This window comes from Aliiroseovarius sp. PrR006 (assembly GCF_010500215.1).
Lineage (GTDB): Bacteria > Pseudomonadota > Alphaproteobacteria > Rhodobacterales > Rhodobacteraceae > Aliiroseovarius.
Genome location: NZ_JAAGOY010000004.1, coordinates 1 through 55090 on the forward strand (window position 1 = coordinate 1; position 55090 = coordinate 55090).

Annotated in this window: 58 protein-coding genes (1 of these 58 cut by a window edge); 35 read left to right on the forward strand and 23 right to left on the reverse strand. The window is 58.4% G+C overall.

From position 1 onward, the window contains the following. Positions 1–191 precede the first annotated feature (191 nt). The 4 genes from G0Q00_RS00025 to G0Q00_RS00040 form a co-directional block, all read right to left on the reverse strand. The gene (locus tag G0Q00_RS00025; protein ID WP_163035376.1) at positions 192–1670 is read right to left on the reverse strand and encodes a PLP-dependent aminotransferase family protein; all 1479 of its coding nucleotides are present in this window, start codon (positions 1668–1670) and stop codon (positions 192–194) included. Positions 1671–1837: 167 nt separating this feature from the next. Then, a complete protein-coding gene (locus G0Q00_RS00030) occupies positions 1838–2140 on the reverse strand; it encodes a hypothetical protein (RefSeq protein ID WP_163035377.1) in 303 nt (100 codons plus the stop codon). A gap of 92 nt (positions 2141–2232) precedes the next feature. Further along, complete coding sequence (locus G0Q00_RS00035) at positions 2233–2823, reverse strand: GNAT family N-acetyltransferase (RefSeq protein WP_163035378.1); 591 nt, start codon at positions 2821–2823, stop codon at positions 2233–2235. Between the two features lie 87 nt (positions 2824–2910). Continuing rightward, entirely contained in the window at positions 2911–4308 is a 1398-nt protein-coding gene (locus G0Q00_RS00040; RefSeq protein ID WP_163035379.1) for an aspartate aminotransferase family protein, read from the reverse strand. A gap of 238 nt (positions 4309–4546) precedes the next feature. Between G0Q00_RS00040 and G0Q00_RS00045 the strand changes: the two genes are divergently transcribed. After that, the gene (locus tag G0Q00_RS00045; RefSeq protein WP_163035380.1) at positions 4547–5197 is read left to right on the forward strand and encodes a GntR family transcriptional regulator; all 651 of its coding nucleotides are present in this window, start codon (positions 4547–4549) and stop codon (positions 5195–5197) included. Here the strand turns inward: G0Q00_RS00045 and G0Q00_RS00050 are convergent. Next, a complete protein-coding gene (locus G0Q00_RS00050; protein WP_163035381.1) occupies positions 5194–5907 on the reverse strand; it encodes a type 1 glutamine amidotransferase in 714 nt (237 codons plus the stop codon). The genes G0Q00_RS00045 and G0Q00_RS00050 overlap by 4 nt on opposite strands. A gap of 86 nt (positions 5908–5993) precedes the next feature. On the opposite strand from G0Q00_RS00050, the gene G0Q00_RS00055 reads away from it, so the two are divergent. Genes G0Q00_RS00055 through G0Q00_RS00070 form a run of 4 tightly spaced genes read left to right on the forward strand, consistent with a single transcriptional unit; the run spans position 5994 to position 9132 of the window. Continuing rightward, positions 5994–7253, forward strand: coding sequence for a cytochrome P450 (locus tag G0Q00_RS00055; protein ID WP_163035382.1), 1260 nt, complete (start codon positions 5994–5996; stop codon positions 7251–7253). Positions 7254–7294: 41 nt separating this feature from the next. Then, positions 7295–8584, forward strand: coding sequence for a glutamine synthetase family protein (locus tag G0Q00_RS00060; RefSeq protein WP_163035383.1), 1290 nt, complete (start codon positions 7295–7297; stop codon positions 8582–8584). 26 nt (positions 8585–8610) lie between these two features. Next, a complete protein-coding gene (locus G0Q00_RS00065; RefSeq protein ID WP_163035384.1) occupies positions 8611–8922 on the forward strand; it encodes a 2Fe-2S iron-sulfur cluster-binding protein in 312 nt (103 codons plus the stop codon). A 27-nt stretch (positions 8923–8949) separates the two neighbouring features. Then, positions 8950–9132, forward strand: a complete 183-nt coding sequence (locus G0Q00_RS00070; RefSeq protein WP_203564871.1) for a VOC family protein — start codon at positions 8950–8952, stop codon at positions 9130–9132. Between the two features lie 62 nt (positions 9133–9194). Here G0Q00_RS00070 and G0Q00_RS00075 read toward each other — a convergent pair whose 3' ends face one another. Together G0Q00_RS00075 and G0Q00_RS00080 are read right to left on the reverse strand one after the other, a co-directional pair. Next, complete coding sequence (locus G0Q00_RS00075; RefSeq protein WP_163035385.1) at positions 9195–10547, reverse strand: aspartate aminotransferase family protein; 1353 nt, start codon at positions 10545–10547, stop codon at positions 9195–9197. Beyond that, positions 10544–11350 (reverse strand): IclR family transcriptional regulator, encoded by an 807-nt coding sequence (locus G0Q00_RS00080; protein ID WP_163035386.1) that lies wholly within the window; start codon positions 11348–11350, stop codon positions 10544–10546. Before G0Q00_RS00080 ends, G0Q00_RS00075 begins: the two co-directional genes overlap by 4 nt. 175 nt (positions 11351–11525) lie before the next feature. Here G0Q00_RS00080 and G0Q00_RS00085 point away from each other — a divergent pair, with 175 nt between their 5' ends. The 8 genes from G0Q00_RS00085 to G0Q00_RS00120 all read left to right on the forward strand — a co-directional run bounded on the left by G0Q00_RS00085 (position 11526) and on the right by G0Q00_RS00120 (position 18822). Continuing rightward, positions 11526–12467, forward strand: a complete 942-nt coding sequence (locus tag G0Q00_RS00085; RefSeq protein WP_163035387.1) for a tripartite tricarboxylate transporter substrate-binding protein — start codon at positions 11526–11528, stop codon at positions 12465–12467. Between the two features lie 78 nt (positions 12468–12545). After that, complete coding sequence (locus G0Q00_RS00090; RefSeq protein ID WP_163035388.1) at positions 12546–13235, forward strand: tripartite tricarboxylate transporter TctB family protein; 690 nt, start codon at positions 12546–12548, stop codon at positions 13233–13235. Positions 13236–13242: 7 nt separating this feature from the next. Next, positions 13243–14883 carry a tripartite tricarboxylate transporter permease gene (locus G0Q00_RS00095; protein ID WP_163035389.1) on the forward strand — a complete coding sequence of 547 codons (1641 nt, stop codon included), beginning with the start codon at positions 13243–13245 and terminating at the stop codon, positions 14881–14883. Then, positions 14790–16232, forward strand: a complete 1443-nt coding sequence (locus tag G0Q00_RS00100; RefSeq protein WP_163038188.1) for an aldehyde dehydrogenase — start codon at positions 14790–14792, stop codon at positions 16230–16232. Before G0Q00_RS00095 ends, G0Q00_RS00100 begins: the two co-directional genes overlap by 94 nt. Then, entirely contained in the window at positions 16229–17461 is a 1233-nt protein-coding gene (locus tag G0Q00_RS00105; protein ID WP_163035390.1) for a Tm-1-like ATP-binding domain-containing protein, read from the forward strand. Before G0Q00_RS00100 ends, G0Q00_RS00105 begins: the two co-directional genes overlap by 4 nt. A 74-nt stretch (positions 17462–17535) precedes the next feature. Continuing rightward, a complete protein-coding gene (locus G0Q00_RS00110) occupies positions 17536–17982 on the forward strand; it encodes a 5-carboxymethyl-2-hydroxymuconate Delta-isomerase (RefSeq protein WP_163035391.1) in 447 nt (148 codons plus the stop codon). Continuing rightward, a complete protein-coding gene (gene hpaR / locus G0Q00_RS00115) occupies positions 17933–18358 on the forward strand; it encodes a homoprotocatechuate degradation operon regulator HpaR (RefSeq protein ID WP_163035392.1) in 426 nt (141 codons plus the stop codon). The genes G0Q00_RS00110 and hpaR overlap by 50 nt, the downstream gene beginning before the upstream one ends. 77 nt (positions 18359–18435) lie before the next feature. After that, positions 18436–18822, forward strand: a complete 387-nt coding sequence (locus G0Q00_RS00120) for an acyl-CoA thioesterase (protein ID WP_203564872.1) — start codon at positions 18436–18438, stop codon at positions 18820–18822. On the opposite strand, the gene G0Q00_RS00125 is transcribed toward G0Q00_RS00120, so the two are convergent. From G0Q00_RS00125 to ettA, 3 genes are all read right to left on the reverse strand, one after another. Further along, a complete protein-coding gene (locus G0Q00_RS00125) occupies positions 18819–19310 on the reverse strand; it encodes a histidine phosphatase family protein (RefSeq protein WP_163035394.1) in 492 nt (163 codons plus the stop codon). The genes G0Q00_RS00120 and G0Q00_RS00125 overlap by 4 nt on opposite strands. A gap of 251 nt (positions 19311–19561) precedes the next feature. Continuing rightward, a complete protein-coding gene (locus G0Q00_RS00130) occupies positions 19562–20419 on the reverse strand; it encodes a hypothetical protein (protein ID WP_163035395.1) in 858 nt (285 codons plus the stop codon). Positions 20420–20530: 111 nt separating this feature from the next. Beyond that, positions 20531–22186 (reverse strand): energy-dependent translational throttle protein EttA, encoded by a 1656-nt coding sequence (ettA, locus tag G0Q00_RS00135; protein WP_163035396.1) that lies wholly within the window; start codon positions 22184–22186, stop codon positions 20531–20533. Between the two features lie 75 nt (positions 22187–22261). On the opposite strand from ettA, the gene mgrA reads away from it, so the two are divergent. From mgrA to dacB, 3 genes are all read left to right on the forward strand, one after another. After that, on the forward strand, positions 22262–23293 hold the full coding sequence (gene mgrA, locus G0Q00_RS00140) for an L-glyceraldehyde 3-phosphate reductase (RefSeq protein WP_163035397.1): 1032 nt from the start codon (positions 22262–22264) through the stop codon (positions 23291–23293). Between the two features lie 15 nt (positions 23294–23308). Continuing rightward, a complete protein-coding gene (locus G0Q00_RS00145) occupies positions 23309–23905 on the forward strand; it encodes a nicotinate-nucleotide adenylyltransferase (RefSeq protein WP_163035398.1) in 597 nt (198 codons plus the stop codon). A 74-nt stretch (positions 23906–23979) separates the two neighbouring features. Next, positions 23980–25464: a D-alanyl-D-alanine carboxypeptidase/D-alanyl-D-alanine-endopeptidase gene (gene dacB, locus G0Q00_RS00150; protein WP_163035399.1), complete on the forward strand. Its 1485-nt coding sequence runs from the start codon at positions 23980–23982 to the stop codon at positions 25462–25464. Positions 25465–25507: 43 nt separating this feature from the next. Here the strand turns inward: dacB and G0Q00_RS00155 are convergent, their stop codons facing one another. Together G0Q00_RS00155 and G0Q00_RS00160 are read right to left on the reverse strand one after the other, a co-directional pair. After that, the gene (locus tag G0Q00_RS00155) at positions 25508–26224 is read right to left on the reverse strand and encodes a glutathione S-transferase N-terminal domain-containing protein (protein ID WP_163035400.1); all 717 of its coding nucleotides are present in this window, start codon (positions 26222–26224) and stop codon (positions 25508–25510) included. Between the two features lie 57 nt (positions 26225–26281). Then, positions 26282–26653, reverse strand: coding sequence for a tellurite resistance TerB family protein (locus tag G0Q00_RS00160; protein WP_203564915.1), 372 nt, complete (start codon positions 26651–26653; stop codon positions 26282–26284). A 152-nt stretch (positions 26654–26805) separates the two neighbouring features. Between G0Q00_RS00160 and G0Q00_RS00165 the strand changes: the two genes are divergently transcribed. The 5 genes from G0Q00_RS00165 to G0Q00_RS00185 all read left to right on the forward strand — a co-directional run bounded on the left by G0Q00_RS00165 (position 26806) and on the right by G0Q00_RS00185 (position 34749). Then, positions 26806–28452: a lysine--tRNA ligase gene (locus G0Q00_RS00165; RefSeq protein ID WP_163035402.1), complete on the forward strand. Its 1647-nt coding sequence runs from the start codon at positions 26806–26808 to the stop codon at positions 28450–28452. 201 nt (positions 28453–28653) lie between these two features. Beyond that, a complete protein-coding gene (locus tag G0Q00_RS00170; RefSeq protein WP_163035403.1) occupies positions 28654–30945 on the forward strand; it encodes a glycosyl hydrolase family 28-related protein in 2292 nt (763 codons plus the stop codon). A 152-nt stretch (positions 30946–31097) separates the two neighbouring features. Continuing rightward, a complete protein-coding gene (ppk2, locus tag G0Q00_RS00175; RefSeq protein WP_163035404.1) occupies positions 31098–32051 on the forward strand; it encodes a polyphosphate kinase 2 in 954 nt (317 codons plus the stop codon). A gap of 142 nt (positions 32052–32193) precedes the next feature. Beyond that, positions 32194–33339 carry a lytic murein transglycosylase gene (locus G0Q00_RS00180; RefSeq protein ID WP_163035405.1) on the forward strand — a complete coding sequence of 382 codons (1146 nt, stop codon included), beginning with the start codon at positions 32194–32196 and terminating at the stop codon, positions 33337–33339. A 63-nt stretch (positions 33340–33402) separates the two neighbouring features. After that, positions 33403–34749, forward strand: a complete 1347-nt coding sequence (locus tag G0Q00_RS00185; protein ID WP_239058282.1) for an MATE family efflux transporter — start codon at positions 33403–33405, stop codon at positions 34747–34749. A 114-nt stretch (positions 34750–34863) separates the two neighbouring features. Here the strand turns inward: G0Q00_RS00185 and G0Q00_RS00190 are convergent, their stop codons facing one another. Next, a complete protein-coding gene (locus G0Q00_RS00190) occupies positions 34864–35265 on the reverse strand; it encodes a hypothetical protein (protein WP_163035407.1) in 402 nt (133 codons plus the stop codon). Positions 35266–35297: 32 nt separating this feature from the next. Next, positions 35298–36500 carry a pyridoxal phosphate-dependent aminotransferase gene (locus G0Q00_RS00195; protein WP_163035408.1) on the reverse strand — a complete coding sequence of 401 codons (1203 nt, stop codon included), beginning with the start codon at positions 36498–36500 and terminating at the stop codon, positions 35298–35300. A 106-nt stretch (positions 36501–36606) separates the two neighbouring features. Here G0Q00_RS00195 and G0Q00_RS00200 point away from each other — a divergent pair, with 106 nt between their 5' ends. The 3 genes from G0Q00_RS00200 (at position 36607) to G0Q00_RS00210 (ending at position 37939) form a co-directional block, all read left to right on the forward strand. After that, on the forward strand, positions 36607–37002 hold the full coding sequence (locus tag G0Q00_RS00200) for a helix-turn-helix domain-containing protein (RefSeq protein WP_163035409.1): 396 nt from the start codon (positions 36607–36609) through the stop codon (positions 37000–37002). A gap of 3 nt (positions 37003–37005) precedes the next feature. Next, entirely contained in the window at positions 37006–37314 is a 309-nt protein-coding gene (locus G0Q00_RS00205; RefSeq protein ID WP_163035410.1) for a succinate dehydrogenase assembly factor 2, read from the forward strand. A gap of 127 nt (positions 37315–37441) precedes the next feature. Further along, on the forward strand, positions 37442–37939 hold the full coding sequence (locus G0Q00_RS00210) for a MarR family winged helix-turn-helix transcriptional regulator (protein ID WP_203564873.1): 498 nt from the start codon (positions 37442–37444) through the stop codon (positions 37937–37939). Here G0Q00_RS00210 and G0Q00_RS00215 read toward each other — a convergent pair. Both G0Q00_RS00215 and G0Q00_RS00220 read right to left on the reverse strand, forming a co-directional pair. Next, a complete protein-coding gene (locus tag G0Q00_RS00215) occupies positions 37933–38673 on the reverse strand; it encodes a DUF1194 domain-containing protein (protein WP_239058283.1) in 741 nt (246 codons plus the stop codon). The genes G0Q00_RS00210 and G0Q00_RS00215 overlap by 7 nt on opposite strands. A 5-nt stretch (positions 38674–38678) precedes the next feature. Further along, complete coding sequence (locus tag G0Q00_RS00220; RefSeq protein WP_163035411.1) at positions 38679–39107, reverse strand: VOC family protein; 429 nt, start codon at positions 39105–39107, stop codon at positions 38679–38681. Between the two features lie 153 nt (positions 39108–39260). On the opposite strand from G0Q00_RS00220, the gene thyX reads away from it, so the two are divergent. Both thyX and G0Q00_RS00230 read left to right on the forward strand, forming a co-directional pair. Further along, positions 39261–40169, forward strand: a complete 909-nt coding sequence (gene thyX, locus G0Q00_RS00225; protein ID WP_163035412.1) for an FAD-dependent thymidylate synthase — start codon at positions 39261–39263, stop codon at positions 40167–40169. Beyond that, positions 40162–40896, forward strand: coding sequence for a hypothetical protein (locus tag G0Q00_RS00230; RefSeq protein ID WP_163035413.1), 735 nt, complete (start codon positions 40162–40164; stop codon positions 40894–40896). Before thyX ends, G0Q00_RS00230 begins: the two co-directional genes overlap by 8 nt. Positions 40897–41092: 196 nt before the next feature. Here G0Q00_RS00230 and G0Q00_RS00235 read toward each other — a convergent pair whose 3' ends face one another. Further along, positions 41093–41311, reverse strand: a complete 219-nt coding sequence (locus tag G0Q00_RS00235) for a cold-shock protein (RefSeq protein ID WP_142853336.1) — start codon at positions 41309–41311, stop codon at positions 41093–41095. A 265-nt stretch (positions 41312–41576) separates the two neighbouring features. On the opposite strand from G0Q00_RS00235, the gene G0Q00_RS00240 reads away from it, so the two are divergent. Together G0Q00_RS00240 and G0Q00_RS00245 are read left to right on the forward strand one after the other, a co-directional pair. Further along, positions 41577–41912, forward strand: coding sequence for an arsenate reductase family protein (locus G0Q00_RS00240; RefSeq protein ID WP_163035414.1), 336 nt, complete (start codon positions 41577–41579; stop codon positions 41910–41912). A gap of 35 nt (positions 41913–41947) precedes the next feature. After that, on the forward strand, positions 41948–42304 hold the full coding sequence (locus G0Q00_RS00245) for a hypothetical protein (RefSeq protein WP_163035415.1): 357 nt from the start codon (positions 41948–41950) through the stop codon (positions 42302–42304). A 131-nt stretch (positions 42305–42435) separates the two neighbouring features. On the opposite strand, the gene G0Q00_RS00250 is transcribed toward G0Q00_RS00245, so the two are convergent. From G0Q00_RS00250 to thrS, 5 genes are all read right to left on the reverse strand, one after another. Next, positions 42436–42984, reverse strand: a complete 549-nt coding sequence (locus G0Q00_RS00250; RefSeq protein WP_163035416.1) for a DoxX family protein — start codon at positions 42982–42984, stop codon at positions 42436–42438. A 20-nt stretch (positions 42985–43004) separates the two neighbouring features. After that, a complete protein-coding gene (locus tag G0Q00_RS00255) occupies positions 43005–43793 on the reverse strand; it encodes a DNA-binding domain-containing protein (RefSeq protein WP_163035417.1) in 789 nt (262 codons plus the stop codon). Continuing rightward, a complete protein-coding gene (locus G0Q00_RS00260) occupies positions 43790–44668 on the reverse strand; it encodes a DUF692 family multinuclear iron-containing protein (RefSeq protein WP_163035418.1) in 879 nt (292 codons plus the stop codon). The genes G0Q00_RS00255 and G0Q00_RS00260 overlap by 4 nt, the downstream gene beginning before the upstream one ends. A gap of 97 nt (positions 44669–44765) precedes the next feature. Beyond that, positions 44766–45059: a DUF2282 domain-containing protein gene (locus G0Q00_RS00265; protein ID WP_163035419.1), complete on the reverse strand. Its 294-nt coding sequence runs from the start codon at positions 45057–45059 to the stop codon at positions 44766–44768. A gap of 413 nt (positions 45060–45472) precedes the next feature. Next, a complete protein-coding gene (gene thrS / locus G0Q00_RS00270; protein ID WP_163035420.1) occupies positions 45473–47419 on the reverse strand; it encodes a threonine--tRNA ligase in 1947 nt (648 codons plus the stop codon). A 160-nt stretch (positions 47420–47579) separates the two neighbouring features. On the opposite strand from thrS, the gene G0Q00_RS00275 reads away from it, so the two are divergent. The 4 genes from G0Q00_RS00275 (at position 47580) to G0Q00_RS00290 (ending at position 50768) form a co-directional block, all read left to right on the forward strand. Next, on the forward strand, positions 47580–48248 hold the full coding sequence (locus G0Q00_RS00275; RefSeq protein ID WP_163035421.1) for a DNA-3-methyladenine glycosylase I: 669 nt from the start codon (positions 47580–47582) through the stop codon (positions 48246–48248). A gap of 13 nt (positions 48249–48261) precedes the next feature. Continuing rightward, on the forward strand, positions 48262–49011 hold the full coding sequence (locus G0Q00_RS00280) for an alpha/beta fold hydrolase (protein ID WP_163035422.1): 750 nt from the start codon (positions 48262–48264) through the stop codon (positions 49009–49011). Further along, positions 49008–49976 carry a carboxylesterase gene (locus tag G0Q00_RS00285; protein ID WP_163035423.1) on the forward strand — a complete coding sequence of 323 codons (969 nt, stop codon included), beginning with the start codon at positions 49008–49010 and terminating at the stop codon, positions 49974–49976. Before G0Q00_RS00280 ends, G0Q00_RS00285 begins: the two co-directional genes overlap by 4 nt. 66 nt (positions 49977–50042) lie before the next feature. Next, positions 50043–50768, forward strand: coding sequence for an alpha/beta fold hydrolase (locus G0Q00_RS00290; protein ID WP_163035424.1), 726 nt, complete (start codon positions 50043–50045; stop codon positions 50766–50768). An 80-nt stretch (positions 50769–50848) separates the two neighbouring features. Here G0Q00_RS00290 and phaZ read toward each other — a convergent pair whose 3' ends face one another. Further along, complete coding sequence (gene phaZ / locus G0Q00_RS00295) at positions 50849–52165, reverse strand: polyhydroxyalkanoate depolymerase (protein WP_163035425.1); 1317 nt, start codon at positions 52163–52165, stop codon at positions 50849–50851. A 111-nt stretch (positions 52166–52276) separates the two neighbouring features. On the opposite strand from phaZ, the gene G0Q00_RS00300 reads away from it, so the two are divergent. The 3 genes from G0Q00_RS00300 to phaR form a co-directional block, all read left to right on the forward strand. Further along, entirely contained in the window at positions 52277–54082 is a 1806-nt protein-coding gene (locus G0Q00_RS00300; protein WP_163035426.1) for an alpha/beta hydrolase, read from the forward strand. A gap of 152 nt (positions 54083–54234) precedes the next feature. Further along, positions 54235–54678, forward strand: coding sequence for a phasin family protein (locus G0Q00_RS00305; RefSeq protein ID WP_163035427.1), 444 nt, complete (start codon positions 54235–54237; stop codon positions 54676–54678). Between the two features lie 176 nt (positions 54679–54854). Further along, positions 54855–55090, forward strand: partial view of a polyhydroxyalkanoate synthesis repressor PhaR gene (gene phaR, locus G0Q00_RS00310; protein ID WP_163035428.1) — the start only. The gene runs 325 nt beyond the window's last position; 236 of the gene's 561 nt are visible here — the first part of the coding sequence; it begins with the start codon at positions 54855–54857; its stop codon lies off the right edge, out of view.

Genomic DNA, 55090 nt, shown 5'->3' on the forward strand with positions numbered 1-55090 from the left:
TAATACCAAACGCATGCTCAATCCCATGCATCTGAAGCACTTTTACGAACGCTTCTTCCGTGGTCATCTTCATTGTGACGCTCTCCCTTGAAATGGTGGTAGGGCGACGTCTTCACTTCGTCCGCCCAAGCAGTTTTCCTGACTCATTTTTAGGCAGAGGGATCCTTTGCCTATAGGGCCAGTTGTTTTGGCTATCTGGTGCCAGATTTAACTGTCGAAGCGATCTCGTCGGCAATCAGAGATATCCCATCGGGGATGCGCGACGCGGGAATCGAGCTGTAGGCGATCCGATAGAAGTTGGTGGGCTGGTTGGGGCCGCGGAAGAACGGCGTGCCGGGTTCGATCAAGACGCCCTTGGCGTTAAGCGATGCCGCCAGTTGCCCCATGTCCACCCCTTCTGGCGCACGCATCCAGAAGGCTGATCCGCCAAAAACACCGCGCCCGGCAATGCTCAGACCCGCATCGTCGATGGCTTGGTTCATCACTTCGCGCCGTTCCTGATAAGCGCTGCCCATGCGGCGGATCAGGGCGTCATAATGGCCCAAAGACAGGAAATAGGCGACGGTGCGTTGGATCAGTCCCGGCGGATGACGCAACACGGCCGAGCGCAATGCGCGGGCTTCCCGGATGAAGGGTTCCGACCCGACCATGTAGCCAAGGCGCAGCCCCGGAAATAGCGATTTCGAGAAGCTGCCGACATAGATCACCCGCCCTTCGCGGTCCAAGGATTTCAGCGCGGGCGAGGGAGGCTTCAGGAACGACATTTCGAAATCATAGTCGTCTTCAACGATCACGGCGTCCAGTTCCTTGGCGCGTGCCAAAAGCGCTTTGCGTCGCTCAATCGGCATGGTGGCGGTGGTCGGGCTGTGGTGACTGGGCGTCGAGAAAATGACGTCAGTGCCATCGGGCAGAGCCTCGGGGGGCAGCCCATCACGATCAACCGGGATGTTGACCAGATGACAGCGGCTTTGGGTCAGAACGTCACGCAGCGAGTAATAGCAGGGATCCTCGATCGCGGCGGTGCGCCGTTGGGTCAGCAGGATCTGTGCGGCCATCCACAGGGCGTTCTGCGCGCCCAGCGTGATCAGGATTTCTTCCGGTCGGGCTAGAATGCCGCGGCGGGGAAGGATGTGGCGGGCGATGAATTCGATCAGTTGCGGGTCGTCCTGATCATAGTAGTCGCCCATCATCACTTCATGGTCCTTGTGACCAAGCGCGCGTAGGGCGCACAGGCGCCACGCGTTGTGGTCAAAGAGCTTTGGGTCAGCCTGCCCGTAAATGAAGGGATATTTCTGTTGCCGCCAGTTCTGCGGCTTCTTGGGCGTGCTGCCACCGGTAAAGTGGTTGCCGATGGCGCGATGCCAGTCGACCTTGTCCTCGCCCCGGGCGCGGGGTTGAAAGCTGGGCGGTTCTGGCGCGTTTTCCGAGACATAGAAGCCGGAGCGCCCCTTGGACGACAGATAGTCGTTCGCCTGCAGCTCGGTATAGGCCAGCGTCACGGTGATCCGACTGACCCCCAGATGGGTCGATAATTTTCGCGTCGAGGGGAGCTTTTCGCCACGGGGCAGGCGCCCAGACAGGATCGCCTCGGCGATCATTTGCTGGATCTGCGCTTGAAGGGTGCCCTGGGCATCGGGGTCCAGAAAGAATGTTTCAACAGGTGCTGCCATAAAGGGCACCTTATATTGGACTTAGTCGCGGTGCAATCTGGATATACTCAACTTCTCAAAGCGGTTTTCATAAACCTTGGTAAAGGTTTTGCGAAAACCATCCTTCCAATGCAGTGATGTTGCGATGTTTCTCATAATCCCGATGTGTCGAGTCTATGAGAAACGCCTTAGCGATTTGACGAGATCCACGCCGACATCAGCCCGGCATCGCGAAAGCACTCATCCGGGACCGACCGGCGTTTGGTGCGCGCGATCCGTTCGGCATAGGCCACCTGTTTCGAGGTCGCCCGAGTGTCACGTGGCTGCACAGCGCGTGCTTTCAGGCGGGCTTGATGCTCGCCAATCCAGCCAGACAGGGCGGCGCGATCCTGTGCCACGTCTGCAGGAATTGCCGCGCCCAGCTTTGACGCAATCGCGCGGGCATAGTCCGTCTGTTTTGGCGTCGGGGGCAGGCTTCTGGGCTGGGCCATGGCGTGTTCCTTTGCTCACATCGAATGAGAACAAATATAGAACAAAATACTTAACTGTCCAGCCCCCGAGGGTCACGTAATGGTGAAACCCCTTATTTTCTAGGCTTTTCAAGCCGCCATGTCAGGTTTGCCCGGACGGCGGGCCATTCCGATGCGATGATCGAGTATACGGCGGTATCGCGCAGAACCCCGTTGCCCTGATCCATATGGCTACGCAACACGCCGTCCAGCTTGGCGCCCAGCCGTTCAATCGCGGTACGGCTTTGGTGGTTCATGAAATGAGTGCGGAACTCGACCGCGATGCAGTTCAGAGTGTCGAACGCATGGGACAAGAGCAGCCGCTTGGCGTCGGTGTTCAGAGGGCTGCGCTGGACAGAACTGCGATACCAGGTCGATCCGATCTCGACCCGTTTGTTGGTGGCGTCGATATTCATGAAGGTCGTCATGCCCACGGGTGTGCCATCGGGTGTCATCACGCAGAAGGGCAACATAGATCCGGCCTTTTGCAGGGCTAGACGCCTGTTGATTTCGGCCTGCATATCTGCGGGCTTGGGGATCGATGTGTACCACAAGCGGTGCAGCGCGCCGTCCGCGCTGGCCTCTTTCAGGGCGGGTGCGTGCTCCATATGTAGCGGAGCAAGGATCACATGATCACCGGTCAGCGTAACGGGCGAAGGCCACATGGCAAATTCCTTTCCTGCCTCACGAAAAAGGCGGCCCCGGTGACAGGGCCGCCTTTCAATGAACTATGATGCCAGAGCGCAGCCGTGTCAGCCGAAAACCTTGGTCAGGGCGTTGTCGACGGCTTCGCAAATCCGGTCGATGTCCTGCTCGGTCGCGATCAGGGCCGGGCTGAAGCACAGCGTGTTGTTGCGGCCCGGAAGCGAACGGTTGGTCGCGCCGATGATCACACCTTGCGCGCCACAATCGGCGACCACGGCGCCGACGTCAGCTTCCGAGACGGGTTCTTTGGTTTCGCGGTCCTTTACCAGCTCGGCACCAAGGAACAGACCCTTGCCGCGCACGTCACCGATGACAGCGTGCTTTTCAGCCAGCGCAGACAGGTTTGCCAGCATGCGTTCACCCATCTTGGTGGTGTTCTCCAACAGGCCTTCGTCTTCGATGATGCGCAGGTTTTCCAGCGCGGCCACCGGGCCAGCGGTACAGCCGCCAAATGTCGAGATGTCGCGGAAATAGCCCATCGGGTCCGAGGCGTCTTCTTTGAACATGTCAAACACGCGCTCGGTGGTCACGCAGCAGGCAATCGCCGCATAGCCCGAGGCCACACCCTTCGCCATGGTGACGAAATCAGGCTTGATGCCGTAGTGCTGATAGCCAAACCAGGTTCCGGTACGGCCCAGACCGCAGACGACCTCGTCGATATGCAGCAGGATATCGTATTTCTCGCAGATTTCTTGCACGCGCGGCCAGTAGCCTTCGGGCGCTTCGATCACGCCACCACCGGCGGTGATGGGCTCAAGGCACAGGGCGCCAACGGTCTCGGGACCTTCACGCAGGATGACTTCTTCAATCGCGTCAGCAGCAGCGCGGCCGAACTCGACGCCCGACAGATGCTCAAGACCCAACTCGTGCTTGCGGTATTCCATGCAGTGCGGCACGCGGATGAAGTCCGGTGCGAAGGGACCATATTGCGCGTTGCGTTCGTCCTGACCACCTGCCGACATGGTGGCAAGGGTCGAGCCGTGATAGTCGCGGTCCCGATACAGGATCTTGGTTTTCTTGCCGCCATACTTCTTGTGCGCGATCTGGCGGATCATCTTGAAGGCTTTTTCGTTCGCTTCCGACCCCGAGTTGGTGATGTAGACGCGGCTCATGCCGGGCATCTTTTCGATCAGCTTCTCTGAGAACAGTGCGCCGGGGATCGAGCCCGCAGCGGCGGCAAAATAGTTCATCTTCACCAGCTGGTCACGCACAACATCAGCGATGGATTCGCGGCCATAGCCAACATTCACGGTCCAGACGCCACCCGACACGGCGTCGATATACTCTTTACCGTTCTGGTCCCAGACGCGCATGCCTTTGCCTTCGACGATGATGCGCGGATCACCAGTTTCAAAGGGTTTGTGCTGGGTCAGGTGGTGCCACACATGGGCCTTGTCGGCCTCGACCACGTGGCTGATATCGTTTTCTTTGATTTGACCGTCCATGACGTCCTCCGGTGCTGAAGGTTCCCCGTGCGAAGCGGGCCGTGGGAACAGAGATTCTTTGATCAAATATCTTCTCGGAAATTGGAAACGAAAATAGGGCCAGCCCGCTATTAAAATATATCCAGAATTGGCGCGGAAACACGGGCCACCTGATGCCAACCGGTTAACCGCGTTTGAAATATAACACGGAATGCCAGGGAAAGCTGGAATTCCCCGCAGGATTTGCTTAACTGCCCGCATGGCTGGTCAAACTGAAATCGTGTTGAATGCAATCCTGACGTCGATTGACCGGGGCGAGTTGTCGCCCGGAGAGGCAATCGACGAAAACGCCCTGATTGCGCAGTACGAGGTGTCGCGCACACCGCTGCGCGAAGCGTTGCTGCGGCTTGAAGCGATGGGGTTGGTGGTACGCCCACCGCGAAAAGGGGCAGTTCTGTTCAAGCCCAGCTTTGAAGAGTTTCTGGCCATTCTCGAGGTGAACGCCCAACTGGAAGGGCAGGCGGCGGGGCTGGCTGCACGTCGGATCGGGCCCGAGGATGGTGCGGAGCTGATGGAAATCGTCGAGGCCTGCGAGGCCCATGCCCGCGACAAAGGGGATTGCGATCCAAACGGGTACTACGCCCTAAACCTCGCCTTCCATAAAAAGGTGGCCGAGGCTGCGGGAAACCCGTTCCTTCTGGACATGATCAAGATGAATGGGCGCAAGCTTATTGCCTACTATCGCGCCCGCTATCGCAATCCGGGCGCGATCGCCGAAAGCGCGCGCGAGCACCGCCAGATCGCCGAGTTGATCTTGGTCCATGACGTGGACAAGGCACGTGCTCTGATGACCGAACATGTCCTGTTCGACCGTGTGACCGTGACCGATCTGCTGGCTGCGCTTGGTTAGGGTTTGGCTGTTGCCGCGTGTTCGAAGAACCTGACGATCCATTCCGCGAACTTCTGACCATCCGCAGATCGCGCCAGTGAGGCGCGTGCCCGTGCGATTACCTCGGCGGGTTTCTCCTCTTCCAGTTCCTCAATGAGGGCGGCGATGAAGTCTGGTGTCATTTCCGGATGGTTCTGCGTGGTGAAGACGTGATCGCCGATGTGGAAGCCGCCAATCGGGCAGCCTTCGGACGTCATAATGTTGGTCGCCCCATCGGGCATTTTGGTGACCTGTTCAATATGCGCGCCATAGAGCCGGAACTGCTGCGCATCGGCCCAAGGGGCGGGGGTGCTGATCTCCATCTCGGTCGAGCCGAAAACCCAGCCGCCCGGGTTTGTTTCAACCTTGCCGCCAAGCGCTTTGGCAATGGCCTGATGTCCGAAGCAAGCACCGAAGAGCGGTCTTTGTTGGATGTGTAGGGTGCGGATCAGCTCTGAGAGCTGATCGACCCACGCGTCGGTATCATGGACCGACGCCGGGCTGCCGGTGATCACGAAACCATCAAAGACCTCAAGCTCTTGCGGGAAATCACCATCCTTCACGGAAAAGGCCACATAGTCCCAGTTCGGGCGCTGATGAGACAGTAGAGCCGTCCACTTCTCGCCGTCCTTCGGGTGTTGGTCGGCAAAGCTGCTTTCATCCGTGTTCGTCATCAGAATTGCGATGCGCATGATTTCGCCCTTTACATATTTAACATGTTCTCTAATATATTTATAGACGCGCTATATACAACAGCTAAAACGCCAGGGAGATGCGCATGACCGTCTGGACGCCAAAAGATGATGGATTTGCAGATCTGTCGAGCCACGATACGTTTGTAAACGGTGCCCCGCACAACACGTTCGCACGTCTGCGCCGCGAAGACCCGCTGAGCTGGACCGATTGGGACGGGGGCGAAGGCTTTTGGAACGTCGTGCGCCACGCTGACATCACCGAACTGAACCGGAACTACGAGCTGATGTCCTCGGCCCGCGGCATCCGGATGGAGGATCAGACTTATGAGGAATATCTGGCCCGCCGCACCTTTCAGGAAACCGATCCGCCCGAACATATGAAGACCCGCGTGATGGTGGGGAAGGCGTTCTCGCGCCCTGTCGTTGCAGGCTTCGAAGATCAAATTCGCGAGCTGTGCCATCCCATTCTGGACGCGGCGCTTGAGGCCGGAACATTTGACGCCACCAAGATGATTGCCCGTCAGCTGCCAATGATGATGCTGGGCCGGATCATCGGCACGCCGGACGAGGACCTACCGTGGCTTGTGGAAAAAGGCGACGCGCTGATTGCCAACACGGACCCGGATTTCACCGATCACGTTTTGGACAAGATGGAGACCGATGAATACCGGATGATGCCGTTCAACTCGCCTGCCGGGGCCGAGCTGTTCGACTATGCCAAGCGTCTGATCGAGGAAAAGAACCGCAAGGGCGACACCGATGGCGTGTTGCATATGATCCTGCAACCAAATCGCGACGGGGACGTCATGCCGGAACAAGAGTTCCGCAACTTCTTCTGTCTGCTCGTCGCGGCCGGGAATGACACGACACGCTACTCGATTGCGGCTGGCATTCAGGCGATGGCGCATCAACAGGAGTTGCTGGGACAGATGCAGGAAGGCGGTGACATCTGGGCCACGGCCCCGGACGAGATCATCCGCTGGGCCACGCCCGCGCTTTACTTCCGCCGCACCGCCACGCGCGATCATGAAATGCACGGGAAACTCATCAAGGAAGGCGACAAGGTGCTGTACTGGTGGTCATCCGCCAACCGCGATGAAGAGGTGTTTGACGACCCCAATCGTGTGGACCTGCACCGCAGCCCCAACCGCCATATGTCCTTCGGGCAGGGCGGCCCGCATGTCTGTTTGGGCATGCATCTGGCACGGCTTGAGGTGCGGGTTCTGTTCGAAGAACTGGCGAAACGGGTGAAAATGGTGGAACCTGCCGGGGACCACAAGTTCCTGCGCTCGAATTTCGTGGGTGGGATCAAGGAATTGCCTGTCACCATGCAGGCCAAATAACCCCAAATGGGGCGACCCGGATCACCGGGCAGGGAGGATACATGAAAGATCGTTTGCGGGCCTTGTGGCTTGATCATCTGAGCATTCTGCGCGGCAAATACCTGCCCGGCTCGAAAATTGGCACCGGGGATACGCGGTTCTGTCGGTCCACTTACGGCGTGCATTACGACAAGGACCTTTTGGACGCGCCAGGGGCGATGATGAAGGAAGGTCTGCCGGATATGGAGCTGCGCTGGCGGGCCGAAGACATTCGCGCCGGGTGGGAGGCCTCGACGCAGATCGTCATCGGTGACCTCTATGACCAAGACGGCGTGCCACTGGAGTTGTGCGGACGGCAGGCGCTGAAACGTGCGATTGCCGCTTGGGAAGAGCGCGGCCTGAAGCCCATGGTCGGGATCGAGTTGGAGTGCTTTGCCCTGATGGCTAACGAAGTTGGTCGTCTTGTGCCGTACGATGCGCCGGGTGGCGTGGTCTATGGCACCGGGCCGTTTACCGATCCGCTTCGCTTCACCGACGACATCTGGGAGCGCGCCGAGAAGCTGGGCTTTAACCTTGAGATGATGACGGGCGAATATGACAGTCCGCAGTTCGAGTTCACCCTGACCTTTGATGAGGCGCTGAAGCACGTGGATGACATCGTGCTGTTTCGCCAGATGGCGCGCGAGGTCGCATTGGAGCACGGGCTGGTCCTGACCTTCATGCCGAAGCCGATCGCTGAAGCCGGCGGATCCGGCATGCACATCAACTATAGCTTCCGGGATCGCTCGGGCGGCAATGCGCTGGACAATGGTCCCGTGGGCGGGCCGGATCACATGAACGATCTGGCGCGCGGCTGTATCTCGGGCCTGATGCATCACCACAAGGGGCTTGCCGGTCTGGTCGCGCCGACGACGAATTCCTACCAGCGTTTGCAGCCGGGATCGCTGTCAGGCTACTGGCGCAACTGGGGCGGGGATCACCGCAATGTCACCACCCGGATTTCCGGCGAGGGCGGCGCGAAATCGCGGCTTGAGCACCGGATGGCAGACGCAATGGCCAACCCCTATACGGCGGTGGCGGCTGTGTTGCAGGCATCCCTGTTGGGGCTGGAAAACAACTATCCGCTTGGGCCCATCGAGGGCGGCGACGGGTTTGATCGCACCGAGGCCAAGGAAGGCACGGCTGTGAACCTGAAGGCGGCGATGAACGATCTGGAGGCCGACACTGTGCTGGGCGATCGCGTCGGTCGCTTGTTGGTCGACAACCATATTTTCATGAAGCGCAAAGAGGTTATTAAGACCCGCGACTTGGAAGGCGACGGGCTGCGCGATTTCTATGTGAACTTCGTCTAAACGGAAAGATAACAAGGAGATACGAGATGAAAGTAACCTGGGTCTTGTCTGGGGGCGAGGAAGTTGTGGCTGACGTCCAGACGGGCGTGAACCTGATGGAAGCCGCCCAAGCGAACAATGTCGTGGGCATTCATGGCGAATGCGGGGGCTCTCTGTCCTGCGCCACCTGCCACGTGCATGTGGATGGCGACTGGTTGTCCAAAACCGGCGAAAAGGGCGATTTCGAAGAGGCGATGCTGGACATGGCGGATGGCGAAGTCACCGATGCCTCGCGCCTGTCCTGCCAGATCGAAGCCTCGGACGCTCTGGACGGCATTCGGCTGGTCGTCCCGGTCTGAAGCTTGTGTGATCCGCCTGTGCTACACTTGTCGCAAAGGGAGGATCACATTACGCATCTCGGAGCGTTCTCGGTCAGCCTTGGCGTCAAGGATCTGGCCGCATCAAGGGTGTTTTGCGAGGTGCTGGGCTTCACCGCCTATGCCGGTACTGAAGAACGCAATTATCTGATCATGAGGAACGGCGACACTCTGGCGGCTTCCCCATTTTGATCGACCAACACAGATAAAGGCCGCCCGGTCGGGGCGGCCTTTCTGTTGGTTTTGGCAGAGGCTTAGACGGCGGCGAAGCCCGCTTTCAGTGCGCGCAGGATGGTCTGCACGTCGTCCGAGGTCAGCACCAGCGGCGGTGACATGATGACGTTCGGACCCGAGACGCGTACCATCGCACCGTTCTGATAGGCGACCTCTTGCAATGTGCCGATGGTCTTCTTGTCAATCGGTGCCTTGGTGGCCGGATCAGAGACCAGCTCCAGCGCGCACATCAATCCGTGCCCCCCGCGCACATCGCCGATGATGTCATAGGCCGCGCCAAGTTCTTGCAGGCCCGCAAACAGCTCGGCGCCACGTGCGGCGGCGTTTTCGTTTACCTTCAGGCGCACGGTTTCCTCCATACAGGCCACGGCAGCGGCCGCGCCGACCGGGTGGCCCGAATAGGTGTAGCCGTGGCCGATTGCGGCGGCACCGGTCGTATCTTTTTCAAAGGTTTCAACCACATGGTCGGCAATCATCACCGCGCCGAAAGGGAAATAACCATTGGTGATCGCCTTGGCGGTACACATGAAATCAGGCTGCACGCCCCAGTACCGGCTGCCCGACCAGCCCCCGGTACGACCAAAGGCGGTGATGACCTCGTCCGCGATCAGAAGGATCCCGTGTTTCGAGCAGATCTCGCGCGCGCCCGGCATGAAACTTTCATGGGGGGGGATGACGCCGCCTGCACCCAGAATGGGCTCCATGATCATCGCGGCGATGGTGTTTGCGCCTTGGAATGCGATCTCGTCTTCCATCGCCTGCAGGCACAGTTGGGCTAGACGCTCGGGGTCCGTTTCGTTGAACGGGTTGCGATAGGTGTAGGGTGCCGGGATGTGATAGCAGCCGGGCAGAAGCGGTTCATACTGGGTGCGGAAATTGGCGTTCCCGTTCACCGACGCGCCGCCCATATGGGTGCCGTGATAGCCCTTCTTCAGGCTCAGGAACTTGGTGCGGCCCGTGTCGCCCTTCACCTTGTGATACTGGCGCGCCAGACGCAGCGCAGTTTCAACACTGTCCGATCCGCCCGACGTGTAAAACGCCCGCGTCAGCCCGTCCGGCGCGAAGAAATCACGCAGGAGTTCCGACAGCTCGATCACCTTGTCATTGGTAGTGCCGCGGAAGGTGGAGTAGTAGGGCAGAATGTCCAACTGGGCCGAGATCGCGTCCTTGATGGGCTGGTTCGAAAATCCAAGATTCACGTTCCACAGCCCGCCCACGGCGTCGACGACCTCGTGCCCGTCGACGTCTTTGATCTTTACGCCAGAGGCGCCGGTGATGATGGTCGGCGGGTTTTGAAGGCTGTCGGCGGGATGCGCCATTGGATGCCAGAGCGAACGGGCGTTCTTTTCTTTCAGAAAGTTGGAATCTTTCATGTCAGCTCGCTTTCTACAGGAGAGTCTGTGGGATTGATTTTGGGAAAACTGTCGGGTGGAAAGCCCCCCAGCACGCGCGTGGTGCGGCGGGCTGCGAGGGCGAGTTCGGTTTGGATGGTTGATCTTAGCTCGTCGGTCATACGCGAGACGGGGGCCGCGACGGCTATTGCGCCGATGCAGTTTGACCCGGCGTCGAAAATTGGCACAGCATGGGAATAGACATCTTGCTCGTAGCCGCCAACGGACCGCGCCATGCCATGCTCGCGGATTTTCGGAAGAAGGGCGCGGATTGCTTCGGGATCGGTCACGGTTTCCGGCGTGCGTACCACCAGCGGTTTGTTCAGCACGGCGTCAACAAAGGGGGCGGGGGAAAAGGCCAAGACGGCCAGACCGGAGCCGGTGGAGTGCAGCTCGAGCACCTCGGCATCTTCCATCATCACCATCGTGCCATGCTTGTGCGCATAGCTATAGGCAAGGTTGGAAAGAACCTCGCCATTCAAGAGCGACATATGCGAGGTCTCGCCGGTTAACTCGCTAAGTTTCGTCAGTTCAGCCAGAGCCAATTCGCGCATGGGAACGGCTTTTTCGCGCAGGGCAGCGAGCCGCAGAAAGGCCGGACCAAGACGATATTCACGCCCCGCGCCCACCTGTTCAACGAATCCATGATCTGCCAGTTCGCCCATCAGGCGATAGACGGTGGCCTTGTTCATACCCGACAGGCGCGCCAGGTCGCTCAGGCCAATCTGGGACTGTGCGCGGCTGAAATAATTAAGCAATGACAGTGCTTTGGATGCTGTTCCCATTGGGTCTTCCGGTTGGTTTCCGCGCTTGCTTTCTGGCGAGCTGCGCAGTTTTTCATTCACATGTTCATTGTTTTGTTGACAGGAATCACTCCCGTCTGTCAATCTATTTTAAAACCGATGGTTCGAATATTGAACCGATGCAAGAATTCTGATCTGACGAAACAGGGAGACCGTCATGAACACCAAATCCATTCTGGCTGGCGCGCTGGCCGTAACCGCATCCATGGTCGCGGCACCCGCGATGGCCGAATATCCGGAAAAGCCGGTCAGCTTCATCGTCCCATGGCCTCCGGGTGATCTGGAAGACGTGCTGACCCGCATGATCGCGGAAGACTTCCAGGCCGAGTACGGCGTATCAGCTGCTGTTGTGAACAAACCAGGCGGGGGTGGCGGCCCATTCCCTGGAGCGATCGACGTGGCAACGGCTCCAGCTGATGGTTACACCATCGGCAGCTTCGTACCCGCAGTGCCGGTGATCGGCCACGAGATCGGCATTGACGAGCTGGCCCCGGCCAAATTCGACCCGATCGGCATCTTCCTGACCTATCCCTTCGTGGTCGCGACCTCGGGCGACGCGCCTTATAGTTCGATGGCCGAGCTTGCTGACTATGCCAAGGAAAACGACGTGGCGCTGGGCCATTTCGGTGACGTGCTGACGCCGACGCAGGTGACCAAAGCCTACGCAAAGAATGCTGGTTTTGAGTGGGGGTCGGACGCGGCGTTTGACGCACTGGACTGCAACACGCTGGCCTCGGGCGACGCAGACGTGATCAACACCACGTTGCAGCTGATCCTGCCCTGCCTTGATGACGTAAAAGTCCTGATGGCCGTCACCGACGAGCGTATCAGCCTTGTGCCGGACACGCCCACCATTGGCGAACTGGACGCTCAGCTGAACATCGCCCTGTGGAACGGCCTGTTCGTAACCAAGGATACCCCGGCAGATGTGCGCGAGAAGATCGCCGCCGTTGCTGCTAAAACTGTGATGAGCGAACGTGCTCAAGCGGTTGCCAAGGAAACCGGTGCGCTGGTGTACTGGATGGATGCTGAAGCCTCGGCCGCACGGATCGCTGGCGATCAGGAAACCGGTGCCGTGATCAGCGGGATCCTTGAGTAATCCCATCTTATACGATCTTTGGCGGGGCTGGCTTTGGCTGGCCCCGTGTGACGCATACGCCCCCGGAAAGCGCCCGATATGAGCGATGAGATCACAGAACATCCAGACCGGCCACAGCGCGGTCAAGTGTTGTTCGCGGCCCTGTTTTTGATCTGTGCCACGCTTTTGCTGGCCGCCATTGAAGATCAAACCAAGTGGCTGAAAGGCAAAGACTTCTTCGCACAACCTAGGTTCTGGCCGGGGATTGGTGTTGGCGGCATGGTGTTGTTCACTGCACTGCATTTTTGGCATCTGCCGCGTAAACAACGCCGCCTGCCGCGCTGGATGCGTGAAGCGGATTGGTTCCAATGGGCCGAAAGCTTGTCTTGGGCGGTATTGGCGATAGGTCTGTCACTATGGCTTGGCCCAATAGGCGCGGCCCCCATCGTGTTTCTGGTCGCTGTCATCCGTGTGACGTGGCTGTACCAACACTGGACGGACCGGCGCGAAGCCAAAATCTGGGCGTCTGTTTTCGAGTGGGCGGGATGGTTCTTAGCCTACGTCATATTGGTGCCGTTGATCGGCTATTTACCGGTTACAATCGCGTTCTCGCTGATCCTGACATGGCGGGTGGGTTACCGCTCGCGCTTGATGATGTGGAGCGCGGGTGTCTTTGCGGTTTTAGTCGTGCTGATCTTTAAAAGCTTCTTGCAAGTAAAGATCCCCGGCGCGGCCATCTATGAATACCTTCCGGGCGCGCTGCGCTCGTTCTTCATCCTGAATTTCTGAGGGCAGCATGGACCTGATCTACGACTTTCTTGCGCAAGTGCAGGCCAGTTCCTCGGTTCTGGCCCGCTGGGACGTGGTGCTGGCGCTTTTGGTGGGTTCGGTCGGCGGTGTGCTGATCGGCGCGATTCCCGGGGTTGGCCCCGCGGTGGCCATCGCGATCTTGCTGCCGGCCACGTTCAGCATGGACCCCATTGTCGGGCTGACCGTGCTTTTGGGCATCTATGGCAGTTCGATGTATGGCGGATCCATTCCCGCGATCCTGATCAACACGCCGGGCACGGCGGTGAATGCGTTGACCACTTACGATGGTTACCCGATGACCACCCGTGGCGAGGCACGCCGCGCGCTGTCTCTGGCCTATAGCTCGTCCTTCTTTGGCGGCATCTTCTCGGTCGTGTGCCTGATCTTCTTCGCGCCCATTCTGGCGAAAATCGCCCCCATGTTCGGCTCGCGTGAGATCTTCTTGGCGGCGCTTCTGGGCATCATCCTCGTTGTCACCGCACACCGGAAACATACGCTGATTGCGGCGGCGATGGCGTGTTTTGGCATCTGGCTGAATACCATCGGCCTGCACTCGGCCAGCTTCTCCAAGCGCTATACCTTTGACCAAAGCTGGTTGTCGGGTGGGGTGAACCTGATCGTCGTTGTGCTGGGGCTTTTTGCACTGTCGCAGGCGTTTACGCTGTTGCACGGAGATGATGAGAAAGTCCGCCTGACCAAGCTGAAAGGCAGCTTCTTCCAAGGCTTCCGTGAGCTGGCCCGCCATCCGCGCATCGCAGGTATTTCGGCCACCTTCGGTGTGGTTATGGGCATGATCCCCGGCGTGGGCGAGTTCACCGCGCAGTTTATGTCCTACACCTATGCGCAGAAGTCGTCGAAGCGTCCCGAGGACTTTGGGCACGGATCGTCAGAAGGTCTGATCGCCGCCGAGACCGCCAATAACGCGGTCCCCGGTGCCGCGATGGTCCCGCTTCTGGCGCTGGGCATCCCCGGTGAAGCGCTGACGGCGATGATGCTGTCGGTCTTCTATGTCCATAACGTGATCCCCGGCCCACAGCTGTTCCAGAATGACATGGACTTTGTCGTGGCGCTCTACCTCGCGCTTCTGATCCTGAATGTACTTGTGGTGGCCTTCTTGTTGGTCGCAACCAATCAGTTGATCAAGGTGGTGAAGATCCCCAATCGCTTCTTGGGTGTGTGCATTTTGGTTCTCAGCTTCGTGGGCGTCTACTCGCTCCGCAACTCGCTGACCGACTGCATCATCGCCGCCGCTTTTGGCATCTTCGGCTTCATCATGAAACGTATGCAGCTGCCAGTTGTGCCCATCGTTCTGGGCATGGTTCTGGGCGGCATCATGGAAGTGAAACTGCGCAGCGCCATGGCGCGCGTGAAAACCCCGCTTGATTTCATTGATCGCCCAATTGCGGCGATCCTATTCGGAATGATTGTCCTTGTCCTTCTCCTGCATTTCCGCCGGGTCTGGCTGGACTACAAAGAAAGAAAGACCGACGAATGGCAGATCAGTCACGCATCAACGAGCTTTCCAGCCATCCTATCGCGCCGCAGAAACTATATATTGACGGAGCGTGGCAAGAAGCTGAGGGCGAAGCGCAAGACGTTCTCTCGCCGATTGACGGACAAAGACTGACCACGATTGCGCGGGCGTCCGCTGCGGATGTGGACCGCGCGGTTGCGGCGGCACGGCGGGCCTTTGACGACGGGCGCTGGTCACGAGCAGCTCCTGCGTATCGCAAGAAGGTGCTGCACAAGCTGGCCGATTTGATCGAGGCCAACGCGCTGGAACTGGCCGTTCTGGGCGTGCGCGACAACGGGACCGAGATCGGCATGGCCCTGAAGGCCGAGCCGGGATCGGCGGCAGGCACCTTCCATTATTATGCCGAGGCATTGGACAAGGTCTATGGCGAGATTGCCCCGACTGCGGGTGATGTGCTGGGTCTTGTGCACAAAGAACCCGTGGGCGTCGTGGGCGCGATTGTGCCGTGGAACTTCCCGCTGATGATTGGGGCGTGGAAACTTGCACCCGCGCTGGCGGCGGGGAACTCGGTGGTGTTGAAGCCGGCCGAAACCGCGTCGCTGTCGCTGCTGAAGCTTGCGGAATTGGCTGCCGAGGCCGGACTGCCCGACGGCGTGTTGAACGTCGTCACCGGGGCAGGGTCCGTCACGGGCGAGGCTCTGGCCATGTCGATGGATGTGGACGTTCTGGTCTTTACTGGCTCCGGCGGGGTCGGGCGGCGGCTGTTGGAATATTCGGCGCGCTCGAACCTGAAACGCTGTTATCTGGAGCTTGGCGGCAAGTCCCCCAATGTTGTCTTCGCAGACGCGCCGGATCTTGAGCATGCAGCTAAGGTTTCGGCAGCTGGTATCTTCCGCAATGCCGGGCAGGTCTGCGTGGCAGGTTCGCGTCTGTTGGTCGAAGAGAGCATCCATGATGAATTTGTCGAAGCGCTCTCGCGCCATGCCGCCGCGATGAAGGTTGGCAACCCTCTGGACCTGACCACCAATATCGGTGCGGTGAACAACCTGACCCAGTTGGAGGGCAACCTGAACTTCGTGACGAAAGCCGTGGCCGAGGGTGCCGAGATCGCGCTGGGCGGTTCGCGCATCATGGAGGACACCGGCGGCTATTTCATGGAGCCGACCGTGTTGAAAGGCGTGAAGCCGCAAGACAACGTGGCCCAGAACGAAGTGTTTGGGCCGGTGCTGGCGGTCACACCGTTCAAATCCGACGCAGAAGCCGTCGCCATCGCCAACTCGACGAAGTTCGGTTTGGCAGCAGGGGTTTGGACGTCGAACCTCAGCCGTGCGCATAACATGGTGCGCGACATTCAGGCGGGCGTTGTCCACGTGAATACTTACGGTGGATCGGACGGGACCGTGCCGCTTGGCGGGGTCAAGCAATCGGGCAACGGCCATGACAAGTCGATGCACGCCTTCGACAAGTATTTCGACCTCAAGACAGCATGGATGCAGCTATGAGCGACACAACAATTCTGGTCGTCGGGACCTATGACACCAAAGATGACGAGCTGAACTATATCGCCGATGTGATCCGGGCGCAGGGCGGAGGTGTCGCCACGATGGACATCTCGGTTCTGGGCGATCCAACTGGACCATGCGATTACTCCAAGCATAACGTGGCCGAGGCTGGTGGGTCGTCGATCCAAGCCGCCATCGACAGCGGGGGCGAGAACACGGCCATGCAAATCATGGCGCAAGGCTCGGCCGCTTTGGCGTTGAAACTTTACCGTGAGGGCGTGTTTGATGGGCTGATCGTGCTGGGTGGCACCATGGGCACGGATGCAGCGCTGGACCTGTGTCAGGCATTGCCAATTGGCGTGCCGAAATACGTGGTCTCGACCGTCAGCTTCTCACCCTTGATCCCGCCGGAACGCCTGCCTGCGGATGTGCAGATGATCCTTTGGGCAGGCGGGCTGTATGGTCTCAACTCGATCTGCAAAGCGTCGCTGTCACAGGCTGCAGGTGCCGTGCTAGGCGCGGCTCGCGCAGTCGAGAAACCGGACTTCCAAAAGCCGCTCATTGGCATGACCAGCTTCGGCAAAACCGTGTTGCGCTATATGGTCAGCCTGAAACCGGCGCTGGAAGAACGCGGGTTCGAGGTCGCCGTGTTCCACGCCACCGGTATGGGCGGGCGCGCCTTTGAAAGCCTTGCGGGCGAGGGCGCCTTTGCCGCCGTTCTGGACTTTGCCCCGCAGGAACTTGGTAACCACATCATGGGATCGACCATTTCCGCCGGGCCGGATCGAATGACCAATGCGGGGGCGTCTGCCACGCCGCAGATGGTATCGATTGGCTGCTATGACCTTGTCGATTTTATCGGCTGGCAGGACATCCCGCCGAAGCTGGCGGGGCAGGAAGTGCACGCGCATAACCGACTTCTATCTTCGGTGATGATGACTCCTGATCAGCGGCGCGAGATGGCGCAGGCTATGTGCACCCAGCTTGCAGGTGCGAAAGGCCCGGTAAACCTGATCCTGCCTCTTGAAGGTGGCAATGAATGGGACCGTCCCGGTGGTCCGCTACATGACGCCGAGGGGCTGGCCGCGTTCGTCGAGGAAATCCGCGCCCACTGTCCAGACAACGTGACGCTGATCGAGTTGGAGAGCCATATCAACGACGCCGCGTTCTCGGACCGTGTGCTGGCAGAGTTTGATGCGTGGGTGGCTTCGGGCGTGGTCACCCCCTGAGACAACTTGTTGCACCCGCAATGATTTGCAATCTAGGTGCGACGGGTATTTATTGTCGGTGTTAAGGAGTGAATATGCCACACCTGTCATTCGAATTCAGCAATGGGCTGGGCGAGCAGGCAGATTTGCCTGCTCTAGCCGAAACCATGCGCGAAGCACTGGTCGCCACGGGGAAATGTCCCATTGGCGGCATCCGCGTGCGTGGGTTCGAGGCTGACATCGACGCCATTGGCGACGGGGCAGGCGGTTATCACTTCCTGGATATGATCCTCAGACTAGGGCAGGGACGGGACGAAGCCACGCGCGAGGCCATCGCCGACACCCTATACAGCGCGGTTGAGGACGCGCTGCGCCCGCAGATGGGCGACACGCCCTTCATTCTTAGTCTCGAGGTTCAGGAAATCGAAACCCGCTTCAGCCGCAAAGGTTGGAGCACGATCCACGCGGCCATCCGCGAAAGGACTGACAATGATGAAGAAACTCGATCGCGCCCTGCCTCTGGCACTTCTCCACGCCCGTGAGGCGACCCTCAAACCCTTCCGTCAGGAACTCGACGATATCGGCCTGACGGTCCAGCAATGGCGCGTGATCCGCGTGCTGGCCGAAGGCAAACCCTGCTGCGCCACTGAACTGGCCGAGCGCTGCGTCCTGATGCCCCCTAGCCTGTCGCGCATCCTGAAAACCCTGACCGAACGCGGGCTGATCGAACGGGTCGAAGACAGCGACGCGCGCCGCCGCCGTGTGAAGATCTCGACGGACGGAGAGGCGAAATACGCCACCATGTCGCAAAAGGCGGCGGGCATCTATGAGGATCTGGAAGACAAGTTCGGGACCGAGAAAATGGAAACGCTTCTGGATCTGCTGAACGAGCTCTACGACGTCGCCCGCGCGGCCTGACCGTGTGTCACGCAACGGCGTTCTTGCATGGGGCCTTGGCGCGGCTTACCCATAGGGTAGCAATGAACGAGGCCCCCATGTCCAATACTGACGCCCCCGAAGGCAACATCATCCTGCGTACGCTCGCCATGCCCAAGGACACCAACGTGGCCGGAGACATCTTCGGCGGCTGGGTGCTGTCCCAAATGGACATCGCGGGTGGCGTGCTGGCCGCGGAATACGCGGGCGGGCGCGTGGCGACCGTGGCTGTGGACGCGATGAAGTTCATCTCGCCGGTCAAAGTGGGCGACGTTTTGTGCCTGTATGGCGAGGTCACACGGGTCGGCAGGACCTCGATGTCCGTCACGCTCGAAGCGTGGTCGGAACGTGACCGAGGCCGCTCGAAGCACAAGGTGACCGAGGGCGTGTTTGTCTTCGTCTCACTTGACGACGACGGCACCCCGGTTCCGGTGAAGAAAGACTAGATTTCGGGTCCGTGCTGCCTGCGGTCCACCTGCAGCATGCCAAAGCGATTGGCCGTGACGATGAACAGGTCGCCGTAGGTCAGCGGCGGCTCTCCGCCAGCGCCGAGGGCCTCCCAGATCTCGCGCAGATTGCCCTTGTTGCCGACCCAAACGACTGTTTTTCCGGCGGATGCGGTGAGCAACCGCTCGGCCATACCGTTGGCGGGCAGCCGGTTGATCGGCAAATTGCGATCCGTTGCCAGAGGCTGGGCCGTGTCCAGATTGCGCTGCATGCTGGGGGAATAGATCGCGTCGACATGGGTCCCGTCGAGTGCCCCCACCAAAGCCTGCGCCCGCGCGCGCCCGATGGCATTCAGATTTTCCCCGGTCCGATCCCCATGCCGCACGATGATCAACGTTGTGTTTGGCGCCAACCCCAGCACACCCGGTCGCGCACATGCCGTCAAAACCCCAGCGCCCGTCAGCGCCAGAAATACCCTTCTTTTCATAATGTTTCCCCTCTTCTTAATAGGGGAAGCTTAGCAAGGGGTGGGGGATGTGGCTAGTTTTGCGGGATGATGAGATCACGCGAACCGGAAGAACCTCAATCTCCACGAGCTAGAAGCATGGGCCGAACGCTACGGCGGTCACCAGAAACACGGAGTAACTGTGGATTTAGATGCGTTCGTGGCGACAGGTGAGGGGAGACCGATAGCGATGTATCTTCGTAGATCAATGTGATTTCCGAATGCCATCCTGCTTAGTCAATGAGTTCAGCCATGTCTTTAAACGAATCCGCGATTTTTTTGAGCAACCCTTCGGTTTTAGGGCTAGCTAAGTTTTTACCAGTAATTCTAATTTCGTAAACGTCGTGTTGAAGTTCCAATACCTCAATTGCATCGGGCTTAATCCGTTGGATTATGACTTCTTTCACTTCTTCCGTTAACCGGTGAGAAAAACCCTGAAGGAGCAGGTTTAATTCATCTGATGAAGGAGAAAATGTTTCAACGAAAACGGGAGTTCGCTTGGGGGCTAAGAATTGACGCTCGCGAGTTACAGTATTTCCGAGTTTGTTCATTGCACGATCAAGATAATTGAGGCGCTCTAGAATTGCATCGGCTGCAGGGATGCTAGAACTCTCCACATCCGGCACATGGAAAGGTCCAAGCTGACCAATGAAGCTGCTTTCTTTTGGTTGCTCTGCAGTTTTCCTAATGGACCCAACTAAGTCTTGTTTAAATTTTTCCATTATAGGGTGGCGCAAATCCCGAGGGTACTGAATGTAGCGGTTTGGCCCAGTGTCGAATGGATAGGCAGTGACATCATCTTTGATAATAACTGTTGGTTTTTGTGTTGCCATTCGAATACCCAGTTCAAAAAACACGTTGGGATTTCGGCCGCTAACATCGCAGATAATCAGATCGTCATTATAGATATTTTGAAGGATTTCTTTGTGAATAAGATTGGACTCAAAAGTATCTGAGACTAATCGGGCTTCGTAGCCAGCTTCCGTAGCAGCGGCTTCGACAATCTTCCTAACATCGCTCCAGTGAGCAGAGCCAAGGTTGTCACATTCAGAAATCGGCATGACGATCCCACAAATTTTTTCGCTAGCCATGCTGCGCTCCATTCAGATTGAAATCAATTTAATAAACCTATGCGTGAGCGAAGCCCTGGTGTCAATTCCAATGGGGTGCAAATTAAAAGGGCCCCCGAAGGGGCCGCTCTCTTATCTCGTAAACTTCTTATGCTTCAAGCGTTTGGGCTCCAGTGCGTCCGGTCCCAGCCTGCGTTTCTTGTCCTCTTCGTAGTCCTCGAAGTTGCCTTCGAACCACTCCACATGGGCGTCGCCTTCGAAGGCGAGGATGTGGGTGCAGATACGGTCAAGGAAGAAGCGGTCGTGCGAGATGACGACGGCGCAGCCCGCAAAATCAACCAGCGCGTCTTCGAGGGCGCGGAGGGTTTCCACGTCCAAATCGTTGGTCGGTTCGTCGAGGAGGAGTACGTTGCCGCCCTCTTTCAACAGACGCGCCATGTGGACGCGGTTGCGCTCACCACCGGACAGCAGGTTCAGCTTTTTCTGCTGATCGCCGCCCTTGAAGTTGAAGCTGGAACAATAGGCGCGCGAGTTCACCTGCGCATCGCCCAGTTCGATGATCTCAGCCCCGCCGGAAATCGCTTCCCAGACCGTGTCATTGTCGTTCAGGTCATCGCGCGACTGATCCACATAGGACAGTTTCACGGTGTCACCCAGTTCCACGGTGCCTTCGTCGGGCTGTTCCTGACCGGTCAGCATCTTGAACAGCGTCGATTTACCGGCGCCGTTCGGGCCGATCACGCCGACGATACCGCCGGGGGGCAGCGAGAAGTCGAGGTTCTCGATCAGCTGCTTGTCACCCATGTGTTTCTTCAGGCCGGTAACCTCGATCACCTTGCCGCCCAGGCGGGGGCCGTTGGGGATGACGATCTGCGCGCGGCCGACTTTGTCGCGCTCGGACTGGCCTGCCAGCTCGTTATAGGCGGCGATACGGGCCTTGGATTTCGCCTGACGGGCTTTCTGGCCCTGACGCATCCATTCCAGCTCGCGCTCAAGCGTTTTCTGCTTGGATTTGTCTTCGCGGGCTTCTTGCTCCAGCCGCTTGGCTTTCTGCTCAAGCCATGCCGAGTAGTTGCCTTCGTAGGGGATGCCGCGGCCACGGTCGAGTTCAAGGATCCAGCCAGTGATGTCATCCAGGAAGTAACGGTCATGGGTGACGATCAGAATGGTGCCTTTGTAGTCGATCAGGTGCTGCTGCAGCCACGCGATGGTTTCGGCGTCCAGGTGGTTGGTCGGTTCGTCGAGCAGTAGCATGTCGGGGGCTTCAAGCAGCAGCTTGCACAGCGCCACGCGGCGTTTCTCACCACCCGACAGGGTCGTGACGTCGGCGTCATCGGGGGGGCAGCGCAATGCCTCCATCGAGACGTCGATCTGTGCATCCAGATCCCATAGGTTCTGCGCGTCGATTTCGTCCTGCAGCTTGGCCATTTCGTCGGCGGTTTCGTCCGAGTAGTTCATGGCGAGTTCATTGTAACGCTCAAGGATCGCCTTTTTCTCGGCGACGCCTTGCATGACATTGCCGCGCACATCCAAGGATGCGTCCAGTTCGGGCTCCTGCGGCAGATAGCCGACTTTGGCACCTTCGGCGGCCCAAGCTTCGCCCTGAAACTCTTTGTCGATGCCCGCCATGATGCGCATCAGCGTCGACTTACCAGTGCCGTTCACGCCAACGACGCCGATCTTTACGCCGGGCAGGAAGCTGAGGCGGATATTTTCGAAGCATTTCTTGCCACCGGGATAGGTCTTTGAAACACCATCCATGTGATAGACATATTGATAAGCGGCCATGTTGCGCGTCCTCGTGTTTGACTTCCGGTTGTCTTAGCCAGACAAAGGGGGCAGGGCAATCCCGAAGGAGACGTTATGACCTATCATCCCGCCGAAGATCGCTATGAAAAGATGGAGTATCGGCGCTGTGGGGCATCCGGGCTGAAGCTGCCAGCAATCAGCTTGGGTCTGTGGCACAATTTTGGACATGACTTCCCGCATTCCAACAAGCAGGCAATTTGCCGGACGGCGTTTGACCACGGGATCACCCATTTCGATCTGGCCAACAACTATGGCCCGCCCGCTGGCAGCGCGGAAGAGGCGTTCGGAGAGATCCTGCGCAATGATTTTGCCGGGCTTCGTGATGAACTGATCATAAGCTCGAAGGCGGGATATGACATGTGGTCCGGTCCGTATGGTGAATGGGGTAGCCGGAAGTATCTGATTGCCTCGTGTGATCAAAGTCTGAAACGCATGGGCGTGGACTATGTGGATATCTTCTATAGCCACCGGTTTGACCCGGACACTCCGCTTGAAGAAACTATGGGCGCGCTGGATCACATCGTGCGCTCGGGGCGGGCGCTTTATGTGGGCATTTCAAGCTATAACAGCCAACGCACGCGCGAGGCTGTTGCGATCCTGAAAGAACTAGGCACGCCCTGCCTGATCCATCAGCCTAGTTACAACATGCTGAACCGCTGGGTCGAACGGGATGGGCTGAAGGATACGTTGACCGAGCTTGGCGTCGGCTCGATCGCCTTCACGCCGCTTGCACAGGGTTTGCTGACCGGCAAATACTTGAAGGGTATCCCAACGGACAGCCGCGCCAGCCAAGGAAAATCTCTGGCGCCTGATTTGGTGTCCGATGCGCTCATTGAGAACCTGCGCGCGCTTGCTGCGATTGCCGAACGACGCGGACAGACCTTAGCTCAGATGGCGCTAGCTTGGGTGTTGCGTGAAGGTGGAATCACATCGGCCCTGATTGGTGCCTCCCGCCCTGAGCAAGTCGTGGATTGTGCGGGTGCTGTTGCACGACTGGACTTCACGGACGAAGAACTTGCCGAGATTGACGCCTATACCAATGAAGAGACTGCGAACCTTTGGGCTGCGTCGTCTGAAATCGACTGAGTTGCTTCAGCTGTGATGCGTCATAATTTTCCATATGCACGGGTCGGTCAGGTGATTGGTCTTTTGGGTGGGTCGTTTGATCCGGCCCATGAAGGGCATGTTCACATCACGCGCGAAGCGTTGAAGCGGTTCGGGCTGGATCAGGTGTGGTGGCTGGTGACGCCGGGTAACCCGTTGAAAGCGCACGGACCGGCACCTTTGGCGCAGCGTATGGAGCAAGCGAATTCCGTCATGCAACACCCGCAGGTGAAGGTCACGCAGATCGAGGCGCAGACCGGCACGCGCTATACCGCCGAAACGCTGGAAGCGCTGATTGCGCTCTATCCCGGTGTGCATTTCGTGTGGCTGATGGGGGCCGACAATCTGGCCAATTTCCACCGGTGGGAGCGTTGGGACTGGATCATGTCGAACGTGCCCGTCGGCATTTTGGCCCGGCCGGGCGATCGGGGCGCGGCCCGCGTGTCCAAGGCGGCGCGCCGGTTCCGGTCGGCTCAGATCACGGGACGAGAGGCCGCGAAATTGCGTGTGTCTGAAGCCCCTGCATGGTCATTGGTGAATGTTCCGATGCTGGATGTTTCGTCTTCCCAGATCCGGGCACGCGGGGACTGGTGAAACTGTCAGAAAGATTGTGCTGATCGGCAGGTTTCCGGCTTGATTGCGCGAAAGCCAGCGGGTTAACTCGCCCCATGACGATCCCATTCTCACGACGCGCATTTCTGGCGGGATTGGGGGCCGGGGTAGGGATGCCTGCGGTCGCCAACGCACCCGCCACGTCGCTTTTTCCTGCACCCAAACCGGGCGACTACGCCAAGAGAGGTTTGCCGTCGGTTGACGCCTTGGTGGCCGACTCGGGGCTGGGCGGAAAGCTCGGTTTCATGGTGGCAGACGCCCGCTCGGGCGAGGTGCTAGAAGTTCACAATCCGGTATTGCCCTTGCCGCCCGCCAGTGTCGCAAAGGCAATCACGGGGGCCTATGCCCTGTCGACGCTGGGCGAAGCGCATCGCTTTCAAACGCGCTTGCTGGCGACCGGGCCTGTTGAGAACGGCATTATTCAGGGCGACCTGATCCTTGTGGGCGGCGCGAACCCGACGCTGGACACGGATGCGCTGTCGCAGATGGCGAAAGACCTGCGCGCGCTGGGCGTGACCGGGATCTCAGGCAAGTTTCATGTGAACGGGGCATATCTGCCCTATCAGCGGGTGATCGATCCGGGGCAGCCGGACCATCTGGGGTATAACCCGTCGATTTCTGGACTGAACTTGAATTTCAACCGCGTACATTTCGAATGGAAACGCGAGGGGCAAAGCTGGGCGGTCGCGATGGATGCGCGGTCCGAAACGTTGCGCCCAGCGGTGAAAGTGGCCCGGATGGAGGTCGTGGATCGGAAGTCTCCGATCTTCACCTACAAGGACGCGGCGGGTGTAGATAGTTGGACGGTTGCGCGGGCAGCGCTGGGCAAAGGTGGATCGCGGTGGTTGCCAGTGCGACGACCCGACATCTACACGGGTGAAGTCTTTCAGGTGCTGGCGCGCGGGCAGGGGGTAAAACTGCCGCGCCCCCTGGCGCAAGACGGTGTGGCGGACGGCGATGTTCTGGTGTCGCACGCGTCGGCACCGATTGCTGAGATCGTGCAAGGCATGCTGAAATACTCGACCAACCTGACGGCCGAAGTAGTCGGAATGGCCGCCAGTGTCGAGGCGGGCGGCGCGCCTGCGGATCTGGCGGGATCGGCGGGTTTGATGTCGGATTGGGCGCAGGACGCGCTGGGCACGCGGCGGCTAAGATTTGCGGATCATAGCGGGCTGAGCGATCAGTCCATCGTGACGGCGCGCGACATGGTGCGCGCGCTGGTGACGTTGTCCCCGGATGGCGATCTTGCACCGCTTCTGAAAAACATCCCGCCCAAGTCCGAGCTGCTGCCCGATGGTGGACGCCACGTGATCCGCGCCAAGACCGGGACGTTGAACTTCGTGTCGTCGCTGGCGGGCTATGTCACGGCGCCGAATGGGCGCGAGCTGGCGTTTGCCATTTTCACCGCGGATATGGAGCGGCGGGGTGCCATTCAGAAAGCGTTCCGGGAGCGTCCAAAGGGTGCAAAAGGCTGGAGCCGTCGGTCGCGGCGTTTTCAGCACGATCTGATTGCCCGCTGGTCGGTATTGTTCGGGACATAAAAAAGGGGCCGCGTGGCCCCTTCTGTGCTTCCAAGCTGCGCTTTTATTCGGGCTTCGGCGGCATGTTCACCGCGATTTTCGAGGCCGGGCGATCCGTACACATGGTGTACCAGCGCAGCACGTTCGAGAAGCTTTCAAGTTCTAGCGCGTCGCCCGCGTTATAGCCGGTAAATAGCACACGGACCCATGGCCAGATGGCGATGTCTGCGATCGAGTAGTCGTCACCGGCCACGACCTCGCGCCCCTCGAGACGCTTGTCCAGCACACCCAACAGGCGTTTGGCCTCGGCGCGGTAGCGTTCCAGTGGGCGCTTGTCCTCGATGTCTTTTCCACCGGCAGCATAGAAGAAACCAAACTGGCCCAACATGGGGCCAAAGCCGCCCATCTGCCACATCAGCCACTGGAGCACCTCTGCACGTTTCACCGGGTCTGCGGGCAGGAACTTACCAGACTTTTCAGCAAGGTAGATCAGGATGGCGCCAGTTTCCCACAAGGGAAGCGCTTTGCCTTCCGGGCCATTGGGATCAATGATTGCGGGGATTTTGTTGTTGGGGTTCAGCGACAGATACTCGGGCGTGAACTGGTCTCCATCCATGATCGAGACGCGATGTGCTTCGTACGGCAGACCGGTTTCTTCCAGCATGGCCGATGCCTTCACGCCGTTGGGGGTGGGAAGAGAATAAAGCTGGATAACGCTGGGATCTTTAGCCGGCCAACGTTTGGTGATTTCAAACTGGTTAATCTTCAAGCTGTCGAGCATGACGGCCCTTCCCATATGATACTGTGGTCATGGTATGCGGCGCGGACGCCGCGATGGTCACAGAGTCATATGGCGTGCCCGTGCGCCCCGTTCAATGGCAGCAGCGTGCAAACGGTCGATATTCAACTCGTAACGTATTTCTTCCAGGATGCGCAGTTCCGGTCCTTGCAGAACGCCATCTGCTGCGGCCACGTCGCAGGCCAGCGCATAAGCGGTTTCCCACAGGTTTTCCGGCAGGTTGTCGCGCACAAGGCCGAACAGCGCGTCCAGACCGTCTTCGACTGCAAAAAGGTCAAACACGGTTTGCGACACGGTTTTGAACCGGTCCGGATCATAGGTCGCGAAAACGGGAAGGTGGTTGACGATGCGCTCGATGGTCAAAAGCTCGGCGGACGTAATCTCTTCATCCGAAGCGGAAACCGCCATCATCACGGCGATCAGGCTGTCCTGAGGGGTCAGGGAATGGGGAATGTCTTGCACTTGGAATTGCTCCTCTGTTGCGGTGCAGAATATTGACCCCGAACTCCCTTCGCAATAGGGAGATGTTCACGCGCAATAAGCGCGAGATGAAAGGAAAGCACATGTCCGAAATGCGTGACGCCGCGATGAGTTCGAAAGCCTGGCCCTTTGAAGAGGCGCGCCGGGTGCTCAAACGTTACCAGAAGGGCGCGCCTGAGAAGGGATATGTGCTGTTTGAAACGGGCTATGGCCCGTCGGGCTTGCCCCATATCGGCACCTTTGGCGAAGTCGCGCGCACCACGATGATCCAGCGCGCGTTCGAAGTGATTTCGGACATTCCGACCAAGCTGATTTGTTTCTCGGACGATCTGGACGGAATGCGCAAGGTGCCGGGCAACGTGCCGAACGCGGAAAGCCTACATGAGCATCTGCAAAAGCCGCTGACCAGCGTGCCGGATCCGTTTGGCACCCATGAAAGCTTTGGTCATCACAACAACGCTATGCTGCGCCGCTTCCTTGATACGTTCGGGTTCAAATACGACTTCTACTCGGCCCAAGAGTTTTATCAGTCGGGCCAGTTTGATGAGGTGCTGAAACGCGCCGTCGAGAAATACGACGAGGTCATGGAAGTGATGCTGAAATCACTACGTGAAGAGCGTCGCCAGACTTATTCGATCTTTCTGCCGATCCACCCGGAAACCGGCCGTGTTCTCTATGTGCCGATGAAAGAGGTGAACGCCGAGAACCACACGATCACCTTTGACGATGAAGATGGCCGCGAATGGACGCTGCCCGTCACCGGCGGCAATGTGAAGCTTCAGTGGAAGCCGGACTTTGGCGCGCGCTGGGCCGCTCTGGAAGTCGATTTCGAGATGTACGGCAAGGACCACAGCACCAACACGCCGATCTATGACAAGATTTGCCGCATTCTGGGCTGGCGTGCGCCAGAGCATTTTACCTATGAGCTGTTTTTGGATGCCAATGGTCAGAAGATCTCGAAAACCTCAGGCAACGGGATTTCGATCGACGAATGGCTGACCTATGCCTCGACCGAAAGCTTGGCGTATTTCATGTTCCTGAAGCCCAAGACCGCCAAGCGGATGCATTTCGATGTGATCCCCAAGGCGATGGATGAATATCACCAGCAACTGAATGCCTATCACAAGCAGGATCTGAAGCAGCAGCTGAACAACCCTGTGTGGCACATCCACGGCGGCGACGTGCCGGTGTCGAACATGGTCGTTCCGTTCTCGATGCTGCTGAACCTGGCGTCTGTGGCGTCGGCCCATGACAAGGCGCAGCTTTGGGGCTTTATCCAGCGTTATGCGCCCGATGCAACGCCGGAAACGCACCCGGATCTGGATGCGGCCGCTGGGTATGCTGTGAAGTACTACGAAGATTTCGTAGAGCCTGCGAAGGTCTTCCGCCTGCCCACCGATCAGGAACGTGGCGCGTTGGAAGAGCTGGCGCGTGCGCTGCGCGATGGCGACGTCGCGCTGGACGCAATTGCCCGCAAGAATGAGATGATGGGCAACGAAGATCCGCTGCCCGCGGTCGATTTCCACTCGGACGAGTTCTTGCAATCGGTCGTCTTCGCGCTGGGCAAACTGCACGGGTTCGAGAACCTGCGCGACTGGTTCAAGGCGCTGTATGAGGTGCTGTTGGGCGCCAGCCAAGGTCCGCGTTTCGGGGGCTTCGCGGCGCTCTACGGGGCCGAGGAAACTGCCGCTCTGATCGACAAGGCACTGGCAGGAGAGCTGGTGAAGTAAAGCCCGCAAGGCATTGAAATAAAAAACGGCGTCCGAGAGATCGGACGCCGTTTTTCGTTCTGCTCCTCCGTGCAACGTACGCCGGTCTTAACGCCCGTTAACTCCGTCCACTTACCCCTTTTGGCGTTTCTCGTCCCGTCCTGCGCGCCCCAACGCGTCTGCGCGGGGCTTTGCGTGGATATCGACCGGAAAGGGAACCTGATGAACAAGGCGATTACCGAAGGGGTGGTGTTCATGCCGCCCGAATTTACGGACGGGCTGGATGTTTGGTCAAGCGAGGACGGCACACCCGGCAGCCTGACCTATGACGGAGCAGGCAATGCGGCCATCGTTCCGGCGGATCAGGATTTCGACAGCTGTCTGGAGCTCTTCAAGGACCAGAACACACAGAAGCTGCGCTATATGGGCCAGACGCCGTTCGAGCAAGGTTGCTATTTGCGGGTGCGCGCGCGGGTCAAGGCGATCTCTGGCCCGTTGCCGTCGGTGCGTATCGCGACACGTCCCAGCCTGTCGGGCGGCGGTCACGCGACTGGATATGTCGAAACCGGGCCCGAGGTCGCGCTGACATCCTATGGCGAAGTGGTCGAGATTTCGGCCATCATCGGATCAGGCAGCCGGTCGAGCGTCGATATGGTGTGGGGCGAAGACGTCGCCTATGCCCATGTGGGGTTGGACCTGACCGGGTCGAATGGCGCTGCGGTGCGCATTGACGACATCACTATCGAGGACGTTACGGGGGCCTATCTTCGTGACATGATGGACTGGGTCGATGTGCGCGACTTTGGGGCTGTCGGGGATGGCGTCACCGATGACCGCGCGGCGTTTCAGGCCGCCGATGCGGCTGCCGGTGGGCGGACTCTGCTGGTGCCTGAAGGGGTCTTTTATATCGGTGGGAACCTGACCCTGCACACGGATATTCGCTTTGAAGGCACGGTGACGATGCCGGACAATGTCTATCTGTCGATGACGCGCAGCTTCGACTTGCCCAACTATATCGATGCCTTCGGCAGCGAGCTTCTGGGCTTCCGCAAGGCGTTTCAGGCACTGCTGCACTATGCCGACCACAAGGTTTTGGACATGGGTGGGCGCCGCATCGATGTGACCGAGCCCATCGACATGCAGGCGGCGTATGCGACCTCGGACACGTTCCTGATCCGGCGCGCGATCCGCAACGGCCAGTTCTACGTCATCGGGGGCGCTGCTTGGGATGACGAGGTCACGACCTCGACCGCGCAATATACTCCTGCAAATCCGATGAAGCTGACAAATGTGCCGGGGATTTCGGCCATCGAGCCAGGGTCGATCGTGACCGGCAATGGTGTCGGGCGCGAGGTCTATGTGAAATCGGTCGATGTCAGCGCGTCCGAACTTGAGCTGAGCCGCCCGCTTTGGGGGGCGGATCCTAATCAGACCTATACGTTCACCCGACACAAATATGTGCTGGATTTCGGTGGGTTCGCCGAGCTTCGCCGCCTGAACATGATCGAGATCGAGTTCCAATGTAACTCGCATGCTTCGGCTGTGATGCTGGCGCGTAACGGCGAAAATATGGTGTTCCAGGACTGTCACTTCATCAAGCCCAAGAACCACGGGATCAGCTCGATCGGGCGGGCCTGCCAGGGACTTCAGGTGGACCGCTGTCAGTTCATCTCGGCCGAGCAAAGTATGCCGGCGACGGACCGTGTGTCTGTGGCGCTGAATGTGAACGCCAACGACTCGAAGATCCGTGATACGCAGTTCCAGCGCATGGGGACGTCTATGGTGATGTATGGCTCGGGCCATATCATTCAGGGCAACCACATGTATCAGGGGGACGAGGTCACGGATGGTCCGCGCGTGGCGGGCATCGTGTTCACCCTTGAAAACAACAAAACCGTGCTGACTGGCAACTATATCGACAACTGTATGGTCGAGTGGAACAACGAACACGACTCGGAGCCCGACTTCAGCAACGAGTACGCGTTTGGCGGGATGACGATCACCGACAACATCTTCACTGCCAATGACGTTGCGCCGTGGTTCACCTGGATCATGATCAAGCCGTTTGGAACCGGCCACTACCTGTCCGGCTTGCATGTCAGCAACAACACATTCCGATCGTTGAACGGGCGTATTGATCGGGTTGAAAGCGTGTCGACTACCCATGGCACCCTGAACGGGTGGGGTATGCGTGACGTGACCTTCAAGGACAACGCTTTCGTGGGCGTTGATCAGCGGACGATCTCGCCGGTGACGCTTGAGTTCAATCAGAACACAGAGGCCAGTACCTGGAGCTTGGATGGCTCGGCCTATTTCCCGTTTGGTGGAAATGCGCGGACGGTTAGTTCCGTGGTGATCGAAGGCGATCTGCGCGACAGCGCGAACAACCAGGTCTGGGACAATCCGCATGTTCTGGTGAATCAGGGAACCGGGGCGAAACTGGCTCAACTGCAATGGTCCAAGCCCGTGCGTGGGACGGCACATGTGACGCTGCGCACTGACAAGCCAGCCTAATACGCACAAGAAAGGGTCCGCCATTCAGTGGGCCCTTTTTGCGACAAGTTTTGCGGGAAATATCTCAACATCTTTGATTTTCTTGATGCGGATCAAGGCACGGTGTGAGCTGTCTTGGTAAGGGCAAACTGGACAACTAAGGAGAGATGCGAATGAGTGTGAACCAGACCCGTACCAGTGCGCCTAAAGCTGCGGCAAAGGCAGCTCCCAAATCAGTAACCGAGGCCAAGTCAGGACAGAAACCGTTCCCGAAAGTCAGTGCAGATCAGATCCGCGAGACCTTTGAGAACGGGAAGTATCCTTATGACACCAAGCTGGGTCGCAAGGAATACGAAGCCGAGAAGGCGCTGCTGCAGGCAGAGCTTCTGAAGGTGCAGCGCTGGGTTGGCGAAACGGGTCAGAAATTCGTGCTTCTGTTCGAAGGTCGTGATGCGGCCGGTAAGGGCGGCACGATCAAACGCTTCATGGAGCATCTCAACCCACGCGAAGCGCGCGTTGTTGCGCTGAACAAGCCGACCGACGAAGAGCGTGGCCAGTGGTTCTATCAACGCTATATCAGCCAGCTGCCGACCGAAGGCGAAATGGTGTTCTACGACCGCTCTTGGTACAACCGCGCCGGTGTTGAGCGCGTGATGGGCTTTTGCAATCCAAGCGAATACTTGGAGTTCATGCGCCAGACACCTGAATATGAACGCATGCTGACGCGGTCGGGCATTCGTCTCTATAAATATTGGTTCTCGGTCACCCGCGAAGAGCAAAAGCGTCGCTTTGACAGCCGCAAGGATGACCCGTTGAAGCGCTGGAAACTCAGCCCGGTCGACGTAGCGTCCCTGTCGAAATGGGACGACTACACCGAAGCGAAAGAGGCGATGTTCTTCTACACAGATACCGCCGATGCGCCGTGGACCATTATCAAGTCGAACGACAAAAAGCGTGCGCGTCTGGAATGCATGCGCCATTTCCTGTCGACCGTTGATTATCCGGACAAGGACTATGACGTGGTCCGTGCCCCGGATCCGCTGATCGTGGGCCATGCCAGCCAGGTGATCCACAACGCGGACCATATTCTGGGCGCAAGCCTACATCCGGATCAACGTCGCGGTTGATCCAGGCGGACAGCACGTAACAACAGGGGCGCGATCTGCGCCCCTTTTTTATTCAATCGTTTGTTGAAACGCAGTAATCTGGAGAAAATAGATTTGCGCACGGGCCCCGGAGCGCTTTTTTACAAGCAGTGCAGGTGATTTTATGCCCCATTCCAGACGTTTCATTCTGGCCGGTTTGTCGGCTTTTACGCTCGGGGCCTGCCAATCTGGAGGGGCGGTGAGCAGCGTTCCGCGCAGTGCATCAGGTGGGATGCGCGCAGTGCGAAATACGCGGTTTGACGCTTGGGTGCCGGGTGCCAAACAAAGAATGATCGCGCGGGGTCTAAACCCCTCGACCGTCAACCGCGCCTTCCGCGATGTAGGCTATCTGCCCGGCGTCGTGGAGCGCGACCGAAGTCAGACTGAGTTCGTACGCTCGTTTGAGGATTACTTGGCCATCGCCGCCTCAGACGCGCGGATCGCAAAAGGGCGTGCGATGCTGTCCAAACACGCAGGTCTTCTGAACCGGCTTGAGGCGAAATATAGCGTCGAGAAAGAGGTGATCGTCGCTGTGTGGGGTGTCGAAAGTCGCTATGGCGAACGGCGCGGTGATGTGCCGGTGATGTCTGCGCTGGCGACCTTGGCCTTTGATGGGCGGCGTGGTCGTTTTTTCGAGAACCAGATGGTCGCCGCGATCAGGATCCTCGCACGCGGTGATGTCACGCCCGCACGCATGACCGGAAGCTGGGCGGGCGCGATGGGGCACACTCAGTTCATCCCCTCGTCCTATCTTGCCTATGCGGTGGATTTCCGCGGTGACGGTAAGGCGGATATCTGGTCGGATGACCCCACGGACGCGCTGGCCTCGACCGCTGCGTATCTCAGCCGGTCCGGCTGGAAACGCGGGCAGCGTTGGGGGGCCGAGATTACAGGACGGCGACCATCGGGTAGGGGCCGCGTGGTGAAGCCTGCGGGCGGCAGCGGCCCAGTGTTCGAAGTCTACCACAACTACTCCGTCTTGGCCCGCTACAACAACGCGCAGAAATACATCATCGGCGTAGGGCATCTTTCCGACCGTCTGGTCGGGCGCCCCGCGCTGCGGACCTCGTTCGGGCCGGACGAATACGGGCTGACATTGGCCGACCGCAAGGCTCTGCAACGGGGGCTGACACGTGCGGGTTTTGACACTGGCGAGGCGGACGGTGTGCTAGGCAAGAAAACCTTCGCCGCGATCGAAGCGTTCCAACGGTCCCGTGGCCTGCGGATCACGGGCACGCCATCAAAAGCGCTGCTGTCGATGCTGCGATAGCGCCAACACTCGGTGCTTGCCCCGCCGCACCACCCACAATAGAGGTGGGGAATGACACAGGTAATGACTCTCCCTCAGCACATGCGTGCGGTTTTGGTTCTTGGCACCCCGCTGGTGGCCTCGCAACTGGCGCAGTTTTCCGTGCAGATCACCGACACGATCATGCTGGGCTGGTACGGGGTCGAGGAACTGGCCGCCGTCACGCTGGCGGGCACGTTCTTCTTCATCTTCCTGATCATGGGGGCCGGACCGGGCTTTGCCTTGATGCCGATGGTCGCCGAGGCGGAAGAGGCAGGAGACGAGGTGCGTGTTCGGCGCCTGACCCGAATGGCACTGTGGATCTCGGTGGGGTTTGCGCTGGTGGTGCTGCCCCTGATGTGGATGTCTGGTCCGATCCTACAGGCGATGGGGCAGGATGAAGCACTTAGCCTGATTGCGCAGGACTACCTGCGGATTGCGGGCTTTGGCATGATCCCGTCCTTAATCGTGATGTCCTTACGCAGCTACCTGTCCGCGCTGGAACATGCACGCATTGTCCTGTGGGCGACGGTGATTGCTGCCGTGATGAACGGGGTCATCAACTACGCGCTGATCTTTGGTAATTGGGGTGCACCGGAACTCGGGGTGCGCGGCGCGGCGATTGCCTCGGTCACAATTCAGATCGCAGCAGGGATCGTACTGTGGGTCTACGCGGCGCGTCTGAACCCGGAACAAGCCTTGTTCCAACGTCTGTGGAAGCCAGATTGGGAGGCCCTGATGGCGCTGCTCAGGCTGGGGGTTCCGATTGGCATGACCACCCTGGCCGAGGTCGGGATGTTCTCGGCCTCGACCATCGTTGTGGGGCTGATTGGCACGTTGGAGCTTGCGGCCCACGGCATCGCGCTTCAGATCACGGCACTGTTCTTCATGGTGCATCTGGGTCTGTCGATGACGGCAACGGTGCGCGCGGGCCGTGCATTGGGCCGCAAAGACGAACTGGGCCTGCGCCGGGGCGCGTTGGCGGTGACGTTAGCCTCTGTCCTATTCGGCGGGCTGACGGTCATCCTGTTCCTGATCTTCCCGGCACCGCTGATCCAGCTGTTCCTGGACCCGAACGAGGTGTTGCGCGCCGAGATCGTCGTGCTTGGCACATCGCTCTTGGTTGTCGCGGCCCTGTTCCAATTTGCAGACGGCGCACAAGCCATCGCCATGGGGCTTCTGCGCGGCGTGCAGGATACGCGCGTGCCGATGATTATCGCCAGCCTCAGCTATTGGATCGTCGGGATGGGATCGTCCTATGTGCTGGGGATCACGCTGGGCTTTGGCGCGGTGGGCGTCTGGTGGGGGCTGCTTCTGGGCCTACTCTGTGCAGGCGCCTTCATGTCGTGGCGCTTCTGGCTCCAGTCTTCGCGCATTGGCGTCCAAGGCTAATGCAGCCGGCGGCCAACATCTTGCATTTTCTTGCTAATAATATCCCGGGGTGAGCCTCAACGAGGCGAGGGGCAGAGCCCCTAACGCCTACGCTTCGTGCGAAATAGATCCGCCTTAGCCCTTGATTAGCCGATCCGCCTTCTTGCGCACCAGCATGGTGCGCAGATCGTGCATGGCCAGCAAAAGCGCGTCGGTTACCTGTTCCAGATCTTCGTCTGACGCACGGGCCTGCGCCCAATGCGTTGTCAGATTCAGGTGATCGACCGTTCGTAGGATGTCGTCAATCTCGCGCTGTTTCAGCTGCGTACGGCGCTGCTCCATCCACTCCGCGATCGCGGCGCTGTCCTGTTCGGATAACTCGCGACCGCCATGTGGTTTCACATCGCCGTTCTTGACGTTCACGACCGCAATCTGGTCCAGCTCGATCCGGCGCTGCCGATTTTCCGTATCAACCTTGAACACGAAGGCCCCGTTTTCACGGACGCGGAAATAGTAGTCAGGCAGGACAGCGGACATCTGGGACCTTTCGATTCGGATCGCCTTTGGTTCTATACCAAAGACGCACAGAAATCCTGAATGCGCGTGCAGGCTTCCTTCAGTGCCTCGTCCGACGTGGCATAGCTGACACGGAAGTTCGGTGACAGGCCAAAGGCCGAGCCAAAGACCACGGCCACGCCTTTCTCTTCCAGAAGTGCCTTGGCGAATGTTTCGTCATCGTCGATCTTAACGCCACCTGCCGATGTTTTGCCCAGACAGCCTTTGATCGACGGGTAGACGTAGAACGCCCCGTCTGGCACCGGGCACTCGATGCCTTCGGCGGCGTTCAACATCTCGACCACCAGATCGCGACGGCGCACGAACATCTTGTTGTTCTCGGCGATGAAATCCTGCGTACCGTTCAGCGCTTCCACTGCGGCCCATTGACTGACCGAACAGGGGTTCGAGGTCGACTGCGACTGGATCTTGCGCATGGCGGCGATCAGCTTGACCGGTCCGGCTGCATAGCCAATCCGCCAGCCTGTCATGGCATAGGCCTTCGACACGCCATTACAGGTCAGCGTGCGATCGTAGAGGCCGGGTTCGACTTCTGCCGGGGTGCAGAACTCGAAATCGCCATAGGCAAGGTGTTCGTACATATCATCCGTCATCACCCAGACATGCGGGTGGCGCATCAGAACGTCCGTCAACGCCTTCAGTTCGTCACGCGAATAGCCCGCACCGGTCGGGTTCGAAGGCGAGTTGAAGATCAGCCACTTGGTTTTCGGCGTGATCGCCGCCTCAAGCTGCTCGGGCGTCATACGGAAGCCGGTCTCGATCGGGCATTCCACGACGACGGGTTCGCCGCCAGCCAGCAGTACCATATCGGGGTAGCTGACCCAGTAGGGGGCCGGAATGATCACTTCGTCGCCCGGGTTCAGCGTCGCCATCAGCGCATTATACAGGATCTGCTTACCACCGGTCCCGACCGAGACCTGCGCGGGCGTGTACTCCAGCCCGTTCTCGCGCTTGAACTTGTCGCAGATCGCCTGCTTTAGCTCGGGCATCCCGTCCGGTGCCGTGTATTTCGTCTTGCCTGCATCAATCGCGGCTTTCGCGGCAGCTTTGATGTGGTCAGGGGTGTCGAAATCAGGCTCGCCCGCGCCAAGGCCGATCACATCACGCCCAGCGGCTTTCAGTTCGGCTGCAAGCGTGGAAACAGCGATGGTCGGGGATGGTTTTACGCGGTCAAGTGTCGCGGAGAGGAAAGACATGGCGGCCTCGGTTTGTATGTTGGTCGCAATTCTTCTAGGGTGCGCCGCGAAGCTGATCAAGCATCATCAGGTGCCGCGTATCGACATTGTATGAGGAGAGACAGGCATGGAACAAACTGTAGCAAACGCTGATTGGTTTTCCGAAGACGCAGCGACCTTCGGGGATCGCCTTGCGGCGGCCCGCGAAGCCGAAAACATGACGCAATCCGCTTTGGCAAGGCGGCTGGGTGTTAAGCTGAAAACCTTGCGGGGATGGGAAGAGGATCTTTCCGAACCGCGCGCCAACAAATTGCAGATGGTATCGGGCGTTTTGAACGTATCCATGCGCTGGCTTTTGACCGGCGAAGGGGAAGGGGTCGAAGAGCCTGCGCTTGAGAATGGCGATGCGCCTGAAGTGCGTGATCTTCTGCTTGAAATTCGCGATATCAAGATGCAGATGAACCGTTCGGCCGACCAACTGGGGCGGCTTGAAAAACGCCTGCGCAAGCGGCTGGAAGGATAAAAGATGAGCGGCATTCCCTATGATCAGCTGAAGGAAACCCCGGGTGCGCGTTCAGGCGAAACGCCCGAGCATCGCGTCAAGCGGCTGGCCATGCGTTCGATGCGGCGCGGGATCAAAGAGATGGACATCATCCTAACCCGCTATGCGGATGATCATCTGGAAAATATGACCCCAGAAGAGCTGGACCTGTACGAGGCGCTGCTTGGCGAAAACGATCAGGATCTCTATCAGTGGGTGTCAGGCCAGCAGGATGCGCCCGAGGCCCTGTCCGACCTGATCTCACGGATCGCGCAGCACATGCAGTCACGCTAAGTGGCCACGGAGTACAGGGCGATTTTCCGAAAATTGTCCTGAACTCTGGGGCAGTTTTCCGCGATATTTAACTGAATGTTCTCTTTTTCGGCTCAAGAGTCGTCTCAGTAACGGTTCGGAGAGACGCATGAGCATGCATTTGCAAATCGGGCAATCGGTCAATCATGGCTTTGTTGTGCAGTATCTTGAGGCGCTGGCGTTGGTCGAGCGTTTGCACAGGTTGCTTCTGGATGTGATCAAGGATGAGTTTGAGCGCGTCGGCGTGTTGGAAGTAAACGCGGTTCAAGCGCTTTTGCTGTTCAATATCGGTGACAACGAGGTCACGGCGGGCGAGCTGAAAAGCCGCGGGTATTATCAGGGCTCCAACGTCTCCTACAACCTGAAGAAACTGGTCGAGATGGGCTATATGCACCATCAACGCTGCGAGATTGATCGCCGATCCGTCCGAGTGCGGTTAACGGAAAAAGGACGTGCGATCCGTGACACCGTCGCGGGCCTGTTCGAACGTCACGCCGATGGATTGCAGTCGCGTGATGTTCTGTCATCGGACGGGATCAACGACATCAATACTGCCCTTAAACGTGTCGAACGCTATTGGACAGATCAGATCCGCTATATCTATTGATCAGCGACGTACAGGGACGGCGACGCGTCTGACACCATCATCCCCTGCGTTTCACGTAAAATCTTCTTGGTCATGGCGGTTTCGAATTCTTCGAAGCTGCGGGCTTGGATTGTGAAACTCCCAATGCCGTGCAGAACATATGCTTCGAAATACGAGGTCAGATCGCGGTCGGGAACAGATGCGCTGATGACCAGTGCGTTGATGACGACGTTTCTCAGTTGCGGATCTTGTCGAACGTCTTGCGGACGAGGACCGGAATTTGATTGTCCGTCGCCTGAAAGGTCAAGGCTGTGGGACCAGCAGTCAGGTCGCTGCGACAACAGCTCGGCTCCGTAAAGCATCGCGCGCCCCAACCCGGTCGAGGGATCGACGGGTATTCGCGTGGTTCGGCGTAGACGATCTGCAATTCTGGAAATCACGGCTTCAGAGGTTAGCGCAGTCCAGTTTTGCAGCATCCGCTGATGTCCCGGACCGCTCCATTCAAAAATGCTCAGTTCGATGACCGTCTCTGATGAGGCAAGCAGCTTTGCCACCACTTCCGGGCTTTCCAGTGCAGCAGCCAGACCATCCAACTGCAGGCGATATTCTTGGCTGTCGACAGATCCCGAAATATCCAGCCCCATCGCAAGCGCCTGCCTGCACTGAGGCTGCGAGAGTGCGAGTTGCGGGATCAAACAGATCACCGCCATGCACCCTAAGAAACGCAAGGCAGTTGCCCCGAATTTCGCCAGCATTGGCCTCACCAGTGCCCGGTGTTTTTCATGCTGGCCCAAGGTTCCTGCGGGGGCAGGGGGGCTCCAGCCTGTAGCAATTCAACCGATACATTGTCAGGCGAACGCACAAAGGCCATCCGCCCATCGCGCGGCGGGCGATTGATCACCACGCCATTGTCCTGCAGATGCTGGCACATGGCATAGATATCCTCGACCTCATAGGCCAAATGCCCGAAATGGCGGCTGTCCGACGGCAACCCGTCATCGCCATCCCAATTATGGGTCAGCTCGACCGGGCATTCCGGCTGGCCCGGAGGTGCCATGAAAATCAGCGAAAACCGACCCTCTTCAAAATCCGAGTGCCGGGTTTTCTCAAGCCCGAGCAGTTCAAAGAATCGAATGCTGGCCTCTAGGTCTTTGACGCGGACCATCGTGTGCAAATAGCGAAGTTTCATTGGTGTATCCCCGATGAATGACTGGTTTCATGGTCAGCCTAGCAGGTGATTGCGGTGAGAACAGCCAAAACACGCGTTCCACGGCATATGGCTGTTTTTCCGAAAGCCGCAACTAGATATAGTGGCGGGGCAGCCAAGAAAGAGAGATTCGCAATGTCATTGAGCCCCGAGCAGATCCAGGAAATCGAAGAGCAACGCGCCCAGACCGGCACAACCCGCCGCGCCATCAGCGAAGGGATGGAAAAACACCTCTATACCGCGCATGAAGTGCTGGACCACGGCTTTGTCCGCGTGATCGACTATATGGGCGATGACGCCGCGATTTGTCAGGCCGCGCGGGTGTCTTACGGTAAGGGCACCAAATCGGTGCAGAACGACGAAGGGCTGATCCGCTATCTGATGCGCCACTGGCACTCGACCCCGTTCGAGATGTGCGAGATCAAGCTGCATGTGAAGCTGCCCGTCTTCGTGGCGCGCCAGTGGATCCGTCACCGGACCGCGAACGTGAATGAATACTCGGCGCGTTATTCAATCCTCGATCGCGAGTTCTATATCCCCGCGCCCGAACACATCGCCGCGCAATCGGTGGTGAACAACCAAGGCCGTGGCGCAACGCTGCAAGGCGAAGAAGCCGCCCGCGTGCTGGAAATCCTGAAGGCCGACAGCAACCGCGCCTATGATCACTATGAAGAAATGATCAGTGACGAAGGGCAGGACGGTCTGGCCCGCGAACTGGCCCGCATGAACCTGCCCGCCAACATCTATACCCAATGGTACTGGAAGGTGGACCTGCACAACCTGTTCCACTTCCTGCGCCTGCGCGCCGACCACCACGCCCAATACGAAATCCGCGTCTATGCCGACGCAATCTGCAAGGTCGTCGCCGACTGGGTCCCCGCCGCCTATGGCGCGTTCGAGGACTACCGCCTTGGCGGCGCCAACCTCTCCGGCCGCGCGATGGATTGTGTGCGCCGGATGCTGAAAGGCGAAGAGGTCACGCAGGAGAACTCGGGCATGTCCAAGGGGGAATGGCGCGAGTTTGAGGCGGAGTTGAATGGATGATCAAATTGAACGCAAGCTTTGCGTGGTTTGTGCGGAGACTATTCCTAAACAAGCTCTAATTTGTGTTAGCTGCCAAAGCTATCAAGATTGGCGCAGACATTTGTCCATCGGTAATAGTTCACTAGCACTCATTGTCGCGCTCCTAGCCGTCCTTGGTCCCGCTACTTCTGGTGTTATTAGCTTGCTCACGTGGCGCGAAGATGCGCTGACTAAGAAAGTAGAGTTTGCGATAGCTGAGCTTTCGCAGCATATGGCCACCGTTTTAGTTTCTAATCGGTCTGACCGTGCTTTTATTGTCAGCGAATTTCAGTGCCAGCTTATGATCCCCTTTGACCGAAGGGATATCTTTGGAGTGGTGGAAAGCGCAGACGATTCAGGTTTTAGATGGCCGATCAAAAGTCAGACATTTGGGGTTCTTGCCAGCTTTGAGGCCGTGCAGCCGCAAGTAGTTTGGGCTCAAAGTCAAGCAACAGTAGTTTTTATAAGTGACTACATCTCTCCTCCATTAGAATTTGGGGGCGCGCCTGAGATGCAAGCGAGTAGCTTGTGCTATATGTCCGGCAAAACAGATTCAAACGGTGAGGAGGCTGATGGGCAACTACTTAGACCTCGGGATTTGCTCGCTTTCGACGCCTTGGAGGTGATTGAAAGAATGGATTTTGGTACAGAGCGTGCCGAGGAAAAAGAAGCGCTGGTGTCGCGAGTGGTAAACGAGCGCGAACAGTAGGTTTTTTGCGTTAATATCGACTAAATCCGTAAGCCCGTGCCGCGCACGGGCAGCGCCCGACCCTCCCCACGGGAGGGCGCTTTTGCGCCCACCCAGGGTCAGGCGCCGCCCTCAGCAGATACCGCACTCCCCAAAGAAAAACCCCGCCGAGTTTTCACTCTGCGGGGTTTCGAAATTCTTACGGGTTGAGGCTAGCTTAGCCCTGAACCTCAAGATCAATAGCCGACTGGCGACCGTCACGACCTTCTTGCAGCTCATAAGCCACTTTGGTGTTGTCAGCCAGACCGGTCAGGCCCGAACGCTCAACAGCCGAGATGTGTACAAACACGTCTTTGCCGCCGTTATCAGGCGCGATGAAGCCATAGCCTTTGGTGGTGTTGAACCATTTTACGGTGCCGGTTTGTTTATCGGACATATCCGCTTCTCCTATGTTTAACCCTGCAGTTTGCGGGGCTTTCGTTCGCAATCAGGTATCGTCCGACTGCATGAAAGGAGGCGGTAGATAGTTCTGTCTTACCCGGCCTAATGTGGGCACGGAGCGGCAAATTGCAAGGAAAACCTTGCCATTGCCGGAATTGCAGCGGGTCTCTGCGTCCTTTCGTTTCACGCCGATTACGGTCATAACGGGCGTTGGCGGCACCATGGGCGGGCCGCGTGACAGGAATATGACAGGGGGCAATATGCGCATCTGGGGACTGAAAAACTGTGACACCTGCCGCAAGGCTGTGAAGGCGCTGGAAGCTGCGGGTCGGGCGCCTGATTATGTGGATGTGCGCGCCGATGGGGTGGACGCCGCCGATCTGGAGCGGTTTTTTGCAGCGTTTGGAGATGCGCTGGTCAACAAGCGTTCGACCACGTGGCGGGGGTTGTCTGAGGACGAGCGGGCCGGGGAGCCGGTGGCTTTGTTGGCACAGCATCCCACATTGATGAAGCGCCCGGTGATCGAGGCAGACGGCCAGTTGACGCTGGGTTGGGACGCAAAAACACAGACGCACTGGTTGGAGAACCGCGCCTGATCCCCTATCTGGGATGAATGAGCAGGAGAAATGTGATGCGTAATGCCGCGTTGGTTTTGGGTGTGATTGCAGGTGTTTTGGGCATGATCGTCGGATTTTTTGGATATGGATACACGGAAGTGATCGACCGCTTTGGCGAGCTTCCGGACTTGGCTGAACAGGTCGAGCATCCCGGACGCGTGCGGGCCTTTGCCCTGATTGCGCCTCTGTTGGCATTGGCGGGCGGTGCAATGGCACGCTCGGTCGCGCAGGTTGGGGGCGCGTTGATGTTGGCCTCGGCCGCGGGGATGTATTTCGCCTTCGGCTACGGTGTCTTCACCATGTTTCCCATCGCGCTTGCCGCGCTGGGCGGGCTTTTGGCGCTGGCCGCGGTGAAACCGGATCCGCACTAAGCCGCGTTGAGATCTTGAAATTCAGACGCCCGCAGATTCGCTCTGCGGGTGTTTGTCTTTGTAGGCCCCGTCAGAATGAAGAAAGAGCACCCCGAAAGGTGCTCTTTCCCACAAGCAAACAAAACCACTGGTTACTTAAGCTTAAGGAGCCGGTCTGCCGAAAGCGATCCGGCGCCTTTCAGGACGAGGATCAACAAAATACCGACCCAGAACAGGCGCTGATCCAGAATAAGACTGTCGGGAATACGATCGAACCACGCACCCAGTGTCTCGGCATGTTCGATGCCCCCGTGACCGTAAAGATCGGTCAGGCTTTGCACGATGACGAAGCCGATCATCCCAAGCGAGGCCAAGCGGGTAAACAACCCGATCACGATCAGAAGCGGCAGGATGAACTCGGCCACGGTGCCTGCGAAGACGACCGCCCAGTGGAAGAAGGTTAAGTCGCCGACGTTATAACTGGCGGCCTCCATCGCTTTCGGGAAGATCTGCGCATAGGCGCCCAGCGAAGGCTTGAAGACGCCGAAGATACCCGGGCCTACTTTGGTCAGTGCAGATGCCCAGAAATACCCCAGAAGTGTGGCGGCAAAGGTGAAGCGCGCCAGCAGGGGCAAGGCTTCCGGTGCCGCGCGATCTGCTAGTCTGGCCAGCCGGTTGTGAATGTGCACCAAGGCTTGCATGGTGATGTCCTTCCTTCTTCTTAGTCGTCCCGGTCTATGCCGGTGATCGCCTGCGCTGCGATCAGGATCGTCAGCGTGGCAGCCAGATCGAAATCTGGTGTCTCGGATGTGGCGAGCCCCAGCGCGGTGCCAAAGCTGCGCCCTTTCAAAAGCGAGCTGACAAAGGACGCACCACCTTCGGGCAGCAGATGGGTTTTCGGCTCATACCCGATGCGCGAGATTAGGATGTCTTCACTGCCAGCACTGGGTTGTGGACCATCCGCCATGTTGAAGTCCCAGATGGACTTGGCGGGCCACTTTGCTTGCAGAACTTCACAGGCCGGGGCGAGGGTCAGGCGGGCCTCCATCAAGTCGTGTTGTCCAAGGGCGGTCAAGTCGGCGGGGTCAATCGGATCGGCATCGCCCGCGTGATAGGCGCGGCGCAGGGCCAGTTCCAGACGGGCCACGTCCGGCAGGTATTTCAAGTGCAACGTGCCGGGGAAGCTTTCCAGAAAGCCGGGCAGGGCGGCACCGTAATGCATCATTAGCTGAGAGGCAGGCGGATGAATGCGCAGATAGACCTTCGCCATCTCGCGAAAGAACTCGTCGCCCAAAAGCTTGGTCAATACCGGGAAGCCGGTCAGCATCGCCTCAGACAGGCTGTGCACCACGTTGTTGCGATAGACCGAGAAACGTTTGGTGGCCTGCTGGCCATCCGGGTTCACCAGCCCTTCGGGCACATCGGCCTGTGCGTTCAGGATCGCGGTGCGAAATTCGGCCTGCGAAACGGTGGCGCGGGCGGGCGTTTGGGGCAGTGTGTCTTGGGTCATGCGGACACCATCAGGCTTTGTCCTGCGACAACGGCCTCCATCTGTACGGTGGCGCGGGCGGCTTCGCTTTCCAGGACATCCCATTCAGGCACGTCATTGTCCCATTCGATCAGCGCCGGACGGGCGCCCGTGCGGGCGATGACGTGGTCAAACAGCGCCCAGACGGGCTCGTCTACCGGTTTGCCATGGCTGTCGATCAGAAGTTTGCGGCCAATCTCGTCCGCGTCTTCGTCGTGACCGGCGAGGTGGATTTCCTCAACCAACTCCAGCGGGTAGGCATCCAGATAATCCAGTGCTTCAAATTCCAGATTGGTGGCCGAGATGAAAACGTTGTTCACGTCCAGCAAAAGGCCACAGCCAGTGCGGCGGGCGACTTCACGGATGAAGTCGGGCTCGGACCAAGTGGACTCAGAAAAGGCCAGATACGAGGACGGGTTTTCCAAGAGCATCTTGCGGCCCAGAAGATCCTGTACTTCGTTGATATGGGCGCTGACCCGGGTCAGCGTGTCGTTCGTATAGGGCAGGGGCAGCAGGTCATTCAAAAACGCGCTGTCATGGGTCGACCATGCCAGATGCTCGGAAAAGCTGGCTGGGTTCAGCCAGTCCACCAGCTTTTTCAAACGGGCCAGATGTTCGGGGTCCAGTCGGCCCTCACCACCGATTGAGGCACCAACGCCATGCACGGAAATCGGGAAGCTGTCAGCCAGATGACGCAGTTGCGCAATCTGGCGCCCCCCGTCGCCCATATAATTCTCGGCGTGGATTTCCAGCCATGTCACGGCTCCGGGCGCGTTCAGAAGGTCTTGGAAATGCTGCGGCTTGTAGCCAACGCCAGCGCCATCAGGAAGCGTCGTGTTTTTGCATTGGTTCAGCATATCAAAGCCCTTCGTGTTCTTGTGTGATTGGGTCGCTCTGGCCAATTCGGCCTTGGCCAGAGCTGTCTTTTAGGGACTAGTCAGATATCCGAGCGCATTAGCCGGGCAGGTTCATCTCGGTGGCTTCCAGCGAACCTTTGTGCATTTTGCCGTCTGCATCGGTGATTTCCATGGTTTCGCAGGTGCCGGCCGGAACCAGCTTCCATGCGTTGCCTTGATAGTCGACGGTCGACGAACCGGCGCAGGTGGTGCCGGGACCAGCTGCACAGTCATTCTGGCCGGCCAGCGAAACGCCGAAGCATTTTTCATTGTCTTCAGCAAAAGCCGGAGCAGCGTTGGCAGCTACAGCAGCAGTGACGGCGCCCAGGATGGCTACAGTTTTCTTCGACATCGTATTTCCTTTCGGGTTTGTAATTCGTTCCGCCTCAAAGCGGTAAGGAAAAGCTAGCCGTGGGAATGGACCGTCTCCACTCACGAAAACGTGGATCACGGGCCTGTCAGGTCAGCGCGAGCGGCATATAACGCGGGCGTGAACGATTGGGCTGTTGGGGGATTTGCGATTGCCCAAGAAAACTTGCGTTTCCGCCGGGTTGGCAAATTTGCGCGGTAATGAATTGTAACGAAAACGCTGTCGCGCGGTTCACATCTTTCAGGATTGGAAACGCAGATTTTTGTAATGTTACAGCTTTCTGCGTTGCGGCAGGCGCTGGCTCACGTGTTTTGTGAACCCGTGTAACACCCCCAAGATACAAAGAAGCGCCCTCTGACCGGGTCAAAGGGCGCTTCAATTGGGGTTTTGAGGGGTCAGGCCAGGTCGGGCGCTGTGGCTTCCTTGGCCAGTTCAGCGGTGACTTCGTCCAGTGGCAGCACTTTCGAGTGCTTTTCGCCCAGACGACGCATCGACACGGTGCCCTCTTCGACCTCTTTCATGCCGACGGCCAGAATGACCGGCACTTTGCCGACCGAATGCTCGCGGACCTTGTAGTTGATCTTTTCGTTGCGGATGTCGGCCTCGGCACGGACACCTTGAGCTTTCAGGGTCTCGACGACCTGATGCACATAATCATCCGCATCCGACACGATCGAGGCCACAACCACCTGACGCGGGGCCAGCCAGAAGGGCAGTTTGCCTGCGTGTTCTTCGATCAGGATGCCGATGAACCGCTCGAACGAACCCAGTGTCGCGCGGTGCAGCATGACCGGGCGGTGCTTGGCGCCGTCTTCACCGATATAGTTCGCCTCCAGACGTTCCGGCAGGAACGGGTCCACCTGCAGCGTGCCACACTGCCAGTCGCGACCAATTGCGTCGGTCAGGGTGAACTCAAGCTTCGGACCATAGAACGCGCCTTCGCCCTCGAGGATCTCGTACTCGTAACCCGCTGCATTACAGGCGTCACCAAGTGCTTTTTCCACGCGGTCCCAGCTTTCATCTTCCCCGATCCGCTTTTCCGGACGGGTAGACAGTTTGATGGTCCAGTTGTGGAAGCCGAGGTCAGCATAGACCTTGGACAGGAACGCGATGAAACGTGCGGTTTCGTCGGTGATCTGATCTTCGGTACAGAAGATGTGCCCATCATCCTGCGTGAACCCGCGTACCCGCATGATCCCATGCAACGCACCCGAAGGTTCGTAGCGCGCACACGATCCGAACTCGGCCATGCGCAGGGGCAGGTCGCGATAGGATTTCAGGCCCTGATTGAACACTTGAACGTGGCAGGGGCAGTTCATGGGCTTCAGCGCATTCACCGCCTTCTCGCGGGCGTGATCTTCGTCCACCTCAACGATGAACATGTTTTCCTGGTATTTGTCCCAGTGACCCGAGGCGATCCACAGTTTGCGGTCCACAACCTGAGGCGTGTTCACCTCGACATAGCCGCCTTTGCGTTGCTGGCGGCGCATATAGTCCTGCAGTTCGGTATAGATGGTCCAGCCGTTCGGGTGCCAGAACACCTGACCGGGGGCTTCTTCCTGCATGTGGAACAGGTTCATCTCGCGGCCCAGCTTGCGGTGGTCGCGCTTGGCGGCCTCTTCCAGCATGTGCAGGTGTTTCTTAAGGCCCTCTTTGTTCTGGAAGGCCACACCATAGATGCGCTGAAGCATGGCGCGATCTGAATCTCCGCGCCAATAGGCACCAGCAACGCTCATCAGTTTGAACGAGTCTGCGGGCAGCTGGCCCGTGTGTTGCAGGTGCGGACCACGGCAGAGGTCCTGCCAATGACCGTGCCAATACATACGCAGTGGTTCGTCGCCCGGAATGGCTTCGATCAGCTCGACCTTATAGGGCTCGTTGTTGGCCTCATAGAATTTCACCGCGCGGTCACGTTCCCAGATCTCGGTCGTGACGGGATCGCGCTTGTTGATGATCTCTTTCATCTTTGCTTCGATCGCGCCCAGATCTTCGGGCGTAAACGGCTCTTCCCGGTCGAAGTCATAGTACCAACCGTTGTCGATAACCGGGCCGATGGTGACTTTGACGTCCGGCCAGATCTCTTGCACGGCGCGCGCCATCACGTGGGCAAAGTCGTGGCGGATCAGTTCCAGCGCCTGATCGGGATCCTTCATCGTGTGAATGGCGATGTCGGCGTTGTCATTGATCGGCCATTGCAGGTCCCAATGGGCCCCGTTCACAGTGGCGGAAATGGCCTTTTTGGCCAGCGAGTTGGAAATGCTGGCAGCGACCTCGGCCGGGGTTACACCTGCGTCGAACGCACGCGCATTGCCATCGGGAAATGTAAGGGAAATCTGGCTCATTGGCCTAGCTCCTCGTCGTTTTGGCGCCCACGGAACGCCCGGTTGCGGGTTATGTCTGCGCGTGTTTTTACCCGTGCGCGTCGCGAAGTCAACGGCGGCAACCCGAAAATCGGCTTGCATTCAGGTGGGGTGGGGGCAAGATGCGGGGCAGGAGGGGCGCATGCGTAAATTTGACGACATTCTGATGATGGCGGTCGAACGCAAAGGCTCGTTCGGGGCCGTTCTGGACGACATTCCAGAGCCGAAATCAGCTGACGAGTTGGCGGCGCAGGATGACCGCGCGTGGCTTGCCTGTTTTGCCAAGGGGATATTCCAGGCGGGACTGGCGTGGCAGGTGATCGTCAACAAGTGGGACGGCATCGAAGAGGCCTTTCACGGGTTCGACATTGGTCGCTGCGCCATGATGTCCGAGGACTGGTTTGACGAACTTTTGGCCGACAAACGTGTCATTCGCAGTGCGCCCAAGATCCGGTCCATCCAAGAAAACGCCGTGTTCATTCAAACGGTTGCCCAAGAAGCTGGTAGCTTTGGACGGAAAATCGGAGATTGGCCGGCGGACGACTATTTCGGGCTGCTCGATTGGCTGAAAGCCAATGGCGCGCGGCTGGGTGGCAACACCGGCGCCTATGCGCTTCGGCGGATGGGACGCGACGGGTTCATGATGACGCGGGACGTGGTGGCGCGGTTGGTGGCCGAAGGGGTAATCGACAAGGCGCCGACCTCGAAAGCGGCCAAGGCAGCTGTGCAGGCGGCGTTCAACAGATGGCACGAGGAAAGCGGGCGCAGCTTCACCGAAATCTCGCGCGTTTTAGCATATAGTATCGACTAAGAAGGATAGAGGATTGACCGCATATCTCGACACGGCGCAGGGGCGCCGCATTGCTTATGTGAAGACCGAGGGGCAGGGGCCGACGATCCTGTTCCTGTCTGGTCTGAAATCGGACATGGAAGGCACCAAGGCCGTTGCGCTTGAGGCTTGGGCGAAAGAGCAAGGCCGCGCCTTCATGCGGTTTGACTATTCGGGCCACGGCGTCAGCTCGGGCACGTTTGCCGAGGGCAGTATTGGCGAATGGCACGAGGATACGCTGGAAGTTGTCGACAATCTGATCGACGGGCCGATCTTGGCTGTCGGTAGTTCGATGGGCGGCTGGCAGTCGCTCTTGCTATCGCGCGCACGGCCCGAGCGGATCATGGGGTTGGTGACCATCGCTGCCGCGCCGGATTTCACCGAAGATGGATACTGGGCCAGTTTCTCTGACGCACAGAAAGAAGAGATGGAGCGCGAGGGCTTTCTGTCCATCCCCTCCGACTATGACGAGGATTACATCATCACCAAACGCCTGATCGAGGATGGCCGGAACCAGATGGTGCTGCGCTCGCCTCTGCGGTTGGATATGCCGGTGCGCTTCTTGCAGGGGACGGAAGACGACGCGGTGCCGACCTCGCAAGCGGTGAAACTGCTGGAACATGTCGAAGGCGATGATATCCGTCTGATCCTTGTGAAAGGGGCGGATCACAGGTTCTCGGACGATGAATGCCTGCGTACGATCCAGAAAATGGTCAAGGTCGTTCTGGCCCGAGGTGCAGCATGAAGGGCCCGTTACGCGCCGCAATGGGCGTCTCCGCAGTGGTTGCCGCCCTGTTCGTAATCGGCCCGTACGAGCCGGTTGACCTGAATATTCAATTTGATGAAGCCGCTATCGGCCCGGATCCCGATGCCTATCTGGCGAGCCGCGAAGCGGTGTTCGACGATCTGGTCGAGGGCGCAGAAAAGCAGATCGTCTGGGCGGGCGAAGCAGGGCAGAAGACGCCCTTGTCCGTCGTCTATATCCACGGCTTTTCCGCCACCCATCAGGAAATCAGCCCGGCCCAGCAGCTGGTGGCCGAGGGGCTTGGGGCAAACCTTTATAACGCCCGTCTAGCCGGGCACGGACGTAGCGCTGAGGCAATGGCCGGTCCAACAGTCAATGACTGGATGGTCGATTTCAGCGAGGCGATGGCAATCGGACGTGCCATCGGGGATGAAGTCCTGATCATCTCGACCTCGACTGGCGGCACCGTCACTGCGCTTGGCATGTTTGATGAAGCGGCATCCAAAGCAGTGAAGGGGATCACCTTCATCTCCCCCAATTTCGGAATCAAGGCTTCCAAAGCTGCTCTTCTGACCTTCCCGGCTGCGCGTCACTGGGTGCCCCTGATCATGGGCGCCAACCGTGGCTTCACGCCGATCAACGATGCGCAAGCCAAATACTGGACCGAAAGCTATCCGACCACCGCGCTGATGCCGATGGCGGCGATGGTGAAGGTTGCGGCGAATTCGGGCTATGGGATCGTCGATGTGCCAGCGCTGTTCATCTATGCGAAAGAGGATCAGGTGGTCTCGGCTGACGCGATCGAGAAGGTTGCCGCAGGCTGGGGCGGGATCGTGCATCGGCACGTGGTGTCACCCGGGGTGGCCGAGGATCCGATGGGGCATGTGTTGGCGGGCGACATTGTCAGCCCGAATGGCACAGATCCCACGGTTGCAAAAATTCTGGACTGGGCGCGCGGGTTATAACTTGCGCCCATCCGGATGGGCGCCCACAGTTCTGCTAAAGAAGATAAAAAAATATAAGAGGCAGGCATGAGGGAACCATTGGTTTTGATCCCCGGAATGATGTGCGACGCACGGGTTTTCGGGCCGCAGATTGGCGATTTGTCCAGAGATTACACGGTGATAACCGCCGCGCCAACACAGGGCGAGACCGTGCGCGAGATGGCAGCCTTGATCCTTGATCAGCTGCCGCAGCGCTTTGCTTTGGCGGGGCTCAGCCTTGGCGGGATCGTCGCGATGGAGATGGCGCGGCGTGCGCCGGACCGGGTGAATCGGCTGGCTTTGATCTCGACCTCGCCCTTGGCTGACTCGCCTGCGCAGGCCGCGTGGCGCGAGCCGCAGATCGTGCATGCCAATATCGGCAGGCTGGACCAAGCGATGTCCGAGGCATTCTCGCCCGATGTGCTAGCGCCCGGACCCAAGCGGGACGAGATTATGGAGCTTGTGTTCCAGATGGCGCGTGACATTGGGCCCGAGACCTTCGTGCGCCAAGCCCGCGCTCTGCAACGTCGATCAGATGCGCAGCGCGCACTTCAACGGTTGAAGGTGCCGACGATGGTGATGTGTGGTGCGCATGACACGATGACCCCACCAAAACGCCATGAAACCATGGCCGAGCTGGTCCAGGATGCCGAGCTGGTCATCCTGCCGGACGCAGGCCATCTGCCGACGCTGGAAACGCCCGAGCATGTGAATATCGGCCTGCGTGCCTGGATGGAGTTGCCGCTTCAATTGCGGGTACGCGCGATCGCATAAAGCATGCCTCTTAGACATGGACATGAAAAAACGCGCCATGCCGGTGGGCAGGCGCGTTTTTTGTGTCTTTAGCCGCTGGTTTAGCTGGCCGCTTTCTTCACGGCCTTCACAGCAACTGGCTTGCCCTTTTTGGCGGCCTTTTTCTTGGCAGCCTGCGCAGCGTGGCGCCCGGCGTTCTGGTCGATGAAGTCCAGAACCAGCGGGCGGATGTTGTTGCGCCAGCTCTTGCCCGCGAAAATACCATAGTGACCGGCACCTTCTTCCAGATGGCTGGCCTTCTTGTCGTCCGACAGACCCGTCAGCAGGTCCAGCGCAGCGATACACTGGCCGGGGGCGGTGATGTCGTCCTTGGTGCCTTCGACGGTTTTCACGGCAACATCGGTGATGGCGCCAATATCGATCTTGTGGCCATCCACGACGAACTCGTTCTTCGCGACTTCGCAGTTTTTGAACAGACGCTCTACGGTCGACAGATAGAATTCGGCGGTCATGTCCATAACGGCCAGATATTCATCATAGAAACGGTTGTGCTTGTCGTGGTCCGAGGCCTCGCCCTTGGCGACGCGCATGATCTGATCTGCAAAAGCTTTCGAGTGGGTCTCGGAGTTCATCGACATGAAGCCAGCAAGCTGCAGCAGGCCCGGATAGACCATGCGGCCCGCACCGTCATATTTAAAGCCAACACGCTGGATCGCCAGCTCTTCCAATTGGCCCATCGTCACGCGGCGGCCAAAGTCGGTAACATCAGTGGCAGCGGCGTCCGGGTTGATCGGGCCACCAATCAGGGTCAGAGTCTGGGGCTGTGCTTCGGGGTCGATCTCGGCCAGATAGGCGGTGGCGGCCAGCGTCAGCGGGGCAGGTTGGCACACGGCCACGACGTTGATGTCCGGGCCAAGGGCGCGCATGAAATCGACAAGGTAAAGCGTGTAGTCTTCGACGTCGAACTTGCCTTCGCTGACCGGGATGTCGCGGGCATTGTGCCAATCGGTAACATAAACTTCTGCGTCGGGCAGAAGGCTGGCGACGGTCGAATGCAGAAGCGTTGCATAGTGGCCCGACATGGGGGCAACCAGCATCACGCGGCGCGCTTTTTCCGGGCGGCCCAGAACTTTAAACTGGATCAGGTCGCCAAAGGGACGCTCGACCAGCTTCTCGATCTGGACCACGTGGTCGCGCCCATCTTCGGCCACCACGCTGGTGATGCCCCAGTCCGGCTTGACAATCATACGGTGAAAGCTGCGCTCGGTGACTTCGCCCCAGGCGGCCATCATTTGAAATACTGGGCTGGGGAACAGGGCAGTCGCCGGGTAGGAACCCATCGCTGCGGCAGTAGCACCAAGCCACTGATTCGTGTTTCGGATGGTCTCCATCAGGTCGTAGGTCGCCATGTAGCGCATGCGCAATCCCCTAAATAGCCTTTGCTTTTTTGTTTCTGCGTTTGCATAGTCTTTAACACATGCGGTTTTTGATATGCTGCAGTAGCGAAATGATAGGGGGGAATTCGTGTTATGACAACTGATCAAAAGGAAACTTCGGCAGGTCTGGTGCCGGATGCCAGCGAATTGGGCGCGAATCTCGCAAAGATTGAAGAGCTGTCCACACGCCTAGGCGAGATCATGTCACACCGAAAAACTGTGCGTCCCAGCCTTCAAGGACCGGGGCAGGAATTCTACATCAAGGCGGCCAATTCGATGTGGTCGGACATGATGGCCAACCCCGCAAAGATGATCGAACAGCAGGCCGCCTTCTGGGGCAAAACGCTGGAACATGCGGTCGAGGCACAGGCCGCGCTGATTGGCGGAGAACTCAAGGCGCCTGAAGATCCGTCCCCCAAGGATCGCCGTTTTTCAAACCCCCTTTGGGAAACGCATCCCTATTTCAACTATCTAAAGCGCCAATATCAGATCACATCGAGCTCTATGGCTGAGGCACTGAGCGGTGTGGAAGGTCTGGACGAAGACGAACGCAAGCGGCTGGATTTCTTTACCCAGCAGATGATCGACATGATGAGCCCGACCAACTTCCTGGGCACCAACCCGGACGCGATGGAACGCGCGATCGAGACCAATGGCCAGTCGTTGGTCGATGGGTTGGAAAACCTCGTGTCGGATCTGGAAGCCAATGATGGCGAGCTTTTGGTCAAGCTGGTGGATGAAAGCGCTTTCGAAGTCGGTGGCAACATCGCCACTACCCCCGGAGAAGTTGTTTATCGCAACCGCATGATCGAGCTGATCCAGTACACACCGACGACCGATAAGGTGCACGCGCGGCCTCTGATCATCTTCCCGCCCTGGATCAACAAATTCTACATCATGGACCTGAAAGCGCAGAACAGCCTGATCAAATGGATCGTCGATCAGGGCTATACGCTGTTCGTGGTCAGTTGGGTAAATCCGGATGCGTCTTACAGTGATGTGGGGCTGGGGGATTATGTGGAGGACGGCTATATGGCTGCGATCCGCGAAGTGAAAGAGATCACCGGCCAGCAAAAAGTGAACGTGGTTGGCTATTGCATTGCAGGCACCACGCTGTCGCTGACGCTTGCGCTGATGAAGAAGCGTGGCGACAAGTCCGTGAACTCGGCCACCTTCTTTACCACGTTGACCGATTTCTCGGATCAGGGCGAGGTCGGAGTGTTCCTGGATGAAGACTTCGTTGACGGGATCGAAGAAGAGGTGACCGAACGTGGCTATCTGGACAGCTTCTTCATGTCGCGGACGTTCTCGTATCTGCGCCCGAATGATCTGATCTATGGTCCGGCAATCAACAGCTACATGCTGGGCAAGACGCCACCTGCCTTTGATCTGCTCTATTGGAATGGCGATAGCACCAACCTGCCTGCCAAGATGACAGTGGAATATCTGCGTGGGCTATGTGTGGGTAATGAATTCGCGCAGGATGGGTTTGGCTTGCTTGGCGAAACTCTGACGCTGGCGGACGTGGAAACACCGATCTGCGCCATCGCGTGCGAGACAGATCACATCGCGGCATGGAAGTCTTCTTATTCTGGAATGCGACAGATGTCCGGGAAGGACAAAACGTTCATTCTGTCCGAAAGCGGTCATATCGCAGGGATCGTGAACCCGCCGTCCAAGAAGAAGTACGGCCACTATACCAATGAAGATTGGCCCGAGGCACCCGAGGACTGGCAGGAAAGCGCCAGCTTCCATGAAGGATCGTGGTGGGGCCGATGGGACAAGTGGTTGTCGAAGAAATCCGGCAAAAAGATCGATGCTCGCGTGCCCGGTGATTCGTCGCACGAGCCACTTGCTCCGGCACCTGGCACCTACGTAAAGGCGGTTCCCAAGGGCTGAAGCCATCTAAGGGCTTGGAAAATCAACAACTTAAAGTGTTGTATGCTGCAGTGCAGAAAAAAGCTTGATTTGCTGCACTGCAGCATACATATTGGTTGCAGAAACAGAACGGCGCTTTCTCCCGGCGCCCCCGCTACTCTAGGAGCTTTAAGATGACCAAGACTCAAGACTACACCAAAGTATTCCAGGACATGATGGCCAACTTCCCGATGGATCTGTCGATCGCTCAAGACGCTTTCAAAAACCAGGCTGCCCTGGGTGAGAAAATGTCGAAAGTAGCCCTGCAGGCTGCTGACAAATCGGCTGAGATCTCGACCAAATGGACCAAAGAAACTCTGGCCAAAATGGGCGACGTTGCGACTGCCAAAGACGAAGCAACCGACTACACCAAAGCCATGACCGACTTCGCTTCGGCTCAGGCTGAGCTGGCCGCTGAAAACATGGCTGCTTTCGCTGAAGTTGCTAAAAAAGTTCAAGCTGAAACCGTTGAGCTGATGATGGCTGCCGGCAAAGAGATGGGCGAAGAAGCTCAGGCTGCTGTTAAAAAAGCAACCGATGAAGTTTCGAAAGCTGCCAAGAAGGCAACCTCGAAATAAGCAAGGATATACGCCGGAGCACTCCTCCCTACCGGCATCTTCCTGAAGGACGGGTCATCGACCCGTCCTTTTCTTTTTCTGGCTACCGCACGGAATTTGAGCAAAAGTCTTGCCTTTACCTGCTGCAATGTTAGGATTTTGCAGTGCAGAAAGATAAATTTCTGCGGGGAGGTAATATGAACAAGTCTCAGGACGCGCTGCTGATCAAGCGATATGCCAGCCGGCGGCTCTACAATACCGAAACGTCCGATTACGTAACCTTGGACGACATTGCGGGCTTCATCCGTGATGGGCGTGAGGTGCAGATCATCGACCTGAAATCCGGCGATGACCTGACGCGTCAGTATCTGCTGCAAATCATTGCCGAGCATGAAAGCCGCGGCGAAAATGTTCTGCCGGTTGATGTGCTGAC

Coding starts and splice junctions, on each gene's coding strand:
- G0Q00_RS00300 (WP_163035426.1), top strand. CDS start 52,277: ATGACAACTGATCAAAAGGAAACTTCGGCAGGTCTGGTGCCGGATGCC.
- G0Q00_RS00250 (WP_163035416.1), bottom strand. CDS start 42,984: ATGCAAGCCTTGGTGCACATTCACAACCGGCTGGCCAGACTAGCAGAT.
- G0Q00_RS00090 (WP_163035388.1), top strand. CDS start 12,546: ATGAGCGATGAGATCACAGAACATCCAGACCGGCCACAGCGCGGTCAA.
- G0Q00_RS00235 (WP_142853336.1), bottom strand. CDS start 41,311: ATGTCCGATAAACAAACCGGCACCGTAAAATGGTTCAACACCACCAAA.
- G0Q00_RS00200 (WP_163035409.1), top strand. CDS start 36,607: ATGGAACAAACTGTAGCAAACGCTGATTGGTTTTCCGAAGACGCAGCG.
- G0Q00_RS00170 (WP_163035403.1), top strand. CDS start 28,654: ATGAACAAGGCGATTACCGAAGGGGTGGTGTTCATGCCGCCCGAATTT.
- G0Q00_RS00065 (WP_163035384.1), top strand. CDS start 8,611: ATGAAAGTAACCTGGGTCTTGTCTGGGGGCGAGGAAGTTGTGGCTGAC.
- G0Q00_RS00205 (WP_163035410.1), top strand. CDS start 37,006: ATGAGCGGCATTCCCTATGATCAGCTGAAGGAAACCCCGGGTGCGCGT.
- G0Q00_RS00215 (WP_239058283.1), bottom strand. CDS start 38,673: ATGCTGGCGAAATTCGGGGCAACTGCCTTGCGTTTCTTAGGGTGCATG.
- G0Q00_RS00080 (WP_163035386.1), bottom strand. CDS start 11,350: ATGGGAACAGCATCCAAAGCACTGTCATTGCTTAATTATTTCAGCCGC.
- thrS (WP_163035420.1), bottom strand. CDS start 47,419: ATGAGCCAGATTTCCCTTACATTTCCCGATGGCAATGCGCGTGCGTTC.
- G0Q00_RS00275 (WP_163035421.1), top strand. CDS start 47,580: ATGCGTAAATTTGACGACATTCTGATGATGGCGGTCGAACGCAAAGGC.
- G0Q00_RS00060 (WP_163035383.1), top strand. CDS start 7,295: ATGAAAGATCGTTTGCGGGCCTTGTGGCTTGATCATCTGAGCATTCTG.
- G0Q00_RS00165 (WP_163035402.1), top strand. CDS start 26,806: ATGTCCGAAATGCGTGACGCCGCGATGAGTTCGAAAGCCTGGCCCTTT.
- thyX (WP_163035412.1), top strand. CDS start 39,261: ATGTCATTGAGCCCCGAGCAGATCCAGGAAATCGAAGAGCAACGCGCC.
- G0Q00_RS00185 (WP_239058282.1), top strand. CDS start 33,403: ATGACTCTCCCTCAGCACATGCGTGCGGTTTTGGTTCTTGGCACCCCG.
- G0Q00_RS00050 (WP_163035381.1), bottom strand. CDS start 5,907: ATGCGCATCGCAATTCTGATGACGAACACGGATGAAAGCAGCTTTGCC.
- G0Q00_RS00110 (WP_163035391.1), top strand. CDS start 17,536: ATGCCACACCTGTCATTCGAATTCAGCAATGGGCTGGGCGAGCAGGCA.
- G0Q00_RS00290 (WP_163035424.1), top strand. CDS start 50,043: ATGAGGGAACCATTGGTTTTGATCCCCGGAATGATGTGCGACGCACGG.
- mgrA (WP_163035397.1), top strand. CDS start 22,262: ATGACCTATCATCCCGCCGAAGATCGCTATGAAAAGATGGAGTATCGG.
- G0Q00_RS00055 (WP_163035382.1), top strand. CDS start 5,994: ATGACCGTCTGGACGCCAAAAGATGATGGATTTGCAGATCTGTCGAGC.
- G0Q00_RS00285 (WP_163035423.1), top strand. CDS start 49,008: ATGAAGGGCCCGTTACGCGCCGCAATGGGCGTCTCCGCAGTGGTTGCC.
- G0Q00_RS00255 (WP_163035417.1), bottom strand. CDS start 43,793: ATGACCCAAGACACACTGCCCCAAACGCCCGCCCGCGCCACCGTTTCG.
- G0Q00_RS00155 (WP_163035400.1), bottom strand. CDS start 26,224: ATGCTCGACAGCTTGAAGATTAACCAGTTTGAAATCACCAAACGTTGG.
- G0Q00_RS00305 (WP_163035427.1), top strand. CDS start 54,235: ATGACCAAGACTCAAGACTACACCAAAGTATTCCAGGACATGATGGCC.
- G0Q00_RS00105 (WP_163035390.1), top strand. CDS start 16,229: ATGAGCGACACAACAATTCTGGTCGTCGGGACCTATGACACCAAAGAT.
- G0Q00_RS00145 (WP_163035398.1), top strand. CDS start 23,309: ATGCGTCATAATTTTCCATATGCACGGGTCGGTCAGGTGATTGGTCTT.
- G0Q00_RS00195 (WP_163035408.1), bottom strand. CDS start 36,500: ATGTCTTTCCTCTCCGCGACACTTGACCGCGTAAAACCATCCCCGACC.
- G0Q00_RS00025 (WP_163035376.1), bottom strand. CDS start 1,670: ATGGCAGCACCTGTTGAAACATTCTTTCTGGACCCCGATGCCCAGGGC.
- G0Q00_RS00240 (WP_163035414.1), top strand. CDS start 41,577: ATGCGCATCTGGGGACTGAAAAACTGTGACACCTGCCGCAAGGCTGTG.
- G0Q00_RS00040 (WP_163035379.1), bottom strand. CDS start 4,308: ATGGACGGTCAAATCAAAGAAAACGATATCAGCCACGTGGTCGAGGCC.
- G0Q00_RS00265 (WP_163035419.1), bottom strand. CDS start 45,059: ATGTCGAAGAAAACTGTAGCCATCCTGGGCGCCGTCACTGCTGCTGTA.
- G0Q00_RS00095 (WP_163035389.1), top strand. CDS start 13,243: ATGGACCTGATCTACGACTTTCTTGCGCAAGTGCAGGCCAGTTCCTCG.
- dacB (WP_163035399.1), top strand. CDS start 23,980: ATGACGATCCCATTCTCACGACGCGCATTTCTGGCGGGATTGGGGGCC.
- hpaR (WP_163035392.1), top strand. CDS start 17,933: ATGAAGAAACTCGATCGCGCCCTGCCTCTGGCACTTCTCCACGCCCGT.
- phaZ (WP_163035425.1), bottom strand. CDS start 52,165: ATGCGCTACATGGCGACCTACGACCTGATGGAGACCATCCGAAACACG.
- G0Q00_RS00220 (WP_163035411.1), bottom strand. CDS start 39,107: ATGAAACTTCGCTATTTGCACACGATGGTCCGCGTCAAAGACCTAGAG.
- G0Q00_RS00180 (WP_163035405.1), top strand. CDS start 32,194: ATGCCCCATTCCAGACGTTTCATTCTGGCCGGTTTGTCGGCTTTTACG.
- ppk2 (WP_163035404.1), top strand. CDS start 31,098: ATGAGTGTGAACCAGACCCGTACCAGTGCGCCTAAAGCTGCGGCAAAG.
- G0Q00_RS00260 (WP_163035418.1), bottom strand. CDS start 44,668: ATGCTGAACCAATGCAAAAACACGACGCTTCCTGATGGCGCTGGCGTT.
- G0Q00_RS00125 (WP_163035394.1), bottom strand. CDS start 19,310: ATGAAAAGAAGGGTATTTCTGGCGCTGACGGGCGCTGGGGTTTTGACG.
- G0Q00_RS00085 (WP_163035387.1), top strand. CDS start 11,526: ATGAACACCAAATCCATTCTGGCTGGCGCGCTGGCCGTAACCGCATCC.
- G0Q00_RS00045 (WP_163035380.1), top strand. CDS start 4,547: ATGGCTGGTCAAACTGAAATCGTGTTGAATGCAATCCTGACGTCGATT.
- G0Q00_RS00035 (WP_163035378.1), bottom strand. CDS start 2,823: ATGTGGCCTTCGCCCGTTACGCTGACCGGTGATCATGTGATCCTTGCT.
- G0Q00_RS00245 (WP_163035415.1), top strand. CDS start 41,948: ATGCGTAATGCCGCGTTGGTTTTGGGTGTGATTGCAGGTGTTTTGGGC.
- G0Q00_RS00210 (WP_203564873.1), top strand. CDS start 37,442: ATGAGCATGCATTTGCAAATCGGGCAATCGGTCAATCATGGCTTTGTT.
- G0Q00_RS00230 (WP_163035413.1), top strand. CDS start 40,162: ATGGATGATCAAATTGAACGCAAGCTTTGCGTGGTTTGTGCGGAGACT.
- G0Q00_RS00160 (WP_203564915.1), bottom strand. CDS start 26,653: ATGATGGCGGTTTCCGCTTCGGATGAAGAGATTACGTCCGCCGAGCTT.
- G0Q00_RS00130 (WP_163035395.1), bottom strand. CDS start 20,419: ATGGCTAGCGAAAAAATTTGTGGGATCGTCATGCCGATTTCTGAATGT.
- ettA (WP_163035396.1), bottom strand. CDS start 22,186: ATGGCCGCTTATCAATATGTCTATCACATGGATGGTGTTTCAAAGACC.
- G0Q00_RS00190 (WP_163035407.1), bottom strand. CDS start 35,265: ATGTCCGCTGTCCTGCCTGACTACTATTTCCGCGTCCGTGAAAACGGG.
- G0Q00_RS00030 (WP_163035377.1), bottom strand. CDS start 2,140: ATGGCCCAGCCCAGAAGCCTGCCCCCGACGCCAAAACAGACGGACTAT.
- G0Q00_RS00120 (WP_203564872.1), top strand. CDS start 18,436: ATGTCCAATACTGACGCCCCCGAAGGCAACATCATCCTGCGTACGCTC.
- G0Q00_RS00075 (WP_163035385.1), bottom strand. CDS start 10,547: ATGAAAGATTCCAACTTTCTGAAAGAAAAGAACGCCCGTTCGCTCTGG.